We start from the raw sequence: 55253 nt of genomic DNA, 5'->3' as shown, positions 1-55253 counted from the left end.
GCTATGGCTGGGTGTGATGCGCGTGGGCGAACGTGCCGGATTTTTGCAGGGGCTGACCTGGTTACTGGCGCCCTTGTTTCAGCGCCTGTTCCCCGATGTGCCGCGCAACCATCCTGCCCTGGGCGCCATTACCATGAACATGGCAGCGAATATGCTGGGGCTGGACAATGCCGCTACGCCGATCGGCATCAAGGCCATGCAGGAATTGCAGACGCTCAACCCGGACAAAGAAACGGCTTCGAATGCGCAAATTCTGTTTCTGGTGATCAATGCTTCTTCGGTCACATTGCTTCCGGTGACTATTTTCACCTACCGTGCCCAGGCGGGCGCACACGATCCCACCGATGTGTTCATTCCCATACTGATTGCCACTTATTGCTCCACCATGGCGGGCTTGTTGGCGACAGCTTTTTATCAGCGCATCAACTTGCTTGATCGAGTCATACTGGCTTATCTTGCCGCGATCAGTGCTGCGGTATTCGGCCTGGTAGCCTATTTTGCACAATTGCCTGCGGCAGAGATGTTGCGTCAATCGGCGCTGGTGAGTAACGTGTTACTGTTTGGTCTGGTTACCTTGTTTATTGGCGGCGCGGCAGTGCGTCGCGTCAATGCCTACGAAGCCTTTATCGAAGGCGCCAAGGACGGTTTTCATACTGCTGTTACCATTATTCCGTACCTTGTTGCCATGCTCGTCGCGATTGCGGTTTTCCGTGCCAGTGGCGCGCTGGATTTGCTGCTCCACGGCATTCGCAACGGCGTGGTCATGATGGGCTGGGACACCCGCTTCGTGGATGCGTTACCGACTGCCCTGATGAAGCCGTTGTCGGGGAGCGGGGCGCGCGCAATGATGATCGATACCATGCATACTTTTGGCGCGGATTCTTTTGCCGGACGGCTGGCTTCGGTAGTGCAGGGTAGTACTGAAACCACTTTTTATGTGCTTGCCGTGTATTTTGGCGCAGTCGGTATCCGGCGCGTACGTCATGCGGTGATTTGCGGTTTGCTGGCGGACCTGGGCGGCTTGGCCGCTGCAATTGCAGTGACCTATATGTTTTTCGGATAATGCATGGGCGCAAAAAAATTGATGCTTTTCTTTGCGGGCTCAATGACGATTTTTGGAATTAATTAATGCGGTGACATGAGCGAATATTCAATTCTGGCAGCAGTAGATCTGGGGTCCAACAGTTTCAAGCTGCAGGTGGCGCGGGTAGTGGATGACCAGATTTATCCGCTGGATGCACTCAAGGAGCCTGTACGGCTCGCAGCAGGGGTGGATGCGGACAAACATCTCGACGCGGATTCACAGCAACGTGCACTCGATTGCCTGAAACGCTTTGGCGAGCGCCTGCGGGAGTTGCCATCGGGTGCAGTACGTTGTGTGGGCACGAGCGCGCTGCGCGTTGCGGAAAATGCCGAGGAATTTCTGGAAAAAGCGGAGGCGGCGCTGGGCTGTCCGATCGAAGTGATTGCCGGGCGTGAAGAAGCCCGGCTGGTTTACATCGGCGTCGCTCACAGCCTGCCAGCCACCCAACAGGCACGGCTGGTAGTGGATATCGGTGGCGGCTCGACAGAATGTATCGTGGGCGAGGGTTATACTCCGCGCCTGATGGAAAGCCTGCATATGGGCTGCGTCAATTTTAGCCAGCGCTTTTTCCCCGATGGCCGCATAGACAAGCATGCGATGAAGCAGGCTGAGCTCGCTGCCCGTGCCGAGGTGCAGACCATTGCTGCCAGCTATGCCGGGCAATGGCAGGAAGCGATCGGTTCCAGCGGTTCGGCACGTGCACTGGCCGATGTGCTGATGCAGAACGGCTGGGCCGAATCAGGCATTACCGCGGCAGGGTTGGCGGAGTTGCGCACCCAGCTGATTCGCGCCGGCAGTCTCGACAAGCTTGACTTGCCGGGTTTGAAATCAGATCGCAAACCGGTAATTGCCGGCGGCTTCGCCATCATGAGCGGTGTATTTGCAGAATTTGGCATTGAACACATGATCGCCGCCGACGGTGCGTTACGCGAGGGTGTTCTGTACGATTTGATGGGGCGTTTCCATCATCGTGACATGCGTGTCGCTACCGTGGAACAGTTTATGAGCCGCTACCATGTGGATACGCCACAGGCTGAACGCGTGGCAGTATTGGCTGGCCGGTTGTTTGACCAGATGCAGGCGGACGCAACAGCAGATACTGCCGCCGTTCGCATTTTTTTGCAGTGGGCGGCACAGTTGCATGAAATCGGTATTTCGATCGCCCACTCCGGTTACCATAAACACGGTGCGTACATCCTTGCAAATGCCGACATGCCTGGTTTTTCCCGTATGGATCAGACGCTGTTGGGGCGGTTGGTGCGTGCGCAACGTGGTGGGCTGAACAAGTTGCCTGAGTTTCAGCACGATAACGCTGAGCCAGTCGAGTATATTACCCGTCTTGCGGTATTGGCATTGCGCCTGGCCGTGCTGTTTTACCGTAGCCGTGCGGATGTGGTGCTGCCAGAGCTGAGATTGGCATGTCAGGGTTCAAACTACCGGCTTTCATTATCTGAAGAATGGCTGGCGGATAACCTGCTGACGGCAACGGCGCTGGAAGAAGAGAAAGCCGATTTGAAAGCAGTTGGAATCAAATTGGTTTATCCCGACTGAAACGGGTCAAGTCACGGGTTTTGCCAGCAGATACAACAGGGCCTGCTGTGCGCTGAATGGCTGCGCCCGGCGTCGGGTACGGTGGCGATAGGTGCCTTGATGGTCCATCTCCCACGCTTGCTGGTTATCCCTGAGATAAGGTTTCAGACCTTCAGCGATGACGCGTTTTTTCAGGCGCGGCTCAAGTATCGGAAAACACGCTTCTATGCGGCGGAAGAAATTACGATCCATCCAGTCTGCGCTGGATAGATAAACGTGATCTATGCCATTGTCCCGGAAATAAAAAATACGTGTGTGCTCGAGAAATCTGCCAATAATGGAGCGCACACGAATATTTTCGGAAAGGCCGGGAATACCCGGTTTCAATGCGCATACGCCACGCACGATCAGATCTATTTTCACGCCCGCCTGAGATGCTTCATACAACGTGCGGATGATTTCCGGTTCAAGCAGCGCATTCATTTTTGCAATAATGGCAGCAGGTAGTCCATTGCGCGCGTGTTCGGTTTCACGCTTGATGGCAGCGATCACCTGGCTGTGCAGCGTAAATGGAGATTGCCACAAGTGTTTGAGGCGTGACGCCTTACCCAGCCCGGTGAGTTGGGTGAAGATCTCATTCACATCGGCGCAGATCGCTTCGTTACAGGTTAGCAGGCCAAAATCCGTGTACAGACGCGCGGTACGGGCATGGTAGTTGCCGGTGCCGAGATGCGCGTAACGCCGCAATATGCCCTCCTCGCGGCGTACCACCAGCGCCATCTTGGCATGCGTCTTGTGGGCTACCACGCCATACACGACATGAGCACCTGCTTCTTCCAGTTTGGCTGCCCAATTGATGTTGGCTTCCTCGTCAAAGCGTGCCATCAGCTCGACGACCACGGTTACTTCCTTGCCGCTCAGTGCTGCTGCTATCAATGCCTGCATCAACATTGAGTCGGTGCCGGTGCGATACACCGTTTGACGGATAGCCAGCACCTGGGGATCGTCGGCTGCCTGGCGAATAAAATCAATGACCGGCTGGAATGACTGGAACGGGTGGTGCAGCAGAATATCGCCGCGCCGCACGATACTGAATATGTCTCCGGGCTTGGTCAATGGATTGGGCAGGCCGGGAATGAATGACGGAAATTTCAGGTCGGGCCGGTCTACCTGATCGGGTATTTGCATCAGCCGCACCAGATTGACCAATCCACTTACCTGATAAAAATCTTCACGCTGCAGATTGAATTGCGCAAGCAGGAAATCCGCCATTTCAGGCGAGCAGTTATCGGCTACTTCCAGCCTGACTGCATTGCCGTAATGCCGATGCGGCAGCTCTCCCTGCAGCGCCTCGCGCAGGTTTTTGGTTTCCTCTTCATCGACGAACAGATCGGAATTGCGCGTGACGCGGAACTGGTAACAGCCTTGCACCGTCATGCCGGCGAATAATTCATTGACGTGCGCATGCAGGATGGACGACAAAAACACAAAACCATATTCGCACCCGGCAATTTCCTCCGGCATGCGGATCACGCGCGGCAATGAACGCGGTGCCTGTACCACGGCAGCGCCGGAATTGCGACCGAAAGCATCGCGCCCGGATAATTCCACCGCAAAATTCAAACTTTTATTGAGCACGCGCGGGAACGGATGCGCCGGGTCCAGCCCGATCGGCGTCAGTACCGGCATCAGTTCACGGAAAAAGTAGGCGCGGATCCATGCGGTCTGTTCCTCGTTCCAGTGAGTTCGTCGCAAAAAACGAATACCCTGATCGGCCAGTTGCGGCAGGATGGATTGATTCAGGGTTTCGTACTGCCTTTCTACCAGGGTATGCGCACGCGGGACAGCATCGCGAAAAGTCTGTCTGGCACTTAGTCCATCCGAGCTTACTGCAGAAGAATTCAGCGCAATGTGCTCCTTCAGTTCAGCCACACGGACTTCGAAAAATTCATCCAGGTTGCTGCTGACGATGCAGATGAATTTCAGCCGTTCCAGGAGCGGTACACTGTCGTCCTCAGCTTGAGACAGTACGCGTTCATTGAAAGCCAATAGACTGAGCTCACGGTTGAGGAAATTTTCAGGATTGGTTGCGGTCATGCCAGCATGGTATCAAAGTAAGGCTAATATCGTTGTAAATGGCAGGCAAAGTTTGCCATAAGTTGTTTATATGATTTTTTTGTGACAAAACAATGACAGTAGTAATTGAACTCAAACCAGGCGGGTGTACTTCAACCTGTCCGTATTGGAGAAGGCTGGTTTAAGAATATGGGGATGCCGGTTTTAATCCCGTAACAATGGAGCGCTAGCATGTACGATTTTATGGAAGCAGACATGGATTTGATTCTGTGGCGTCATGCCGATGCGGTAGATGGCTCGCCGGATATGGGACGTGAACTCACTACCAAAGGGCACAAACAGGCTGCACAAGTCGCAGCATGGTTGAATGCACGCTTACCCAAAAACGCGGTGATCCTGGTTAGTCCGGCGCAGCGTGCACAGCAGACTGCCAAGGCATTGGGGCGGCCTTTCGAAACAATCAAAAAGATCGCCCCGGGTGCCGATGCCATGAATGTCGTTCTTGCAGCAGGCTGGCCGGATGCGGGGGGGTGTGTCGTGATTGTCGGCCACCAGCCCAGCCTGGGGCAGACGGCGGCATTGTTATTGTGTGGGGCTGAATCGGATTTTTCGATCAAGAAAGGCGGCTTGTGGTGGCTTACCAATCGTGTTCGGCAAGCCACGCAACAAACCATGGTGCGCGCAGTGATGACACCGGAATTAGCCTAGATTCCAGGCAGTATCCGTATCAAGGTAGTGCGAGTGCGTCGCCAGTGAAGGGTTTGCAATATAGCCAATGGCACCGGCATTGCGGGCTTCAGCGATGTTCTCAGGCAGCGCTTCGGCGGTGATCAGCAATACCGGGTCACGACGAATCTCACGCAACAATTCGATCCCGCTCCTATTGGGCATGCTCCAGTCAGTAATGACCACATCGAAATGCCTGGTACGCAGTTTTCCAGCGCTGCCACACCATCTCCCGCTTCTTCGCACTGGATGTGGGCGACATCTTTCAGCAGGTGGCGCAGCATACGGCGCATGCTGGAAAAATCGTCCACCAGCAGCAGAAATTTAAGCGGTTTATCCATCATGCGCTTCCCTTTTTAGATGTTTTAGCTACTCCGATCGTGAATAGTACGTGCTTCTCAAGCTGGTTTCCGGGGGCGAGGTTATCGGGTAAACTGGCCGGATTTAAATTCAAGCGGATGACGGCATGTTAAAAGGCAGTTTGGTCGCCATTGTGACGCCCATGCAGGACGATGGCAGCCTTGATCTGGTGCGCTTGCGCGCGCTGGTGGATTGGCATGCTGCGCAGGGCACGGACGGTATCGTTGTGGTCGGTACGACAGGCGAGTCGCCAACGGTGAGCTATGAAGAGCATTGCGCGCTGATTCGAGCGGTGGTTGAACAAACTGCCGGGCGTATGGCGGTGATCGCGGGTACCGGGGCGAACTCTACGTCGGAAGCCATCGAATTGACGCAGTGCGCCAAATCCGCCGGTGCCGATTATGCGTTGTCGGTGGCACCGTATTACAACAAACCGACGCAAGAGGGTTTGTATCAACATTTCAGAGCGATTGCCGAAGCCGAGGATTTGCCGCTGATACTCTACAATGTACCGGGGCGCACAGTCAGTGATATCAGCAACGACACGACGTTGCGCCTGGCCGAGGTGCCCGGTATTGTCGGCATCAAGGATGCAACCGGCAGTATTGAGCGCGCCACCGATCTTATCCTGCGCGCCCCGGCTGATTTCGCTTTATATACCGGCGATGATGCGACGGGACTGGCTTTCATGCTGATGGGCGGGCATGGTGTGATTTCTGTCACAGCCAATATCGCGCCTCGTGCCATGCATGAAATGTGCGTCGCAGCCTTCAACGGGGAACTGCCGCGCGCGCGCGAACTCAATCAGAAACTGTTCGGCCTGCACCAGAAATTGTTCGTCGAGGCCAATCCGATCCCGGTTAAATGGGCATTGGCCGAGATGGAGCTGATTGGTGCCGGAATACGTTTGCCGATGACGCCGTTGTCTGCAGAGCACCACGATACATTGCGCCGGGCCATGCGCCGGGCCAATGCCATGTAATAGTATTTTAAGGATTGGTAACCATGAAACGTAGCAAATTGTGGATGACGCTGGTGAGCGCGATGGTGACATTGAGCGTTGCCGGCTGTGGCAGCATGGATATACTGAAATCCAAAAAGATCGATTACAAATCCGCGGGTACAGTGCCCACGCTGGAAGTACCCCCCGACCTGACTGCGCCCACCGCTGATAGCCGCTACCAGGTGCCGGATCTGAATCCGCGCGGCAGTGCAACATATTCTGCATACCATGCGGAACGTAGCGAAAATGCGGGTAGCGGGAAAAGCGATATTTTGCCTACCGAGAGTAACGTACGCATCGAGCGGGCCGGTAGCGAGCGCTGGATGATTGTCAATATGCCGCCTGAAAAGGTCTGGCCGATCGTCAAGGATTTCTGGCAGGAAAATGGCTTTGTGATCAATGTCGAGGATCCACAAGCCGGCATTATGGAAACCGACTGGGCAGAAAACCGCGCCAAAATCCCCCAGGACATGATCCGCAACTTGTTGGGCAAAGTAGTGGATAACCTTTATTCCACTCCTCAGCGCGATAAATTTCGTACCCGTCTTGAACGTACCACCAATCCGCCGGGCGGAACCGAAATTTATATCAGTCATCGCGGCATGGTTGAAGTGTATACCGGCAATAGCTTCGAGGATAAAAGCACTGTCTGGCAGCCGCGCCCGGCTGATCCGGGACTTGAAGCTGAAATGTTAAGCCGTCTGATGGAACGTTTTGGCGTAGCGAAAGCGCAGGCCAAGGCGATGCTGGCCGAGCAGAATCAGCCAGATCGTGCCAAACTCGCCAAGGCCGGAGACGGCTCTCCGATGCTGGCGCTTACCGATCCATTTGATCGCGCCTGGCGACGCGTGGGGCTGGCGCTGGATCGTATCAACTTCACGGTGGAAGATCGTAACCGCGCCAAGGGAATTTATTACGTGCGTTATATCGATCCTCAGGACGATGTTGAAACCAAACAAAGCACTGGTTTCCTGAGCAAACTGGCGTTCTGGCGTAGCTCGAAGAAAACCGCCGCACACGGTGATCGCTATCAGATTGAAGTTTCTGAAAATCAGGCGGCCAATGGTTCCGATGTGCGCGTATTGACCGATCAGGGCACGCAGGCAAAACCGGAAACAGCGAACAAGATATTCAAGCTATTGCTCGAACAGCTCAAGTAATGCGTTTTGCGTCACTCGGCAGCGGCAGCGAGGGTAATGCCCTGGTTGTCGAGGTGGGGCGTACGCGCATCATGCTCGACTGTGGTTTCGGTCTGCGGGATACGGTACGTCGCCTGGCGGCCAAGGCGCTTCTGCCCGAAGACGTCGATGCCATTGTCATTACCCATGAGCACAGCGATCACATCGGTGGTGCGGCGCGATTTTCCCGTAAATACGGCATCCCGGTGTGGATGACACGCGGCACGCTGGCCGTGTTTTGCAATCAGTGCGCACATTTACCCGAGATTAACGAACTCGATAGTCATACGGCTTTCGCCATCGGCGATATCGAAATTCATCCTTTTCCGGTTCCTCACGATGCGCGTGAACCGGTGCAGTTCGTGTTTGGCGATGGTGTCTACCGGCTGGGCGTGCTTACCGATGTGGGTGCCTCGACTGCGCATATTGAAGCCATGTTATCGGGTTGCGATGCGCTGGTGCTGGAGTGTAATCACGACCGTGATCTGCTCGATAAAAGCGCATATCCATCTGGCCTTAAACGCCGTATTTCTGGACGTTTTGGCCATCTTGACAACCAGGCTGCCGCGGCGCTGCTGTCCAAACTGGATAACACACGGCTGCAACATCTGGTGGCTGCCCATCTGTCCAAACACAACAATACGCCACAGTTGGCATTGCAGGCACTGGCAGGAGTGTTGGGCTGCACACCGGACTGGTTCAGTCATGCGAGCCAGGACGACGGTTTTGACTGGCGCGAGTTGCGTACGGCGTGATTCGTTAGAGGGATGCAAACTTCACCGCCGATTTCCCCGCGACTGGTTGGCCTGCTGGCTATAGCGGCCGGTGCAACCGTGGCCAATCTGTATTACAGCCAGCCCCTCCTGGTCGAAATTGCGACTGAGTTTAAAGTGCAACCGGCAGCGGTGAGTGTGGTGCCGACAGCCACCCAGCTTGGTTATGCAGCCGGTTTGCTGCTGCTGGTTCCGCTTGGTGACAGCATGGAACGCCGCCGCCTGATTGTGGCAACGACGCTATGCTCAGTGTTGATGATGTTTGGCGTCGCGTTCGCGCCTACGCTGGGCTGGTTGACCTTGGCCAGTTTCCTGCTGGGGGCGGTGAGTGTGGTACCGCAGCTGGCAGTGCCCTTTGCAGCACATCTGGCAGCACCCGAGCAGCGTGGACGGATTGTCGGCATTGTGATGAGCGGACTGCTGGTCGGCATCCTGCTATCGCGTACCCTGAGTGGTTGGATCGGGGCTTATACAGGCAACTGGCGCGATATATATCTGCTGGCGATTGGGGTGATGTTGATGCTGGCTGTATTGCTGCAACGCACGCTACCACGTTTGCCACCGAGTCGGCCGATTCCCTACACGGCATTGCTGGCTTCGCTGATTCATCTAGTGCGGAGCGAGCCGGTGTTGCGCCGCCATGCGCTGGTGGGCGGGTGTGGATTTGCTGCGTTCAGCGTGTTCTGGACCACCCTGGCGTTTCATTTGCATCAGCTGTCCCCCGGCTATGGCAGCGAGGTGGCAGGAATGTTTGGCCTGATCGGCGTGACTGGCGCCCTGGTTGCGCCATTGGCCGGGCGTCTTGCTGACCGTGTGGCAGCGCCCGTCTTGAATGGCGGAGCTTTGCTCCTGATATTGCTGGCGTTCCTGCTGATGGGATTGACCGGCGCTACCCTGCCTGGACTGGCGCTCGGCGTGGTGCTGCTGGATGCCGGTGTACAGGCCAGTCATCTGTCCAATCAGACGCGTATTTATGCGCTTCACCCGGATTTGCGCAACCGCCTCAATGCCATCTATATGGTGACGTATTTTCTGGGCGGTGCGGCAGGTTCGGCATTGGGCGGATACGCCTGGCAGCATGATGGATGGCTTGCGGTATGCGCTGTGGGTGCCGGGTTTGCGGTGGCCGGCATGTTTGCATTGTTTGCAATCGGGCGTGTCAATCCGTTGCCGAACTGACAGATAGCATGCGTATGCTGTACAATAAGCGCTTGATTTATCAGGAGCAATACGCATGGCTTTTTCCGATCTCGGCCTGGTGCCAGAGATACTCCGCGCTGTAGAAGAGTGCGGCTATACCGAACCCACGCCGGTTCAGGCGCAAGTGATACCGGTGGCACTGACTGGTTGCGATGTGATGGCCGGCGCGCAGACAGGCACCGGAAAGACCGCCGGATTTACCCTGCCGTTGTTGAGTCGTCTGGCGCCTTATGCCAGTTCCAGCCCATCGCCAGCACGCCATCCAATCCGCGCACTGATTCTCACCCCGACACGTGAACTGGCGATGCAGGTGGAAGAGAGCGTTCACCGTTACGGAAAATACCTGCCAGTGCGTATCAGCGTGGTGTACGGTGGCGTGAACATTAATCCGCAGATTGATGCGTTGCGCAGCGGTGTGGATATTCTGGTTGCCACGCCTGGGCGCCTGCTTGATCACGTGCAAAACAAAACGCTCAATCTTTCACAAGTGCAAATGCTGGTGCTGGACGAAGCCGATCGCATGCTGGACATGGGTTTCATGCCCGACTTGCGCCGCATCATCGCGTTGCTGCCGGCCGCGCGCCAGAACATGATGTTCTCCGCCACCTTCTCGGGCGAGATCAAGAAGCTCGCCGACAGCATGATGAACAACCCGCAACTGATCGAGGTGGCAGGGCGCAATACCGCCGCCGAGACGGTCACGCAAAGCGTGTTGCCGGTGCACAAGGAACGCAAGCATGCGCTATTGGCGCACCTGATCAAAACCCGCGAACTACGTCAGGTGCTGGTGTTCTGCGGCACCAAGATCGGCGCCAACCGGCTGGCGCAGCATTTGTGCCGGGACGGTATTCCGGCCAACGCCATTCATGGCGACAAAACCCAACAGGCACGGGTGGAAGCGCTGGATCAGTTCAAGCAAGGTGCGATTCAGGTGCTGGTAGCGACCGATGTCGCCGCGCGCGGGCTGGATATTGATCAGCTGCCGTGTGTAGTGAATTATGACCTTCCTCATGCCGCAGAGGACTACGTGCATCGTATTGGCCGTACCGGTCGCGCGGGTGCCAGCGGTATTGCACTGTCGCTGGTGGCGGAAGACGAGTTGCGTTATCTGGCGGATATAGAACGACTGCTTAACACAAAAATCACCTCCGAAATCATCCCCGGTTTTGAGCCTGAGCTGGGCGCCATGCCCGAGTCGACGCGCGCGCCGCGCGCGCGTAGCGAACGCCCTGCGGCACCGCTACGCGAGCCACTGGCAGGCACGCCGCCAGTGCGACGCGAGCGTGTAGACATCGAGGTGCCGGATACGCCACCCAGTGTGCGTGCCCAGGAATCCGCAGGAAGCGCGTGCAAACAGATTGCCGCGTTATTCCGGCCCCCTGTGAATTCGACTCGCTAATAACCTGCCTGACATGATCGAGCTGGTTGTTGTGGCCGTGCTGGGCGCACTTGCCTGGTTTTGGCTGGACAGCCTGAAAACGCGTGAAATTGCCATCGCTGCTGCGAAGCGTGCATGTGACACGGATGCGGTGCAGCTGCTTGATGATACCGTGGCAATGGCCTCGATACGCCTGGCTCGCAATCCCAATGGGCAGGTGAGCCTGCGTCGTTTCTACCGCTTTGAATTCAGTGATACCGGAGATAACCGTCGCGGTGGCATGGTCCTGATGCTGGGCAGTGCGGTGGAGAATGTCCGGCTGGAAAACATGTGGATGGTTTAGGAACTGCATCCGTGTAGCTCGTCAATACCCTGTGCCGTGTTATCACTTGCCGGATCAGCCAGAGACAACACGGCGGCATCGGAAATCAGAATTCGTATTCCACCTGCATTCTGAAGGTATTGTGGGGCGTCGTTTGCGTTGTGCCAATCAGCCATGCGGCGTTGTATTTGATCGCCTCACGCACGCCTTGTCGCAACGGGATTTTGCCGAAAATGGCAGGGCCGAGTTTATGGTCCTGTTCACTGGAAGGCGACCACTTGTTCCATACGCCCATTTCACCAAAACCCTGCAGGCCGAACTCGAGTTGCTGTTTCCAGCGATATTTAGCCTGCCATTGATACTGGAATACTGTGGTAGTCGCTGCATTGCTGCCGCCGAATTTGCTTTGCAACAACAGATTGCCATTGAGTTGCAGTTTGTCGATTTGCGTCTGAAACAGGGGGCCTATCCTGAATTCGGATGGTTCCCCGTGAAGATTGAGCGGATATTCAAGTTCGGTAATCAAGCCGACGTCCACTGGGTATTTCCCGGTTTCGGTCAGCTGAAATTTATTTTCCCATTCCAGAATATTCAATCTCGGGTTCGCACCTGATTGTTCGGTTTTCAAATACACCTCGGTGAACCAGTAAGGTGTGGCGCCATATCCAAAGCCAAGAGAGCCTACCGTGGTCGTGTCTCCGGATGGTTGCCTGGCAGAACCGAATTTGAAGTCAATTTCCCTTTCGCCATGCTCGACCATAGGGGTATAAACATAATCAGCAGGTCCGGCGAAGACGGGTGCTGAAATTAAGGTGCAGAGGAAGAGTGCCAGACTGCCGTGTTTCATTTACCGATTCCTTTTTGTAGATTGAAGCTGGTGCGAGGCCCATTTCATGCCCAGCGCAATAGAAACAAGGGTAAAAACATAAAAAATCAGTTGCATACCTGCGGGCCTCGGGTCGTAACCGATCAGGCTATGGAGCAACATGCCCGGTATGGTATTCATGGGCAGCATTGCAGACGTGTCCCAGATTGGCGCGGCAAGGCTGGGTAGCAAGTCGGCCTGGATCAGGAAATGCGCTGCCTGGGAAGCCATGCCGGCAGCCAGGAGCAGTACCAGCACCCCCGTTGCGGTAAAAAACCAGCGCATTGGTATACGTAGCAGACCAGCATATAGTGCATAGCCGACGGTGATTCCTGCCAGGGCACCTGCTAATCCACCCAGTAATAGAGTGGATGCGCCCGCGCCCTGGGACGTCGAGATGCCGTACAGGAATAGCACGGTTTCAGAACCCTCGCGCAATACAGCCAATCCGACTACCACGAGCAAAATCGAGAGTTCCTGCTGGCCATCGCGAATAGCCTTGCCCACATTTTTCGCTTCTGCAGCCAGAGCCGCGCCGTGCGAAGACATCCAGATGTTGTGCCAGGCGAGCATCAGTACCGCAATACCCAATACCGATGCATTGAACAGCTCTTGCCCGATGCCGTTGACCATGCTCGCGATCACATCGGTGGATGCGGCAACCAGCGCGGATCCGGCCAAACCAGCCAGAATACCGGCACCTAGCCAGCGGTTACGGCCGGATATCGAGCGCGTTGCTGCTGCAATAATGCCGATAAGAATTGCCGCCTCAAGCACTTCACGAAACACAATAATGGCAGTTGCGAACATTGTGGTTTTCCTTGGGTTACTTGGCGACAATTACGCCTTGGGCAGTTTTTGGATTGAACTCGCCAAAAAAGCGGTAACGGCCCGGTGTGAGTGGGCCTACGTAAATTGTGGTAGTGGATTTACCGGCAATGATTTTTTCGCGGTTGAGGTCGTAGCTTTCAAATTCCTCTGGTGTGCTGTCGCGATTTTCGACCGTAAGCTTGATTTTTTGTCCTGCCGGCACGGCCAGTTCTGCCGGTTGAAAGCGATGATCCTGAATCACCAGGGTGTAGGCGCTATCTGCTGCCAAGGCTGCCTGGGCAGAAATCATGGCGGCTGTGAGGATGACAAGGGCACTGGCTTTCGAAGTGAGATCAAGTATGTTTTGTATGGCATTCATGGAGGCTCCTTATTCAGGATGGTATTTCCGTAAAATTAATGATAACCGTTCTCATTATAGTTAATAATGCTTATCAATTGCAATATATATTTCAAAGAGGCGTAAAGATGATGTCGATGCCGGCCGGCGTCGATAATGTGGAAAGCTGCGAGACGAGGTCTGGAGAGAAGCGCCAGGAGATATTTTGACGGTCACCCCTCGCGCTCATGCGCGGGGGAGAATGAGAAAGTCCTGCTCAGCGGGTCTACTGAAGATCGTCAGTTTCCCGAAGGGTCAAAACAGAAGATGTACTTAAATTGCAAATCATCGATTAATTGGTTATAAGGCTTCGATTTCGAGCACTGCCAGGCTGATATGTTTGCCTAGTTGCTCATTGAATCCTGCCCAGTTTTTGTACGCGCCGAGTTTGGCAGCCACGGCATCTTTCATCTCATAGTCACTTTTTCCTGTGTCGTACTGGCGTTTTACTTCGGTGGTAAGTGCAATCATGTAATCGCGATAGCTTTTCACCATTTTGGCGTCGGCAGTTTTGCCGTGGCCTGGCACATAATGTCTGGCTTTGACCGCCAGGGCACGATCACAGGCAACAATACTGCCTTTAAAAGTACCGTCATCCAGACGGGCAATGCGCGCATTCAGCACGTTGTCGCCGGTGAATACGACGGCATCCTGTTCCACTTCAATCATGATATCGGTTTTGCTATGCGCGTTTTCCGGGGCCAGTACATGGAATGTCAGCCCGCCGGTAGTGAAACGCTGATTTTCTGTCACGGGAACAACGGGGATCACCGCGCGCGTGCCCTTGCTGTAACCCTGAGTGAGGCGATCCATTAAGCCTATCCATGCTTCGGCCTCTCCAGCCTGGGCTTTGCGGATCATTTCCGGGTGCGCCATGAACTGGGCTTTGGGATAGGCTTCAAGAAAGGCTTGATTACCCAGCCAGTGATCACCGTGTATGTGCGTATTTAGCACATGCGTAACCGGTTTGCTGGTGAGTTTGCGTATTTGACGCAACACCATGCGCCCCGTCTCCAGGCTGGAGCCCGGATCGATCACCACCACGCCACTATCGGTGATCACAAAACCGGGGTTGTTCATGAAGCCCTGGTTGGCCACGGATGGTTCGCCCAGTGGTCCGTGGATGACATAGGTGTGTGCTGCAATCTTGTCGGCAGGATAGTCGCGCACCGGATTTTCCATTGCATCGGCTGCGGAAAATGGCAGAAAAAGCAGAGGTACGCATACTCGACACAGGGCTTGAACTATTTTCATGACGATCTCCTCGGGCAGTTGTCAGTACAAAACTTGTACTGCAATGCCATCTATTGAATCAATATAGTAATAGTACGCGCTACCACCACTTTTCGAAAATGATACGGCTGGCCGGTACGGCGAGGCCTTCCAGTACGCCGCTTACATCCTCCACCATGCCAGGTGGCCCGCACAAATAGTAAAGCGTATCGTCACTCATGCCGGCGTTTTTGAGTAGCTCGGCATCGGTGCGACCGGTGCGCCCCTGCCATGAACTGTCAGGCTGTGTAATGGTGACCAGGCTGTGCAGATTGGTGTGATGCCGGGTAATTTCTTCAATTTCGCTACGGAACAGGAATTCGTCCGGGCTAGGGATGCTATATACCAGCGTGGCCTGGGTATCGGGTACCGCATCGGCAATGTAGCGAAATATGCTGATAAGCGGCGTGACACCCACGCCAGCGCCAACCAGTACCAAGCGCTGACTCATTTCGGGCTGGTACAGGAACACGCCCTGTCCTCCGGAAATACGAACGCTATCACCAACTTCAGCCTGTTCGTGCAGCCAGCGTGTGACAGGATGGCGAGTACTGGATTTGATGGCGAGTTCGAGGCTGTGGGTGTGTACGGGCGACGATGTCATGGAATAACCGCCGACTTGGCTAACGCCTTCAATATCGACGTACAGGTCTATCCATTGGCCGGCGAAGAAGTGAAATGACGGCTTATCCACGCCAAGACGGAACGATTTAACGCTCGGAGTTTCCTGCTGAATGTGAGTAATGATTGCGTTAAACAAGGTTGTCCCCGACTGGCTATTTTGATTATGGTCGCATAGTTTGCTGTGTTCATCGTCACTTCTTCGCCTCGAAATCAAGCGAAGCTGAATTGATGCAGTAACGCAATCCGGTCGGCTGTGGGCCATCTTCAAATATGTGCCCCAAGTGGCTGCCACAATGGCGGCAGTGCACTTCGGTGCGTGCCATCAGCAGGCTGTTATCCTGGCTGCTTTCCACCGCGGAGGCGAGGTGTGGTTGCCAGAAACTCGGCCAGCCAGTGCCGGAATCGAATTTCGTATCCGCGTCGAATAAAGCCTCGCCGCAGCACGCACAACGGTAGACCCCCGGGTCTTTGAGATTCCAGTATTTTCCAGTGAAGGCCCGCTCTGTGCCATGCTCGCGGCAGATGTGGTACTGCTCGGGTGTGAGCTTTTCACGCAAAGCCTGTTCATCCAGTATTAATTTATCAGTCATGGTCATTTCCTTGGCAGTACGGAATTATGACTGTATATGAGGGACTAAACACAGGAAATCAAATTTCACGATTTTGACATTGACATCGTAGCCCATTGTGATCTATATTCTGTTTACAGTTTAGATTTAGTCTAATCTGTTGGATGCTTGTATATTGTATCGCTTCGCGTTATCTGTTCGTTACATGAGGAGAATTACCATGCAACTCAAAGGTTCAAAAACTGAAACAAGTCTGAAAGAGGCGTTTGCCGGTGAATCTCAAGCCAACCGTCGTTACTTGTATTTCGCAGCAAAAGCAGACGTGGAAGGCCAAAACGACGTGGCTGCAGTGTTCCGTTCTACTGCTGAGGGTGAAACAGGCCACGCGCACGGCCATCTGGAGTACCTGGAGGCCTGCGGTGACCCGGCTACCGGACTGCCTATCGGCGCTAGCCGCGACAATCTGAAAGCATCTGTCGCCGGTGAAACACACGAATACACAGATATGTATCCAGGCATGGCGAAAACCGCGCGTGAAGAAGGTTTTGATGAAATTGCTGACTGGTTTGAAACACTGGCCAAAGCCGAGCGTTCGCATGCCGGCCGTTTCCAGAAAGCGCTGGACGCACTTGTAGACTAAAAGTCTGACCATTGCGAATTAGCGCAATTGTACTGCGGGTTGTGGTGGCTGCATGCTCACCGCGACTCGCAGGTTTAAATCCCATTTTGCATTCAGAGAACAAAAATGACCGTGCGAGAAGGCAATCTACAAGCTCCTACCCGGCATCCGCTGGATTGGCAAAACCCCGAATTTTATAATGAAGCGGCACTGTTCCACGAAATGGAACGCGTATTCGATTTGTGCCATGGCTGCCGCCGCTGCGTGTCGTTGTGTACAGCCTTCCCGACGCTATTTGATCTGGTGGATGAATCGTCCACGCTGGAAGTGGATGGTGTTAACAAACAGGATTACTGGAAGGTGGTCGATCAATGCTACCTGTGTGATCTGTGTTACATGACCAAATGCCCCTATGTGCCACCGCATCCATGGAACCTGGATTTCCCCCACACCATGTTGCGAGCCAAGGCGGTCAAGTTCAAGCAAGGTGAAACAAAATTCCGCGACAAGCTGCTCTCCAGCACGGATGCCATGGGAAAGCTGGCTTCCATCCCGGTGGTAGTGCAGGTTGTCAATGCGGTGATGAACAACACTACCGCACGCAAACTCATGGATGCCCAGTTGGGCATCCACAGAGATCAGGTATTGCCGAAATACGACAGCGCCAAATTTCGCAGTACCGCGCATCCCAACAATAGTTTTACCAGCCGTGAGGGCGCTCAGACGCCAGGCAAAGTAGCCATATACGCCACCTGTTATGTGAACTATAACGAACCAGGTATCGGTCATGATTTGTTGAAAATTCTGGCGCATAACGAAATTCCCAGCGTGCTGGTAGAAAAAGAATCCTGCTGCGGGATGCCTAAACTGGAACTGGGTGATCTGGAAACCGTGGAAAAGCACAAGAATGTGAATATTCCGCACTTGGCCAAACTGGCGCGCGCGGGCTATGCCATTCTCACCGCCGTCCCGTCATGCACGCTGATGTATAAACAGGAACTGCCGCTGATGTTCCCCGATGACGCAGATGTGCAGGCGGTGAAGGCGGCGATGTGGGATCCGTTCGAGTACTTGATGGCACGCCAGGCAGATGGTTTGCTCAAGACCGATTTCGTCAAGCCGCTGGGCAAGGTTGCCTACCATGTGCCTTGCCACCAACGCGTGCAGAATATCGGCAATAAGACCCGCGACAGTCTGAAACTGGCGGGTGCTGAAGTTACCATGGTGGAGCGCTGCTCCGGCCATGATGGTACATGGGGGGTGAAAACAGAATTTTATCCGAATGCAGCGAAAATTGGCCGCCCGGTATTCAAGCAGATGGCAGCTGCCGATCCGGACTACATCAGTTCGGATTGCGCCATTGCCGCAAGCCATATTCAGCACGGCATGGGTGAGAGCCGCGCACAGAAGGCACACCCCATCACCTTGATGCGTATCGCCTACGGACTATAAGGAGCACAGTACATGAGCAGTGAAGGTTACCATGAGCCAATCGACAAACTGTCCTCTGCGACTCAGGATATGCATCGCGCCATCGTCTCGCTGATGGAGGAGCTGGAGGCGGTCGACTGGTACAACCAGCGCGTTGATGCCTGCACCGACCCTGAACTCAAGGCTATCCTCGAACATAACCGGGACGAGGAAAAAGAGCACGCGGTGATGGTGCTGGAATGGATACGCCGACAAGACCCTGTACTTGATCATGAGTTGAGCAAAACTTTATTCAAAAAAGGCCGTATCGCCGGCCAGCATGCACACGAGGAAAAATGAAATGGGACAGATTACCCGAGACAGCTTGATGACGCTGGAAGCCTACGCCAAAGCACGCCCCGCACTGCGAGCGCAGACCATCGAGCACAAAAAAAATCGCCGGGTTCAACTGGGCGAAAATGTGGCGTTGATGTTCGAGGATGAACTCACTCTGCGGTACCAGATTCAGGAAATGTTGCGGGTGGAAAAAACCTTTCTAGAGGAAGGTATTCAGGATGAGCTCAATGCCTATACTCCGCTGGTGCCGGACGGCAACAACTGGAAAGCGACGATGCTCATCGAATACCCCGATGTGGATGAGCGCCGCGTGATGCTCGCCAGGCTCAAAGGGGTAGAAGACAAGGTCTATGTTCAGGTAGCAGGTCACGCTCGCGTTTACGCTATTGCTGATGAAGATATGGAGCGTGAAAACGAGGAAAAAACCTCCTCGGTGCATTTTTTGCGATTTGATCTGCAATCCGGGATGGCCGTATCGCTCAAGGCCGGTGCAACACTGGCGATGGGTGTAGACCATCCCGCCTATGCTGCACATATGGATGCGGTGCCCGAGGCGACGCGCACATCTCTGATAAAGGATTTGGCTATTTAGTTTTCGGGGCGGGCTTAAAGCCAAAATACTGCAGGCTTGATTGAAGATGAGGAGAATATCGTGCTCGACAACATGATGATCAATCGTTTTAAATCCGGCTTGGGTGGTCAACCTTTACCTTTATCTATCCGCTTCTGGAATGGCGAAATCTTGCGCTTAGGGGAGCGCGATAGTGTTCGATTATCGCTAAACTCCTCCCGCGCAGCAGCCTCATTATCCCAGCCTACACTGGGCAAGTTCGCACGTTGTTATGTCGAAGGCGAAATTGATCTGGAAGGTGATATCCACGAAATCCTCAATCTGGGTGAAAGACTCTGTGCTGAGGGTGAATGCCTGGCGCAGGACAAGAAAGGCAGTCATGCATGGAAATGGTGGCGCCATACCCATACGCGAGACCGCAAGAACATCAGCTATCACTACGACGTTTCCAACGATTTCTATGCGCTGTGGCTGGATCAGAAACGCGTCTATTCCTGCGCCTATTTTCGCCATCCAGACGATACCCTTGAAGCCGCCCAGGAAGCCAAGCTCGACCATATCTGCAAAAAACTGATGCTGCAGCCTGGCGACAGCCTGCTCGATATTGGCTGTGGCTGGGGCGGCCTGGTGTTGTGGGCGGCGCAACATTATGGAGTTCACGCGGTCGGCATTACGCTTTCCCAGAATCAGCATGATTACGTACAAGAGCAAATCAAGGCATATGGTCTGGAAGGCAAAGTGGAAGTGCGTCTGATGGATTATCGCGATGTACCACCGGACACGCAATTCGACAAGATTGCCAGCGTGGGGATGTTTGAACACGTGGGGCGCGGTAATCTGGATACTTATTTCCACAAGATATTCAGCCTGCTCAAACCCGGCGGTTTGGTGATGAATCATGGCATTACTGCAGCGGGTCTGGATACCAGCGGACTGAGTAACGGCATCTCTGAATTCATTGACGATTATGTGTTTCCCGGCGGTGAGCTGGTGCATGCCGCGCGGGTCATAGAGTCGCTGGCGCGCAGCGGCCTGGAATGCCTGGATGCGGAAAACTTGCGCCCCCACTATGCGCGTACGCTATGGCAATGGGTGCACCGGCTTGAGCAATGCAGTGGCGAGGCACGGCGCCTGATCGGCGAGCGGAAATATCGTATCTGGCGGATCTACATGGCGGGTTCGGCACACGCTTTTGATCGGGGCTGGATGGCACTGTTTCAGGTGCTTGCTGGTAAACCCCTTGCCAATGGCGGCTTGTCGTATCCGTTTACACGTGACCACGTTTACGCATGATGCATCTTGAATGAGACAACCTGGCTCTGCGGTGTATCATGCGACTTTTTGTGATGGATAATCATGCGTCAACTTGTATCGCTTGTATTGCTTGGAATGCTCATTGCACCCACATTGGGGCATGCGTGGGGGCTGGACTTTGACAGGGATTTTGATGAGCAGAAAAAGCCGTGGGAAGAAGTGAAAGCCCAGTTGCCTCCCTACCCTAAAGACGAAAACCTGCAGGAGTTCTATGTAAGCGGCATCGCCGGGAATCATTATTTTGTGGACAAGACCACGCTGGAGACGGACAAAGACGGCGTGGTGCGGTATGTATTGGTCATCAAGACGCGAGGTGGTGCGACCAACGTAAGTTTCGAGGGGATTCGCTGTGCCAACCGTGAACGAAAAATATACGCGATTGGTCACTCGAATGGCATCTGGTCTCGTGCCCGTGATAGCACATGGCAAACAATCGCCTCAGCTTCCTTGCTGTCTTATCACCGCGCGCTTGCCGATGAATACCTGTGTCCACAAGGCGAGATGGTGGATAGTGCCAAAGAAGCACTCAGGAAAATGCAGCAGCCTGCTTAGTAATGAATCTCATGACGGTTTCTTAAGCAGGACCAGATTGTCGCGATGAATGAGTTCAGGTTCGTCAATGTAGCCTAGCACCGCTTCAATTTGGGTACTCGGCAAGTGCAGAATCTTGCGTGCTTCACTGGCAGCGTAATTTGCCAGGCCGCGCGCGATTTGCTCGCCCTCCGGCGACATGCAGGCGACGACTTCGCCACGCGCGAAGTCACCCTCGACGTGAATCACGCCAATCGGCAGCAGGCTTTTTCCATCCTGTATTAATGCCTTGACTGCGCCTGCATCCAGGGTCAGTTTGCCGCGTACCAGAAGGTGGTCGGCAAGCCAGGTTTTTCTCGATGACAATGGGGTCTGGGTGGCTACCAGTTGCGTGCCGATTGCTTCGCCGTTTGCCAAGCGCACCAATACATCCGTTTCGCGTCCGCTGGCAATAATCGTGTGCGCACCACTGTGGGCAGCACGTTTGGCGGCCAGGATTTTGGTCAGCATTCCACCGCGGCTGATGGCGCTGCCGGCACCGCCCGCCATTTTTTCCAGTGCCGGATCGCCAGCGTGTGCCTCGCCGACCAGTGTGGCATCCGGATTGTTGCGCGGATCGGCGGTGTACAGACCTGCCTGATCAGTCAGAATGACCAGCACATCCGCTTCTATCAAATTGGCTACCAGTGCGGCCAGGGTGTCGTTGTCGCCAAAGCGGATTTCGTCGGTGGCAACTGTATCGTTTTCATTGATGATCGGGATAACCTTCAATGCCAACAGGGTACGCAAGGTGGAGAGCGCATTCAGATAGCGGGTACGGTCGGCCAGGTCGTCATGGGTAAGCAGAATCTGTGCGGTATGCAAAGCGTGACTGCGAAAGCTGCTTTCATAGGCTTGTACCAATCCCATTTGCCCTACTGCCGCCGCCGCCTGCAACTCGTGAACGGCGCTGGGGCGGGCTTTCCATCCCAGGCGCTGCATGCCTTCCGCGACTGCGCCGCTCGACACCAGCACCACTTCCTTGCCCATCTTGGTAAGTTGCGCAATCTGTGCCGACCAGTTGGCCAGCGCGGCATGGTCGAGTCCGCGTCCGTCGTTGGTGACCAGTGCGCTGCCGACCTTGACGACCAGACGGCGGGCGGATTGCAGTACCGGTTTCATGATGTCGGGTCGTAAGTCTGCGGAGCGGGTTCGGTGGCCTGGTGTGCGGTCGCTTCTTCAGCTTCGCGGGCGGCAATGAGATGGGCCATGATGGCGTAGGTGAGGGCCTTGCAACCGTCTCCAGTAAGCGCTGAAATGCTGAACACTTCGCCTTCCCAACCATAATCCCGGACGAAATCCGCGATCTTGCTCGCGCGTTCGGTTTCATCGAGCATGTCGGTTTTGTTGAGTACCAGCCAACGCGGCTTGTCATAGAGCGACTCGTCATATTTGCGCAGTTCGCCCACAATGGCGCGGGCTTCGTAAACGGGGTCGGTACCCGCATCCATGGGGGCGATATCCACCAGATGCAGCAATAAACGGGTGCGTGCAAGGTGGCGCAAAAAGCGATGACCCAGCCCGGCGCCATCGGCGGCGCCTTCGATCAGGCCCGGAATGTCGGCGATAACAAAACTTTTGTCGATGTCTACACGGACTACACCCAGATTGGGCGCCAGCGTGGTGAAGGGATAGTCGGCGACTTTCGGACGTGCAGCGGAAACGGCGCGAATAAAGGTCGATTTTCCTGCATTGGGCATGCCCAGCAGGCCAACGTCGGCCAATACTTTCAGCTCCAGTTTGAGTTCATGCTCTTCGCCCTGCTCGCCACGAGTGAATTGGCGCGGCGCGCGGTTGGTGCTGGTTTTGAAGTGTAGGTTGCCGAGGCCGCCTTTGCCGCCTTTGGCGATGACGGCACGCTGACCATCGTGAGCCAGATCCACCAGCACTTCGTTGGTGGCCAGGTTGGTAATCACGGTGCCCACCGGCATGCGCAGGATAATATCGTCGGAGCCTTTGCCATTGCAATCTGCGCCCCGTCCGCCTTCACCCGGACGGGCTCGAAAGGCGCGCGTATAACGAAAATCCACCAGCGTATTGATGTTGCGATCGGCGACCGCGATGATGCTGCCTCCGCGACCACCGTCGCCGCCATCCGGGCCGCCGCGCGGTATGAATTTTTCGCGCCGGAACGAGGCCGAGCCGTTCCCGCCGTTGCCGGCGAAGACTTCGATTTTTGCCTCGTCTATGAATTTCATCTACACATACCAAAAGTAAAAAAGCCCTATCCGCAGATAGGGCTTAAAGTATCGCCAGGGTAAGCTTATGCCGCTGGGACGATGTTAACCATCCTGCGTTTAAGCGCGCCCTTGATGACAAATTGAACCACGCCATTCGTTGTTGCAAACAGGGTGTGGTCCTTGCCCATACCCACGTTTTCGCCAGCATGAAACTGCGTGCCGCGCTGGCGCACAATGATATTGCCAGCCAAAACTTCCTGGCCGCCGTAAAGTTTCACACCCAGGCGTTTGGAATGTGAGTCGCGGCCGTTACGGGAACTACCGCCTGCTTTTTTGTGTGCCATGGTTTATCTCCTTATGCCGAAATGCCACTGATCTGGATTTCAGTGTAATTTTGGCGATGACCTTGATGCTTTTGGTAATGCTTGCGGCGACGCATCTTGAAAATGCGGATTTTCTCGCCGCGGCCATGCGAAATAATGGTCGCAGTGACCTTGGCACCGTCAACCAACGGCGCGCCGACTTTGATGTTGTCGCCTTCGGCAACCATAAACACCTGATCCAGCACGATTTCGCTGCCAACGTCCGCGGTGATCTGTTCTACTTTAAGTTTTTCGCCGGCGACGACACGATACTGCTTGCCGCCGGTTTTTATGACCGCATACATGGTGAGCTCCAAACATCTAAACTAGAGGAAGCGCGGAATTATATAGAAATCAACAGACAAGGTCAAACCGTCCTTGACACAACTATGCGTGTCTCCCTACCATTCAACTCTTTTTTGCGATTCTTTAAACCATGCAGGCAATTCAAGCGTTTTTGGCAGATGATATGCGTAGCGTGGATGCGGTGATCCGCGCACGCCTGCATTCTGAAGTGGTGCTGGTCAGTCAGGTCAGTGAATATATCATCAATAGCGGTGGCAAGCGCCTGCGTCCGGCACTTGTATTGCTCTCCGCTGGTGCGTTTGATTATCGGGGCACGCATCAGCACGAACTCGCAGCAGTGGTCGAATTCATCCACACTGCAACCTTGCTGCACGATGATGTGGTGGACGAATCGACTCTGCGGCGCGGACGGGAGACTGCCAATACCCTGTTTGGTAACGCAGCGAGCGTACTGGTAGGGGATTTTCTCTATTCGCGCGCATTCCAGATGATGGTGACGGTGAATAACATGCGGATCATGGAAGTGTTATCCGATGCCACCAATATCATTGCTGAGGGTGAGGTATTGCAACTGATGAACTGCAATGACGCGGATATCCACGAAGACGATTATTTGCGGATAATTCGTTACAAAACGGCGAAGCTGTTTGAAGCGGCAGCCCGCCTGGGCGCAATTATTGGCGGTGCTGAACGCGCTGCCGAGGATGCCATGGCTGCCTACGGAATGCATCTTGGTACGGCTTTTCAACTGATTGATGACGTGCTTGATTATTCGGGAAATCATGCAGAAATAGGCAAGAATATCGGCGATGATCTGGCCGAAGGCAAGCCTACCCTGCCTTTGCTGTATCTGATGAGACACGGCACACCCGAACAGGCAAGTATGGTGCGCCGTGCCATTGAGGAAGGTGGTCGAGCCGAATTCCAAACCATATTGGCAGCGATTGGCAGCAGTGGTGCGCTCGATTACACGCGCCGTCAGGCAACGCGCGAAGCCGAGATTGCGTGCGCGGCCATTTCCGGTTTGCCGGATTCTCAATACAAATCGAGTCTGTTAAAATTGGTCGACTTTGCTGTCAACCGTGATTATTGAATTTGCCCGGTTGAGTTTTTTACACCGCAAGTCAATTCGGGGTGTAGCTTAGCCTGGTAGAGCGCTACGTTCGGGACGTAGAGGCCGGAGGTTCGAATCCTCTCACCCCGACCAGTTAAGCTGAGTACCCTATCCTCTGCCAAGTATGCAGCCAGCATGGAAGTGCTGGATTTTCTGGAGATCGCGTTGGCAAAAGTACTGTTGTTGTTGATTATCGGTGGCGTGATTTACTGGGTGATCAAATCCTCCGCCCGGAGCAACAGCCTGAAAGATATCCCTCCCAGAAACAAACCACCTGAAGATATGGTACGTTGCGTGCATTGCGGCGTGAACTTGCCGCGGAGTGAGGCAGTGCTATCGCGTGGTGAGTTTTTTTGCGGAAATGAACATCGTCAGCTGCATCAATCCTGAGTGAATCAATACGCGAGCAACCCATTGGGGCCGATTGCTGACAGCGTAACCTCTTCTCCGGTCGTCCAGCCGGACAGCTACTGGCGCACGCTGCATTATCTGAATTTGTACCGGCTGACACTCGGTGGCGTGTTCCTGGTCGTGAGTCTGCTGTCTTCCGAGCAGCCGCTGCTTGGCCAGGAGAATCCTGCATTATTTTTTCTCTATAACATTATCTATCTTGGCTTGGCTGCACTTGCCATCGTTACCATCAGCTTGCGTAAACCGCGTTTCGAGTGGCAGGTCAGTTTTCAGATATTGACCGATATCACGCTGATCGTCCTGATGATGTCAGTGAGTGGCGGTGTGCGCAGTGGTTTGGGTCTGCTGCTGATGGTATCGCTGGTATCCAGCGGTCTGATCAGTCGCGGCAGGCTGGTCTTGTTGCATGCCGCACTGGCAACCGTGGCGGTATTGGTTGCCCATACCTTCGGCGTGCTGGATTACCATCAGGCTGTTGGGGACTATTCCCAGGCCGGCTTGCTCGGCGTGGCATTTTTCACTACAGCCTGGGTTGCACATGTACTGACCAAACGCAGCCATGTCAGCGAGCAACTGGCGGCCGAGCGTGCGGAAGACCTGGAAAACATGGCGCAGATCAACCAGCTGGTGATCGAAGATATGCAGGACGGCGTCATCGTGCTCGACGGTGAGGGCAATATACGCCAGGCTAACCGTCAAGCGGTGCGCATACTCGATCTGGCAGGCGCACCTGGCGAAGGTGTGGGGCAGCCGTTGGTCAGTGTGGTGCCCGCATTGGTGGACTGCCTGGAACAGTGGCGTAAAAATTCGCAGGCAAGCTTTGCCGCCTTGACCGTCGGGTCCAGCAGTGCGGAGTGCCAGCCACGTTTCATTGCGGTAGGTGACAAGCGTGTGATGGGCGCAGTATTGGTGCTGGAAGATCTGAGCAGGGTGCATCAACAGGCCCAGCAGATCAAGCTGGCTGCCTTGGGCCGGCTCACCGCGAATATTGCACACGAGATACGCAACCCGTTGTCTTCGATCAGCCATGCTGCGCAGATTCTGCAGGAGGATGCGAGTGAAGACAAAACCCATATACGACTGCTAGAGATCATCCATGACAATACCCGGCGTATCGACCGCCTGGTTGGTGACGTGCTGGCGCTTAACCGGCGTGACCGTGTGCAACCGGAGACGATTATTCTGGACAGTTATCTGTCTATTTTTGTGGAGGAATTCAGTCTGGCCGAAAATATCCCGCCGGGCAGCATTCGCCTGAATGTCGATCAGGGTGGCCGCGCGTGTTTTGATCGCGGCCATCTCAATCAGGTGTTGTGGAATCTGTGCCGCAACGGCTGGCGGTATTCGCGCAAACAGGCGGGTAGCATTGAGTTGTGGGTAGACGTGTTGAATACACGGGTGGACTTGCATATCGTCGATGATGGTGCAGGCATTCCTGCGGAAAACATGAGCAAGCTATTCGAGCCATTTTTTACGACGGACAGCCTGGGCACCGGATTGGGGCTGTATATTTCGCGTGAACTGTGCGAAGCAAATCGCGCCAGCCTGAATTATGTTGCGGACAAGGCAGGCGGACATTTCAAGATCAGCTGCAGGGAGGGGACGTGATTAAGAATAAAGATAATGCGGGACGGACTGGGCAGGCAAGCGTACTGATTGTAGATGATGAGGCGGATATTCTTGAATTGCTGGAATTGACGTTGCTGCGCATGGGGCTGGATGTAGAGCGTGCAATGTGTGTGCAGGAAGCAATCGCAAAGCTCAAGCAGGGCGATTTCAGCTTGTGTCTGACCGACATGCGCCTGCCCGATGGCGAGGGCTTGGAAGTGGTGCGCTATATCGGTGAGCAGCGGCCGGAAATTCCGGTTGCCGTGATTACGGCGCACGGCAATACGGAAAACGCGGTGGCAGCACTCAAGGCAGGCGCATTCGACTACATCAATAAACCGGTGACGCTGGAACAATTGCGCGCGCTGGTCAAATCAGCCCTCAAGCTACCCGAACGTCATGCAGCGCCGCCAGCTTCGGAACGTGCGTTGATCGGGACTTCTCACGCCATGCAGCAGGCGCGCGAACTGATCGAAAAGCTGGCGCGCACCCAGGCGCCGGTGTATATCACCGGCGAATCCGGTAGTGGCAAGGAACTCGCCGCACGGCTCATCCACGAACAGGGTGTGCGGGCGGACAAGGCATTCGTGCCGGTCAACTGCGGTGCGATTCCCGAGAATCTGATGGAATCGGAATTTTTCGGTTACAAAAAAGGCGCTTTTACCGGAGCGGAAGCGGATCGCGACGGTTTTTTTCAGGCTGCCAATGGGGGGACTCTGTTTCTCGACGAAGTGGCCGATTTGCCATTGCAAATGCAGGTCAAATTGCTGCGCGTGATCCAGGAAAAAAAAGTGCGCAAGGTCGGCAGCACATTGGAAGAGCCTGTGGATGTGCGCGTCATCAGCGCCACCCACCAGAGTCTTGCGCGCTGTGTGGAGGAAGGCCGTTTCCGCCAGGATTTGTACTATCGGTTGAATGTGATCGAGCTGAAAATGCCGCCGTTACGTGAAATGCGTGAAGATGTGGCGGAAATCGCCGGCACCTTGCTGGCACGCCTGGCGCAGGCGGCTGACATGGCTGTACCTGCGCTCGATAAAGAAGCCGGCAAAGCGCTGTCGCAATACGATTTCCCGGGCAACGTGCGGGAACTGGAGAACATTCTGGAGCGTGCGCTGGCGCTGTCTGGTGGCGGCAGGATTGATGCAATGGATTTGCAACTTACCCCCGCACAGGAGGAGGGAGCGCAGGAGGCATTGCAGGCAGGCGCGAAATGGCCGTTGCAGGATTACCTGGACAAACTGGAGCGCGAAGCCATTCAGGAGGCACTGGAAAAAACCCGTTATAACAAGACCGCTGCCGCCAAGCTGCTGGGGATCACATTCCGCGCTTTGCGTTACCGGCTGGAACGGCTGGGGATAGAATAGTCCGGTATATTTGGGGCCTGTTTATCCCAATGCGATCGCAAGATAAGTTGCGTACAGCGCGCCGTTTACCAATAAATGCCAGACCCGTAGCTGGCCTCGAGCGATCATCAGGCGCAGCCAGGCAGCAGCAATCAACGTGATGATGACGCCGGCAAGCACTTCTTTTTGAGGTATCCATGGGGTCAATGCAATGCCGATGGCGGGCAGCAATGTACCCTGGAATACCATTGCACCGGTTACGTTCCCGAAGGCAAGGGTATCCTTGTGTTTGCGAATCCACAGTATGCTGTTGACCTTTTCCGGCAATTCGGTGGCCAGTGGTACGATCATCAGCGATAGTAACAGGGCGGAGATACCCAGTATCGGTGCAGCGATTTCGATGCCGTGGATAAAGCCTTCTGCGCCTGCCACCAGCAGTCCCAGGCCAAGCGCCAGTTGAATCAGGATGGTGAGCAGGGTGGTGGGGATGCCGAGCTTCGACAGGAACATGGGCTTACCTGCTTCGGTGACGTGACCATCCTGCACCAACGCAGCCGAGGCGCGCAAGGTCATCATCACGTAAACAAAATAGATCAATACCATGATGACGGAGAACAGGAAACGAATTTGGCCCGAGTCATGCGGGATGAACAGCGCCACGCAGGACAGCCCGAATGCGCCCAGGAAAAAATTCATGTCGCGTTTGAGTCCGCTGCGTTCCGGCGTGAAATGCCCCCGCAAGCCGCGTTTTTTGATTACTGCCAGGCTAATCAGAAACATGGTCAGGGTAGACAGCATGAGCGGTGCACCGAGAATCGCGCCGACGCCGATTTCCTGGTTGATCTGGACATTCTGTGTGCCGGCGAAAATCGCCAGCAACGGCACCATGGTTTCCGGCAACGCTGTGCCTACTGCGGCAAATATCGAGCCGGTAACACCCTCGGAGATTTTCAGTTTTTCGCCCAGGTGTTCAAGCGCGTTCACGAAAACTTCCGCAGCGATCAGAATGAGGAGCAGGAAACCCAATAATTCCAGCCAAAGCATGTCAATAATCCAGGACAGCAAAAAATGAGATATTAACAGGCTTGCGGCGGTAAAGCCTTATCCCGTAAAGTTGGCCTCTTTTGAGCACGAACGGATTATTTTGATGGGTTTGCTGGATTTACTCGGTTTTAACAAATTGCCGGCGGGCCTGGCGGGCAGCACACTGGTGATCGCGGATGGGGCCACGCTGGCACGCGCAGGCGGATTTCTTGATGCATTACAGGTCCGGTTTGGTAACGTCGCCCTGGCACTGCCCAACACGACTGACTACGCCGGCAATTTACCTTGTCTGGTGCTTCCCGCAGCAGCCGATCAAGTGCGATCCAGACTGGAAAAAATTCGTCCACAGCGCTTGATCCTGCTCGGACTGGATGGCAGTCGTGCTGGTCTGGTGCAGGCGGCAGATTGCCCGGCGTGGTGGATTAATGCCCGCGATGCCCAGGCTACGCAAGCAGGCTGCCGGATGGTGACAGTTTCTCACGATGGCATGGCGGTGCCGGGTGCGCTGATTACCGGCGATCCCCTCGCCGGTGTCGAACAGTTACCGAAAATCGTCATGGATACAGGGCTATGCGAACGCCTGAAGGAACAACGAGAAGGAGGGCGTTGGGTAGGCTACTTCGCAGGTACGGGTGAGGATGAAGAAGACCTCGCATATGCCATTTTCAGTCGCCTGATGCGCCACAAGATGGGCCTGATGATCCTGGCGCCGCGTGATCTGGCACGTTGCGAGCCGGTATATCGGGAGTCGATCAAATACCGTCTGCAGACCATACGACATGCGCGCCTGTCCACCTCTTTCATACCGATCAAGACACGGGTTTACTATGTCGAAGATACACACCCGCTGGGAGCACTGTATGCCTGTGTGGATTTCGTGGTCGTTGGCGCAACGCTGCATTCCCATGCCCGCCATGCGCCTGATATTGCCTCCCCCATCCTGCATGGCAAGCCGGTGATTGTCGGGCCGGCGCATCGCGATCAGCCACTGCTGGCCGCCGCCCTGGAAGCTGGGGTAGTCCTTGCGGGTGATGATAATGAACAGATTTTTGCCCACGCCAGAACCTTGATCGACGATCCGGTATACAGTCAGCAGCTTGCTGCGCAGGCCAAAGTCTGGCTGGAAACCCAGGCCGGTGCATTGGAACGGGTTGTCGAGTTGATTGAATAAATGAATCTGCTTGAGCTTACCGAATTCGATTTTTATCCGCGCCTTGCCCGGAGTAATGGGGTAAGTCTGGTGATGTTTAGCGGTCCGGATTGCGGCAGTTGCCGGCGTCTGGAAAAATTATTGCCCCAGCTTGTGGCCGGACAGGTAGCCCATTTGTACAAGGTAGATGTGCAGACAAGCACCGCGCTGGCGCGGGAGTACGAGGTATTTCATCTGCCCAGCTTGTTCCTGTTTGTGGACGGACGGTTTCATGCACCGCTGCATGCCGAGCCGGTGGCAGAGAAATTCGGCATTGCGATCGATTTGGCGTTGGATCAGTCCGCGCACGAGGAGCCATGATGAAGCTGCAATCAAATGGTGTGGTCTCCGGGGTGCGTTTCATCGCCTCCCCCAACTGCGATTGGCGCGTCAATCCTGCCGATATCCGCTTATTGGTGGTGCACAATATTTCGCTGCCACCGGGTGAATTCGGCGGTGACGGCGTCATCGCACTCTTCACCCACAGCCTTGATCCGGCCGCGCATCCTTACTATGCCCGTATTCATTCATTGCGCGTATCTGCGCATTTTTTCATCCGCCGTGACGGGGAGATCATCCAGTTTGTCCCCAGTGTCAAACGCGCCTGGCATGCCGGGGCATCTAGCTGGCGCGGCTGGGAGAAATGCAATGATTTCTCCGTGGGTGTAGAACTGGAGGGGGATGACAATACACCTTTTACCGATGCCCAGTATGTCCAGCTTGACGCGCTCATTGCGCTCTTCAAAACCGCCTGTCCCGGTATCGAAATTGCGGGGCATTCCGACATTGCACCGGGGCGCAAGACGGACCCCGGCCCCGGTTTTGAGTGGCACCGGCTGACCAACGGCCCCGCTTACAAATAAGAATCGTTCTCAAAATTACTTGCGTATGCCGGCAATATATGCGATATTGCGAATCATTCTTATTAACAATATTGATGCGAATTAATCATGAAGCAGAATCAATCTGTCCCAGCCCGGGAAGACTCGGCCACCGGTCTTGCCAGACGTTATCTGGTTGTCGATCGGACGCTGCCGCTACGTAGCGAATCCCTGTTCACGCAGAACAATGAGGTGCTCATCAAGCATCAGGGCGAGCACTATCGTCTGCGCCGTACCCGCAATGGCAAACTGATTCTGACCAAATAGGCAAAAGGGCATTCACCATGTATATCTGTATATGCAAGGCTGTGACCGACAGCGCAATCCGCGAGGCTGTATGCCAGGGTGCCTGCCGGATGCGGGATCTGAAAGAAGGGCTGGGCGTGAGCGCGCAATGCGGTAAATGTGCCTGCCACGCCAAAGCCGTGCTGGAAGAAGCCTTATCGAAACAGAGCGTGATGCAATCCATTCCACTTGAACCCGGCCGTCTGTACGAGGCAACTGCCTGAGGAGGCAAACATGAAAGGTAATGCAGACATCATCCAGTGGTTGAACCGCCAGTTGCAGCACGAGCTGACCGCCATCAACCAGTATTTCCTGCATGCGCGCATGTACAAGAACTGGGGCTTCGGCAGCCTCGGCAAGCACGAGTACGAAGAATCCATCGAGGAAATGAAGCACGCCGACATGCTGATCGAGCGCATTCTGTTTCTGGAGGGCTTGCCCAACCTGCAGGAGCTCGGCAAGCTCATGATCGGCGAGAAAATCGAGGAATGCATTGCCTGTGATCTCAAGCTGGAACTGGGCTCGCGCGAAACGCTGGTGGCGGCGATTGCCGCCTGCGAGAGCGCGCAGGATTACGTCTCGCGGGAATTGTTCGAACATATTCTGGAAGACACCGAAGAGCACATCGACTGGCTGGAAACCCAGCTCGATGTGATGCAGAAAGTCGGCATCCAGAACTGGCTGCAAAGCCAGATGTAAGTTATTGGCGCTGGCGATGGTCGCCAGCGCAGTTTCGCCAGCCAGCCCGATCCCGGGCAAGCCAGCCAGATTTTTAATTGTCTTGCCAGGGGATCTACCATGAAAAATTTAATGACCACAGGGTTGGGTGGCGCGGCTGCGCTGTGTTTATTTTCTGGAGCGGTGCTTGCCGATGAAAGCCTGTTCGGCTATCTCAGGGGCGCGGAGACGCTGCCCAAGGGCGCTACGGAGCTGGTGCAGACGGTGACGCGGCGCTGGGACAAGGGCGCCGGCAGCTATACCGCGTATGACAGCAAGACCGAGCTTGAGCACGGCGTAACCGACCGGTTCACCGGCGCGGTTTATCTGCTCGGGCAGTCAGTCAATACCCAGGGCTTGCTGATCGACGGTTACATCCCCAGGGATGAAAACTCGGGACTCAGGCTGTCGGGTATGGAGGTGTCGGCCAAATATAATTTTCTGAGCCCGGCCAAGGATGATTTCGGCCTGGCGGCTTATGTGTCCGGCGCTTACAGCACGCTGGATCCGTATTCCGGGCAGAAAAAAGACAAATACACGGTCGAGACCTGGCTACTGGCGCAAAAGAACTTCCTTGACGATCAACTCGTCTGGGTGGGCAATCTGGGCCTGGAAGCCACCTATGCCAAGCGCAAGCCGATCGATGGGCTGCCGGCCGGCTTCGACTGGCCCACCGGGCCGGAAATGGAAATCGGCGTCCTGGCGGGAACCGGCGTCTCGTATCGCATCGCGCCCAGGTGGTTCATCGGTGCGGAGGCGCTGTACGACACTGAATTTGAAACCGAAGTGGGGCAGGAACGCTGGTCGGTACAGGCCGGACCGAATATTCACTACGGCGACAAAAACTGGTGGTTTACCTTGAGCTGGCTACCCCAGTTGCGCGGCGGCGGGGAGAAATTTGTCGCGCAGAACGACACCAGTCTGCACCTGATAGAAAAGACCAAACAGGAAGTCCGCGTCAAGCTTGGTTTCAATTTTTAAGGAATGAGCATGAGCAATCTCGACCGCTGGCTGATGATCCCGGCGCTGATTCTGCCCGCCGCTGCGTCTGCCCCTGCATTTGCGGTGCAGTATCTGAGCGTGGAGCAGGCGCAGAAGGTATTGTTTCCCGGCGCCGACCAGTTTGAGGCCAGACCCGTCACGCTCAGCGCCGCCCAGCGCAGTGCGGTCGAATCCGCCTCGGGTGTGCGCGTGCGCTCGGTGGAGGTCAACGCCTGGCACGCCAAACAGGGCGGCAAGGCAACAGGCTGGTTCATGCTGGATGAAGTCTACGGCAAGCACGAATTCATTACCTACGCGGTGGCCGTCGGTCTGGATGGCGCGGTGAAGGGTGTGGAAATCCTCGATTACCGCGAAACCCACGGCGGCGAGGTGAAAAATCCGAAATGGCGTGCCCAGTTCACCGGCAAGAAGGCCGACGATACGCTGAAGCTGGATGAGGACATCAAGAATATCAGCGGCGCCACGCTGTCGTGCAAACATCTGACCGACGGGGTCAAGCGGCTGCTGGCGACCTATGAGGCGGCATTGAAGTGAATGCCCCGGTTGAAGCAGCCCTGCTGCAACCGCAGCCCGGCGTCGAACATCTGCGCGCGCGGCCGCTGCTCGGCACCCTGGTGGAAATCGCTGCAACCGGCGCGAACGCTGAGCGGGTACAGGCCGGGATCGAGCGTGCTTTCCAGGCGGTGGAAATGGTGCACACGCTGATGAGTTACCACGCTGCGGATTCCGACGTGTCGCGCATCAATCGCTACGCATTCGAGCGCCCGGTGCCGGTGTATGGACACACCTGGCGGGTGCTGGCGGCGGCCCGGGAAATGGCTGAAGCGAGTAACGGCCTGTTCGACATCAGCATTGCACCGGCGCTGACGCAACTGGGATTTCTGCCGCGTCACGCCGATTTTCCGCGCGTTTCCGGCCAGGGCAACTGGCGCCATGTGGTGTTGCTGCCGGACAACCGGGTGCGCCTGATGCGGCGTCTGCGCATCGATTTATCCGGCATTGCCAAGGGCTATGCAGTCGATCTGGCCATTAAGGCGCTGGGGGATTCAGGCATGAGCGCAGGGCGGGTCAACGCCGGCGGCGATTTGCGCCTGTTCGGCGCCACCGCGCAGACCCTGCATGTACGCCACCCGGGCGCGCCCACCAGCATCGTGCCGCTGGTTGAATTGCGTGCAGGCGCCGCCGCCAGCTCAGCCGGTTACTACACCCAGCGCCGCCATCGCGGGCGCATGATCACGCCGCTGATTCACCCGCACACGCGCGCAGCCTGCGGTGTGGAACGCAGCGTCACCGTATTGGCGCAAGACTGCATGAGCGCCGATGCGCTGACCAAGGTCGTGCACGCCGACCCCGCCCAGGCAGGGGCTGTGCTGGCACGCTTCAACGCGCGTGCACTGATGCTGGAACACGACCCGGTGAGCGGCGGCTGCCGCCTCTTCGATAGCGCCGCAACTGGCCAGTCCGGCTGGCGCGCGCGCTGGGGTATCGCCAATGACAGCGAACAGGTACGCCATGTATAACTTGCCGTTGCCGATCCGCTTTGCCAAGCCGCACAAGCGCGTGTTGTATGGCGTGTTCGCGCTGTTGTGGTTGTCCGGCGCGCTGTGGCTGGGGTTTCATTATTTTCTGCGCGTGCCGGGTGAATTCGGTGCAACGGCGCACCCATTGGAAATCTGGTGGCTGCGCCTGCATGGGCTGATGGGGTTCGCCATACTCGTTGTTGTTGGCTCCGTACTCCCTGTCCACACCCGCCGCGCCTGGCATTTGCACAAAAACCGCAGTACCGGTTTTTTAATGCAAAGCGTATTGCTGTGGCTGTCACTGACCGGCTATGCGCTGTATTACTTCGCCACCGATGCCAACGCCGCCTGGCTGCCCCTGCTGCACTGGGTGGCCGGGCTGGCGTTGCCGTTGATGCTGGTGCTGCACATCCAGCGTGGCCGCGCCCGCTCGAAAACTGTTTTTAAACCCGTATCTGCTCTGGATACCCATCTCAACCCGCCAGCCAGCCACACGCCTTTCAGCGTCGCCAGCCAGCCGAACACCGCTTGCTCTGCCGAAAGGAAAAACCATGTATCACCCCAAACTGAAACCGGCGCTTCTGGCGACGCTGATCACGCTCTCGTTCAGCGTCCACGCTGAGTCGTCCACCAGCACCCTGGAACAAAAACTCGATCAGCTGCAGCAGGAAATGACGGCGCTCAAGCAGCAGCTGGCCGACGAAAAAGCCGCGCGTGAAAAGCAGGTCGACAACGCCGTCAAGGTCGCAGTTGCCAGTGCCGCGCCGGCGCGTGCGGATGACACCAGCATTGGTGGCTATGGTGAAGCCGTGTATAACAATTATCGCGACGGATCGGTCAAGGATCAAGCCGACCTGCGGCGTTTCGTGCTGTTCTTCGGCCACCGCTTCAACGACAGGCTGCGCCTGTATTCCGAGCTGGAAGTCGAACACGCGCTGGTGGAATCCGGGCAGGGCGAACTGGCCATGGAACAGGCCTATCTGGAATACGGGCTGACCCCTTCCACCAACCTGCGCGCCGGCCTGATGCTGATGCCGCTGGGCTTTCTGAACGAAACTCACGAACCCCCCACTTTCTATGGGGTCGAGCGTAACGAAGTGGAATCGCGCATTATTCCTTCCACCTGGCGCGAGCTGGGGTTTGGTTTGCAGGGCCGCGTTCTGGATGATGCGCTGGAATACAATGCGGGTATCGCCACCAGTCTGGATGCCAGCAAGTACTCCAGCGCGGGCAGCGGCGTGCGCGGCATGCGCTCGGAGGGCTTCAAGGCGGCCGCCAACGACCTCGCGCTGTATGCGGGCCTCAACTACCGCCAGCCCGGCTGGAGTATCGGTACCGGCCTGTTCAGCGGCAATACCGCCCAGAATGGCGTAGGCGATACGTCCAGCTCATTCCTGGCAGGCAAGGATGCGCGCATGACCCTGTGGGATATCCACGGCAAATACAGCGTGGGCGACCTCGAGCTGCAGGCGCTGTATGCGCGCGGCACGCTGGGGGATACCCTGGCCATCAACACTGCCGCGGGCATTGCGCCCGGCTCCGGCAATGCCGCGCCCAAGTCCTTCTATGGCTGGTACGGCCAGGCGGCCTACCATGTATGGAAAAAGGGTGACATGCGCTTGAGTCCGTTTGTGCGCTACGAGCGCTACAATACCCAGGACAGCGTGGATGCGGGCTATACGGCCAATCCGCTGAATGACGAGACGGTGGTGACTGCCGGCGCCAACTTCAACCTGAGCCGTGAAGTGGTGCTGAAAGCCGACTGGCAGAACTACAAGACCGACAACAAGAAAGACCGCTTCAACCTGGGTGTGGGCTATATGTTCTAAAGTATAAGGTGAAGTCCGGGAAGCCCGCCTCCGTTTTTCTGGGTGCAGGCATGGCCAATCAGGGCTTCCCGTCCCGCCGGGTGACCGGCGTTTCACCAAGGAGAAAATCATGCAAACCCAGGACAAGCAGCAAGCCATTGCACTGTTGAACCGCATCATGGAACTGGAGCTCGCCGGCGTGGTGCGCTACACCCATTACGCGCTGATGATCTACGGCTATAACCGCATCCCGATTGTGAGCTGGCTGACCGAACAGGGCGATGAAGGCCTGCTGCACGCGCGCCGCGCGGGTGAGCTGATCACCCATTTCGGCGGCCATCCCTCGCTGGGTATCGGCCCGCTGCTGGAGACCCACCAGCACGACATCGGCGCCATCCTGCGCGAATCGCTGGAACATGAGCAGGCCGCGCTGGCCACTTACTACGAGTTGCTCGAACTGGCGCAGGGAAAATCGGTATTGCTGGAGGAATACGCGCGCGAACTCATCGCTGCGGAGGAGTTGCATGCCGGAGAAGTCAACAAGATGCTGCGCAAGCCCGGCGATATTGCCGAATTTGACGGTTAATTTGCCATGGGATGCTGCGAAGACAGCGCCTGTGCGGTTGGTCAGCTCCAGGCGCGCCAGTCGCGCACGCTGAAGTGGGTGTTGGCGATCAACAGCGTCATGTTCGGCGTCGAGTTCGGCGCCGGACTGGCGGCCGGTTCCGTTGCGCTGATGGCGGATTCCCTCGACATGCTGGGCGATGCACTGGTGTATGCACTGAGCCTGTATGCGGTGACGCGCGGACTGCGCTGGAAGGCGGGCGCTGCACTGGCCAAGGGCCTGGTGATGGCGGGTTTCGGCTTGTTCGTGCTGGGGCAGGTGGCTTATCGGATGTTCAATGCTGTTCCACCCGAGGCCGCCACCATGGGCGCGGTGGGTTTGCTGGCGCTGGCCGCCAACCTGGTGTGCCTGCGTCTGCTCACCCGGCACCGCGACGAGGACATCAATATGCGCTCGGTGTGGTTGTGCTCGCGCAACGACATCGTCGCGAATGTCTCCGTATTGGCAGCAGCCGGACTGGTAGCCGTTGTTCATCAACCCTGGCCGGACTGGGTGGTGGGCCTGGGTATCGCCGCCTTGTTTCTGCACTCGGCACGGCGGGTGCTGGGGCAGTCCTGGCGCGAGTTCAGGCCCTCTCTGAATTAAGCATCCATGCCTGTTGTTTTGTTTTCTGAATGAGTTCCAGGCTATTTTATGGGCGGTGCTGCGCATTACTTCACATTAAGGGATACTGCGTGAGAGTTCTGTACGGTGATGCACACCAGGAAGTGCGGGACCGGCCGCCCCGGTGAATACGCAATCCGCAGTGTTCACCCGTATACCCAGCGACAAGCATAAACAGGCATTAGGGAGGAACGTATCGATGATCGCGAGAAGACCTGATCTATCCCTCGGTGCCAGCTTAAAAATCGGCTTCACCCTCCTCTTGCTTCTGCTGATCGGCTTGACCGTGACCGGGCTCGTGGCAATGACGTCGATCAATCAAAGCATGGAGCGGGTCGTCAAGGAAAACAACGTCAAAATCGATCTGGCGCATGACATGCGGTATGCTCTGAGCAATCGGGCGATCATCATGCATTCGATGCCCGAGATAACCGATGCCTTCGACCAGCAGGATGCATTCGATCGTTTCAATCAGGACGCCGCCATCTTCATCAAGGCGCGTAACCAGATCATGAAATTGAAACTGAACGCGGCAGAGGAGAATATCCTTGCGAGCATACGGCAGATCACGATCAAGACCCAGCCGCTTGTGGTCCATGCGATAAGTCAGGCCATGAATGGCGAGAACGCCGAGGCGCGCACGCTCATCGCGGACCAAATCGTTCCGCTGCAGCAACAACTTTCCTTCCGCATCGACGAACTGGTTGAGCTACAGAAACAGGAGGCCGCGCTGGCCGCCCAGAAGATGGCGGATACTTACGCGAATACGCGCCTGCTGCTGCTCCTGTTCGGCGGCGGGGCAGCGCTCCTGGGCCTGCTTATCGCCGTGGTCGTGATCCGTCATACGAGCCGGCAGGCAGCCCAGCTGCAGCATCAGGCCATGTACGACAGCCTGACCAAACTGCCGAACCGGGTGCTGTTTGCTGACCGCTTGCAGCAGGCGATCCTGATCGGGCGGCGCGAAAAACAGCCGTTCGCGCTGATCGCCATGGACCTCGACCGCTTCAAGGAAATCAACGATACCTTGGGCCATCATGCCGGCGACCAGGTATTGCAGCATGTGGCGGCTTGCATACGGAACTGCCTGCGCGAATCCGATACCGTAGCGCGTATGGGGGGAGACGAGTTCGCCATTCTGCTCGCGCCCGTCAGCGATCTCGACGGCGCCTTGGCCACAGCCAGGAAAATCCTGAAGGCGCTCGAGAAACCGGCTTATATCGCGGGACAACAGATCGAGATCGGCGCCAGCTTTGGCATAGCTCTATTCCCGGAGCATGGGGAAGATGCCGAGGGCCTGATGCGCGAAGCCGATACCGCGATGTATCTGGCCAAGCAGGCACATAGCGGTTATCAGGTGTACAGCAAGGACACGAGTCAGGAGACGGATGACCACCTGGCGTTGCAGGGCGAGTTGCGCCATGCCATCGCCCACAACGAACTGGTGCTGCACTTTCAGCCCAAGATAGATTTTTCGTCCGGCCGCATCAGCGGCGTGGAAGCGCTGGTACGCTGGCAACATCCGCAACATGGCCTGCTGGCGCCGGACCATTTTATTCCGATGGCGGAACAGACCGGCCTGATCAAACCGCTGACCTGCCATGTGCTGCGCAGCGCGTTGCGCCAATGCGAGGAATGGCAACGCGCCGGACTGGACTTGTCGATGTCGGTCAACATTTCCGCCATCAATATCCAGGATCCGGAATTCCCCGAGCAGGTCGCCAAATTATTAAAGGAATTCACCGTGCCGCCTGCGCGCCTGGAGCTGGATGTGGCCGAGACCGCGCTGATGTCCGAACCGGTGCGCGCCATGGATTGCATCAAGAAACTCAGCGCCCTGGGCCTGCAAATCGCGATCGATGATTTTGGTACCGGCTATGCCTCCCTGTCCTATCTGAAGGAAATGCTGGTCGCCAAGATCAAGATCGATAAATCCTTTGTGAAGAACATGGTGGTCAACCACAACGATGCCGTGATCGTACGTTCCACCGTCGAGCTGGGCCACAATCTGGGTCTGAAGGTCGTGGCCGAGGGCGTTGAGAGCCAGGCGGTCTGGGATAGCCTGAAAGCACTGGGTTGCGATGACGCGCAAGGCTATCATATGGGCCGCCCATTGCCGGCGGACGAATTTTCCGAATGGCTGCGGCAATCGCCCTGGGGGCTTAAGGCGAGCAAATGAAACGAGGTGGAATTCAGGCCCGCTCCTTTATTTTCGATTCTCGGGTAACTCCATAGGTTGAGGACCGGAACACTTGCGGGGCTGAATTGGCCACGTTGCGCGTCACGATGGTCTGCCGTGCAGACGCCCCGGCATGGGGCTAAACCGCAGCGCGCATTTGCCGCGCGGCTTGCACCATATTCGCCAGCGCCGCTTCGGTCTCCGGCCAGGCGCGGGTTTTCAGGCCGCAATCGGGGTTGACCCAGAGGTTTTCCGGGGGCACCACTTCAGCGGCTTTTTTCAGCAGGCGCGACATTTCTTCGGTGGACGGCACGCGCGGGCTGTGGATGTCATACACGCCGGGGCCGATTTCGTTGGGGTATTTGAATTCGCCGAAGCCGCGCAGCAGTTCCATGTCGGAGCGCGAGGTCTCGATGGTGATGACGTCGGCATCCAGTGCGGCGATGGCGGGCAGGATGTCGTTGAACTCGGAATAGCACATGTGGGTGTGGATCTGCGTCTCGTCATGCACGCCCGAGGCGGAGATGCGGAATGCGCGCCCGGCCCAGTCCAGGTACGCCGGCCAGTCGCCGCGGCGCAGCGGCAGGCCTTCGCGGATGGCCGGTTCGTCGATCTGGATAATGCCGATGCCAGCGGTTTCCAGGTCGACCACTTCATCGCGGATCGCCAGCGCGATTTGCAGGGCGGTGTCGCTGCGCGGCTGGTCGTCACGCACGAACGACCATTGCAGGATGGTGACCGGGCCGGTGAGCATGCCCTTCATCGGCAGGCTGGTCAGACTCTGCGCGTAGGCGGTCCATTCCACGGTCATCGGCGTGGGGCGCGACACGTCGCCGTAAATCACTGGCGGCTTCACGCAGCGTGAACCATAGCTCTGTACCCAGCCGTTCCGGGTGAAGGCAAAGCCGGCCAGCTGCTCGCCGAAATATTCCACCATGTCGTTGCGCTCGGCCTCGCCGTGCACCAGCACGTCCAGCCCGAGGCTGACCTGCTTGTCCACTGCCAGTTTGATTTCACGCTGCATCGCTGCGGTGTATTCCGCTGCGGTTAACTCGCCGCGCTTGAAGGCGGCGCGCGCAGCGCGGATTTCCCCGGTCTGCGGAAAAGAACCGATGGTGGTGGTGGGGAAGGCGGGCAGCTTGAAGCGTGCGCGCTGTTTGGCCTGGCGCACCTTGAACGGCGTGGCGCGCCGGTCGGCATCGTGCGGCAACGCAGCCAGGCGTGCAGCCACCGCCGGGTTGTGCACGCGCGGGCTGGCGCGGCGCGTGGCGGCGGCAGCGCGGGACGCGGCAAACGCCGCTGTAGCCGGGTCGATACCCAGCTCCAGCGCGTTTTTCAGTGCCGCCAGCTCGTCCAGTTTCTGCACCGCAAACGCCAGCCAGCTGCGCAGTTCGGCATCAAGCTTGTCTTCGCCTGCCAGATCCACCGGTACGTGCTGCAAGGAGCATGACGGCGCCAGCCACAGGCGCTCGCCCAGTTTGGCGTGGGCGGTCTGGATAAACGCCAGGGTCTGGTCCAGATCGGCACGCCAGATGTTGCGGCCGTCGATGGCGCCCAGCGACAGCACCTTGTAGTGCGGCAGGCGATCAAGCACGGTAGTCAACTGGTGCGGCGCGCGCACCGCATCGATATGCAGGCCAGCCACCGGCAGCGTGCAGGCCAGCACGGCGTTGTCGCCGAGCGCACCGAAATAGGTGGCGAGCAGGATTTTTACCCCGGCGGCGTTGAGCCGGTTATAGGCGGGTTCGAATGCCAATTTCCAGGGCAGCGGCAAGTCCAGGCACAGGATGGGCTCGTCCAGCTGTACCCATTCCACACCCAGAGTTTTCAGACGCAGCAGGATTTCACCGTACACCGACAGCAGTTTGTCGAGCAGCGCCAGGCGCTCGAAGCCGGCAGATTTTTCCTTGCCGAGGAACAGGAAAGTCAGCGGACCGACCAGCGTAACCTTGACCTTGTATCCCAGCGCCTGCGCTTCAGACACTTCGCTGAACAGGCGTTCCGACGCCAGCCTGAAAATCGTATCCGCAGTGAATTCCGGCACCAGATAGTGGTAATTGGTATCGAACCACTTGGTCATTTCCAGCGCCCAGGTGCCCTGGTCGCCGGCTTCGGCATGGCCGCCGCAGCAGGATTTGGCTTCGCTCGCCACGCCACGCGCCTGGGTGAAATAACGCGCCAGCTCGGTTTCCTGCCCGCTAAAGCCGAAGCGCGCCGGTTCGCAGCCCAGCATTTGGATGTGATTGAGCACCTGGTCGTAGTAGGCGAAATCCCCCACGGCAACGAAGTCCAGTCCGGCATCGGCTTGCAGCTGCCAGTGGCGCGCGCGCAGCTCGCGCCCGGTGGTTTCCAATGTGTCGGCATCAATCTCGCCGCGCCAGAATTTCTCCAGCGCGAATTTCAGTTCGCGATTTTTGCCGATGCGGGGAAAGCCCAGGGTATGGATGGTAGTCATGATGGTCGGTCCGAATTTGGAAGTGTGATGCATGATGCGACAAGATGATTTATGATACAAACGAGTAATTTTCCTGTTTTGTATGAATTAAATTAATACATGCTCACACTCAAACATCTGCGCGTGATCGAGGTGCTCAATGAAACCGGCAGCCTGACCCGTGCCGCTACCCGGCTACACCTGACCCAGTCGGCGTTGTCGCACCAGCTTGTCGCGCTGGAGAGCCACTACGGGGTCACGCTGTTCGAGCGCAGCCGGCCATTGCGCGCCACCCCCGCCGGAGTGCGCTTGTTGCAACTGGCGCAGGAGGTACTGCCGAAAATGGAGGGCGCGCGGCGCGATCTGGCGCGACTGGCGGAAGACAAACAGCCGGGGCGCCTGCGCATCGCAGTGGAATGCCACACCTGTTACGACTGGCTGATGCCGGGCATGGACGCCTACCGCGCGCACTGGCCGGAGGTGGAAATGGATCTGGTGGGCGGATTTCACACCGACCCGCTGGCGTTGCTGGCGGAGGACAAGGCCGATCTGGTGATCGTGTCGGAAACGCCGCATCACAAGGGCGTGCTTTTCAGCCCCCTGTTCCGTTACGAGATGCTGGCGTTGATGGCGGCTGGCCATCCGCTGTCGGCCAAGGCGTATTTAACCGCGAAGGATTTCGCGCACGACCCGCTGGTGACTTATCCGGCGCCGGACCGTCTGCTCGATGTCGTGCGGCGCGTTTTAAAACCGGCTGGCGTGGTGCCGGAACGGCGCCTGGCCGAACTCACCATTGCCATCGTGCAGCTGGTGGCCAGCCGCAAGGGACTGGCGGCATTGCCCGCCTGGGCGGTGCAGCCATATCTTGAGCGCGGTTACGTGGTGGCGCGCCCGATCACCAGGAAAGGCTTGTGGAGCGGGCTCTACACGGCCTCGCGCAACAGCGATGCGACGCGGGCGTTCCATCGGGATTTCGTCGATACCCTGCGTGAGCAGGCATTCATGACGTTGCCGGGGATAGAGCCGCTCGCGTAGCGGCTGGTGTGCGTGGCTCAGTTTGTCACGGGCACACCATACGTTTCCACGATGCCCTTGTCCTGATCCAGCGCCGAGAATTGCTCCCACTCGATCCCATTGACATCGACCGTTCTGGAGAACCCCCGCGCCGTATCGTCCTCAAAGCCGATATGCCGCAATTCGCCAGTGCGCTCCGGCATTTCGTTGATGGAGAAGTTGAGCAGATCGGTACGCCACATTGCATATTTACCGGCAACCACGGCGTTGGGCTGCTGGCCCAGGCGCATGCTGTAATCCGCAATGGAGGCCTGAAGATTATGCACAGCAAGGGAGATATGGAAGCGTTTCATCCGATGACCTTTCTTATTTCAGCACTATGTCGAAAGCAACTCAGCACGGCTTTGAGCGACGCGCTGACGGTGTCGTGGTCGAACGCGGCGCCGGCCACGCGCTGACCATCGATGTTGAGCTGGACGTAGGCGACGGCTTCGGCATCGGTGCCGCTGCCGATGGCGTGCTCACTGTAATCCACCACGCTGATGTGTTGTCCGCTGTGGCGCATCCAGCCCTGGATGAAGGCGGACAGGGCGCCTTCTCCGTGTCCCTGGATTAGCTGTATCTGCCCGTTGGCCATGACTTGCGCCGCGAGCGTGTCAAGGCCGTTCGCGCGATCCAGGCGATAGCCTTTCAGGCTGGCGTGCGCGGCATTCACAAAGGTCTGCATGAACAATTCATGGATGCGGGCGCTGCCCACTTCGCCGCCGTCGGCTTCGCTGGTGCGCTGCACCGTCTGCGCCAGTTCCACTTGCATCCAGCGTGGCAGACTGAGGCCGTAATCGCGTTCCATCACAAACGCCACGCCGCCCTTGCCGGACTGGCTGTTGACGCGGATCACCGCCTGATAGTCGCGTCCGATGTCGAGCGGGTCGATGGGCAGATAAGCGACTTGCCAGGGCTCGCCGGCCTGCTGGCGTTGCAGGCATTTGCGGATGGCATCCTGATGGCTGCCGGAGAACGCGGTGTACACCAGTTCGCCGACCCACGGATGGCGCGGATGTACCGGCAGCGCGGTGCACTCGGTGGCGACCTGAATGATCTCGTCGGGGTTGGACAGGTCGAGTCCGGGATCGATGCCCTGGCTGTACAGATTCATCGCCATGGTGACGATGTCCATGTTGCCGGTGCGCTCGCCGTTGCCGAGCAGGGTACCCTCGATGCGATCGGCGCCGGCCAGCACGCCCAGCTCGGCCGCCGCCACCGCGCAGCCGCGATCGTTGTGGGTATGCAGCGAGAGAATGATGCTGTTGCGGCGGCTGATGTGGGTGGCAAAATATTCCACCTGGTCGGCGAACAGATTCGGCGTGCTGCTCTCCACGGTGGACGGCAGGTTGATGATGCACGGCTGCGCGGGCGTGGGTTGCCACACGTCCAGCACCGCCTCGCAGATTTCCACCGCGTAATCCATTTCGGTGTTGGAAAAGCTCTCCGGCGAATACTGGAACGTCCATGCGGTGGCCGGGTATTTCTGCGCTTCGCGCCTGACCCACTCGGCACCCTGGCGCGCAATCGCAATGACGCCGTCGCGATCCAGCCCGAACACGCGCTCGCGCTGCGCCGGCGAGGTGGAATTGTAAACGTGGACAATCGCGCGTTTTGCCCCTTTGAGGGCTTCGAAGGTGCGCACGATCAGGGCCTCACGCGCCTGCACCAGGACCTGGATGGTGACGTCATCGGGAATCGCGTGCGCTTCGATCAGCCAGCGCACAAAGTCGAAATCGGGCTGGCTGGCCGCCGGAAAGCCGACTTCGATTTCCTTGAAGCCGAGCTTGACCAGGAGTGCCCACATGCGTTGCTTTTGCACCACGTTCATCGGCTCCAGCAGCGCCTGGTTGCCGTCGCGCAAATCCACGCTGCACCAGCGCGGCGCGGCGGCAATGGTGCGGCTCGGCCACTGGCGGGTGGGTATCTGCGGTCCTGCGACGGGGCGGTATTTGCGATGATCGAAAGCGTGCATGGTGTTCTCCTGGTCATGGTGCGGGCTCGTTTCGCTGCGCTTGTGGCGCTGCGTGCTGCAATGTGTCCACGGGTAAGCAGACAGGAAAAATATTAAGCCAAAGCGCTTGGCATGTGCTTGCGTTGTATGGCAGTTATTCGGTTTATATGGCAATATAATTGCTGTTTAATTATTTAAATGGTTAATATATTGTTGTGTTAACGCGTAAAGGGCAATGTAATGGAACTTGACCGCTATGACCGCAAGCTGCTGACGGTCTTGCAGCAGGATGGCCGCATCAGCAATCAGGATCTGGCCGAGCGTATCGGCTTGTCGCCCTCGCCGTGCCTGCGGCGGGTGCGCGCGCTTGAGGAATCCGGCCTGATCAGCGGCTACCATGCGCTGCTCGATGCCAAAAAACTCGGGCTGAGTTTGATGGCGCTGATCCACATTTCAATGGATCGCCACACCCCGGAGCGTTTTGCCAATTTCGAGACACAGGTGAGTGCCTTGCCCGAAGTCCTCGAATGTTTGCTGATTACCGGCCAGGACGCTGACTACCAGCTCAAGGTCATCGTGCGCGACATGGACGCCTATCAGGAACTGTTGCTTGAGCGCATTACCCGCATCGAAGGCGTCACCGGCGTGCATTCCAGTTTCGTATTGCGCCGCATCGTGGATAAAACCGCATTGCCGGTTAATATCGTCTGATCCGGCCGCCCGTGCTTGAACCCGGCCCGATGTGTCACCATCTATGAACAAGTGATAAAAGTTAGAAGGGAAGTGCGACATGGATGAAACAACGCAGGCAGCCAGCCCGGAAACGCTGGACAGCATCCATCACCTTGCCATAGAGGTGCAGGACGTGGCGGCGTCAGTGGCCTGGTATCAGGCCCATTTCAAGTGTGCGATCACCTATCAGGATGCCACCTGGGCGTTACTCAAATTCGCCAATACCAGCATGGCGCTGGTCATCCCCGCGCAGCACCCGCCGCATATCGGTTTTGTGGTGGACGACGCGACACGCTTTGGCAACCTGACGACCCACCGCGATGGTACGCGCTCGGTGTATGTGAATGACCCGGATGGCAATGCGCTGGAAATGATGGCGCGGGAGAATACGCGGGTGGGTTGATGGTATTGTGAAATCGGGTGATCGATGTTTTGGGTTGAATGGCTGAGATCGACCCGTTTCTGCCATTGGCGCCAGCGAAGAGCCGAAGTCAGCTCTGTGGCCCATAGCAGGTGGATACTGAAATCAGTTGTGGAGCAGCTGATCGGACTTAACGGACGGTCTCAAGTCTGGAAACCGTGGTCTCCTGTCTCCAGTTTTTGCGCCGCCGCGAACCTCGCATTGGCACAAACCAATCTCACCGGAAAAACCTTCAGAAAAATTTACAGTCCACCGATATTTTCTAACTGTTTGTATTTAAATAAGTAAGTATTTTTTCATGGGTGTTTCTTAAAACTCAACGATACATTGCCCCTACGGCTGTGTCGGTTATTCTTACACTGCCGTTCACTTCGTGGCCGTCTGGTATCCAGAGAAGTCCGCAACCAGCTGATTACATGCAATTATCAATATTTGGATCGATTTATGCTTCGGGATATAAAGTGTAAGCGTAGATGGAATTCTTAATAAGACTTAAAGGAAGAAATGACGATGAAAACTAAATTAGCATTCTGGGCTGGCGCAGTGCTGCTTGCGCTCACTTGCCTGGCAGGAGTTACGAGCGCCAATGCGACGATGCTCGTTGACCGCGGGCTCCCCACTACCAACCTTAACAACATTGCAGGCTCAAACCGCTCCAATGTTGCATGGCTGTTTGGTGGGTCTTCGGCGGACTACTGGATAGTTGGGGACACTTTCACCAACACAGGTTCACAAACATGGGCTATTGACACAATTCGGCTGTGGTCTGTGGGCGCAACCGGCACCGCAGCGCTTTGGGGTGGAATTGACGGATCAACCATTGGCCTCGTGTCCGGCTCAGGCACCATATCGGGCGCTACTTACGCGGATTCAAGCTTGTACCAAGGGTCTTCTGGCAGGTTCATAGACATGCACCAGATTGATTTTGCCGTCAGTATCCTGTTAGCGCCCGGGCAGACTTATGATTTCTTCCATGACGGGACCGGCAATGGTAATTATGTCATTCCTTTTGTTCATGCATCCAATGCGCCATTGAGCGGCTCTCCCCAGGATGGGGCGAATGGCTTGATGCTTTATGCAAACGTCGTTGGTGGGGTCTTTGATCCATTAAGTGTAGGGACTTGGAATTCATTAGGCGATGGCTGGGACAAGCCTTCTGACGTGAATGTGCAGGCATTCGGAACGACCACAGTCCCGGAACCCGCGACCCTCGCGCTTTTCGGCCTCGGCTTGGTCGGACTCGGATTCAGCCGTCGCAGGAAGCAAGTCTAAGTAATTCACAGCATCGTGCATGAGAGACCCCGCTTCGGCGGGGTTTTTGTTTTGTGCGCTTCATGGGCCGTGAGTGCCACCATGCACAGATGGAAGTGACCGTCCGATTTTCGCTGTCATGGAATGCTTTACAGAATGGCCGACTGCGGAAACTCTGATTTTTTGGAAGCGGGCGCTTAACGAGGGTTTTGATTGGCCGCATTTAACGTAAAGCGAACAACTGCAATGGCCGAGTTTCTGTCGATGAGTCACTACCATTGAATGGCGGCTTCTATCAATAGCAGACGCTCATCGGCTGTGATTTTTTACCCCGCCGATGACTCTTTATGGCACAACTGAGACTGTCATCGCCCGGTTCTGCAATAGCGCAACCATGCGCAGTGCCGTGATTTCGAACCAGCTCTGATACTTCGAACTCATCTATTTACCTACCGGCCTCAATCAAACACCACTGTCTTGTTCGCATACAGCAGCACGCGGTTTTCGATGTGCCAGCGCACCGCGCGCGACAGCACGATTTTTTCCAGGTCGGCGCCGCGCCGGATCAGGTCTTCGAGCGAGTCTCGATGCGAGATGCGCGCAACGTCCTGTTCGATGATGGGGCCGTCGTCGAGCACTTCGGTCACGTAATGGCTGGTCGCGCCGATCAGCTTGACGCCGCGCTCGAATGCCCGGTGATAGGGCCGCGCGCCGTGAAACGCCGGCAGGAACGAGTGGTGGATGTTGATGATGCGGCTCGGGTAGTGGCGGATGAAATCCGCCGACAGCACCTGCATGTAGCGCGCCAGCACGATGAAATCGACATGGTGGTGGCGTAGCAGCGCCAGTTGGGTTTTCTCTGCATCCACCTTGTCTTCGGCGCTTACGCTAATGTGCTGAAACGGCACCCGATAGGCTTCCGCCAGCCATTGCGTGTCGAGATGGTTGCTCAGAATCAGCGGGATTTCGCAATTGAGTTCGCCGGCCTGATAGCGGTACAGCAGGTCGGCCAGGCAATGGTCGTAGCGCGATACGAAAATCGCCAGTTTGGGGCGATAGGCCGAGTGCGCCAGCCGCCATTGCATCCGGAAGCGCTCGGCGAGTGGCGCAAATTGCAGCTCGAAATCATTCGGTGCCAGGTCGAATCCGGCCAGTTCCCACTCCACCCGCATCAGGAACAATTTCAGTTCCGCGTCCTGATGCTGGTCGGCGTGCAGGATATTGGCGTTGTGCTGATACAAAAAATCCGCAATGGCGGCAACCAGGCCTTTCTGGTCGGGACAGCTGATCAGCAGGATGGCAGTATTTTTAGTCGTCATGATGAGCCCCTTTTGTGCATCATAGCCAGACTCGACAGTCCCCGGCAATCGGATAGAAAAATTAGTGATGGCGAAGGGGCTTGATTCCAAAGCAATTCCCCGAAAACCAACAAAAAAAGTGCAAATTTGTCCTTGCGATATGCCGTCAGGATTACTACAATTTGTTGCGGTGATACCTGCGACACACTATATATTGTGTGTAACCCTCTGCAGAAGCTGTGTATAACCTGTTCGTAACTAAAACCAATTCCAAGGAGACGCCCCATGCAACTTGCCACTCCCATTTCTTCCGATAGCCCGGTGCGCAAACCTTCTGAAGGTAGCGCTGCGCCTACGCAGCCCGCAGCCTACGGCGACTATAAAATCATTCGGCGCAATGGTGCGGTGGTGAGTTTTGAGCCTTCCAAGATCGCTGTAGCGATGACCAAGGCGTTTATTGCCGTGCACGGCGGCCAGGCTGCGGCCTCGGCGCGCATCCGCGACATGGTCGATGGCCTGACCAATGCCGTGGTGCAGGCGCTGGTACGGCGCCAGCCGCACGGCGGCACTTTCCATATCGAAGACATCCAGGATCAGGTTGAATTATCCCTGATGCGTTCCGGCGAGCACGAAGTGGCGCGCGCCTACGTGCTGTACCGCGAAAAGCGCAATCAGGAACGCGCCGCGCACCGCGCCGAAAACGCGCAACAGCCCACCATGAGCGTCACCGAAGACGGCGTGCGCAAGCCGCTCGACATGGCCGCGCTCAATGCGCTGGTCGCCACCGCCTGCGAAGGCCTGGGTGCCGAAATCAATCCCACCGCGATCCTGAAAACCGTGTTGCGCGACCTGTACGACGGCGTGCCCATGGCCGAGGTCGAAAAAGCCCTGGTGCTGGCGGCGCGCGCCGGCATCGAGCAAGACCCCGGTTATTCGTTTGTCAGCGCGCGGCTGCTGCTCAATTCCATCCGCCACGAAGTGCTGGGGCGTACCGTGCTGCAAGCCGACATGGCCAGCGTGTATGCGGAATATTTCACCGGCTATATCAAGCAGGGCATCGCTGCCGAGCTGCTGGATGTCCGTCTTGCCCAGTATGATCTGGCTCGCCTGAGTCAGGCGCTGGATGCCTCGCGCGACCTCAAATTCGGCTACCTTGGCCTGCAAACCCTGTACGACCGCTACTTCCTGCATATCGAAGAGCGCCGCATCGAACTGCCGCAGGCATTCTTCATGCGCGTGGCGATGGGGCTGGCGCTGAACGAGATCGACCGCGAAGCGCGCGCCATCGAGTTCTATCAGGTGCTGTCCAATTTCGACTTCATGTCCAGCACGCCCACGCTGTTCAACGCCGGTACCCAGCACAGCCAGCTGTCATCGTGCTATCTCACGACAGTGACAGACGACCTCGACGGCATCTATCAGGCGATCAAGGAAAACGCCATGCTGCAGAAGTACGCAGGCGGTCTGGGCAACGACTGGACGCCGGTGCGCGCGCTGGGCAGCCGCATCAAGGGCACCAACGGCAAATCGCAGGGCGTGGTGCCGTTCCTGAAAGTGGTCAACGACACCGCCGTGGCCGTCAACCAGGGCGGCAAGCGCAAGGGCGCGGTGTGCGCCTATCTGGAAACCTGGCACCTCGACATCGAGGAATTCCTCGAGTTGCGCAAGAACACCGGCGACGACCGCCGCCGCACCCACGACATGAACACCGCCAACTGGATTCCCGACCTGTTCATGAAGCGCGTCATGGAAAACGGTGACTGGACCCTGTTCAGCCCGTCCGACGTGCCCGATCTGCACGACAAATACGGCCGCGCGTTCGAAGAGGCCTACACCGCCCATGAAGCCAGAACCGTCAGCGGCGACATCAAGTATTTCAAGCGTGTGCCTGCCACCCAGCTGTGGCGCAAGATGCTGTCCATGCTGTTCGAAACCGGCCATCCGTGGATCACCTTCAAGGACCCGTGCAACATCCGCAGCCCGCAAAACCACGTCGGCGTGGTGCACAGTTCCAATCTGTGCACCGAGATCACGCTGAATACCTCCGACACCGAAATCGCCGTGTGCAACCTCGGTTCGGTCAACCTGGTCGCGCACCTCAAGGACGACGGCCAGGGCGGCAAGACCCTCGACCTGGAAAAAATGCAGCGCACCATCCATACCGCGATGCGCATGCTCGACAACGTCGTCGACGTGAACTTCTACGCGGTCGGCAAGGCGCGCAATTCCAACCTGCAGCATCGTCCGGTCGGGCTGGGCATCATGGGCTTCCAGGATTGCCTGCACGAAATGCGCGTGCCCTACGCCAGCGATACCGCGGTGGAATTCGCCGACCGCTCCATGGAAGCGGTGTGCTACTACGCCTACTGGGCCTCCACCGAGCTGGCCAGCGAACGCGGCCGCTATTCCAGCTTCACCGGCAGCCTGTGGGATCGCGGCATCCTGCCGCAGGATTCGCTCAAGCTGCTGGGCGCGGAACGCGGCGGCTACCTGGAAGTGGACGACTCCAGCACCCTCGACTGGGACGCCCTGCGCGCGCGCATCCAGCAGCACGGCATGCGCAATTCCAACTGCGTGGCGATTGCGCCGACCGCGACCATCGCCAACATCGTCGGCGTGTCGGCCAGCATCGAGCCGACCTACCAGAACATCTACGTGAAATCCAACCTGTCGGGCGAATTCACCATGTCCAACCAGTACCTGGTGAAAGACCTCAAGGCGCTGAAATTGTGGGATGAAGTGATGGTCGGCGACATCAAATACTTCGACGGCTCGCTCGCCCGCATCGACCGCATCCCGGCCGATCTGCGCGCGCTGTATGCCACCGCGTTCGAGATGGAAACCAGCTGGCTGGTGGAAGCCGCCTCGCGCCGCCAGAAGTGGATCGACCAGGCGCAGAGCCTGAACATCTACATGGCTGGCGCATCCGGCAAGAAACTCGACGAAACCTACAAGCTGGCGTGGTTGCGTGGTCTCAAGACCACCTACTACCTGCGTACGCTGGGTGCCACCAGCGCCGAGAAATCCACCGGCAAGGGCGGCGAACTCAACGCGGTGAGCGCGAGCGGGGGCGCCAGCAATCATCAAGGCGCAGCTGCGGAACCGGCCACCGAGGTCAAGTTCTGCGCGATCGATGATCCCACGTGCGAGTCGTGCCAGTAAGCAAAAATGCTGAGCCGCCACAGAGAACACCGAGGGCACGGAGAAATGCCGGATTTCGGGTTTTCGATTTCTCTGTGTTCTCTGTGAACTCTGTGGCTAAAGGTTTTAACACTATCCGCCGCCCGGAACCTGCATTCCCGCGCGGGTCTAACAAATGAAGGAGAGCCATCACCATGCTGAGTTTTGAAGACACCTTTTCCAGCCCTGCACTGCAACCCGTCATGCCCGGCATGAAATCCGCCGCCGCGCCAGTTGAGCAACCTGCCGCCACGCGCCGCGTGCGCGCCGAAGACAAGCGCATCATCAACGGCACCGCCGACGTCAACCAGCTGGTGCCGTTCAAATACAAATGGGCGTGGGACAAATACCTGTCCGGCTGCGCCAACCACTGGATGCCGCAGGAAATCAACATGAGCCGCGACATCGCACAGTGGAAAGACCCCAACGCGCTGACCGAGGACGAGCGCCGCGTGGTCAAGCGCAACCTGGGTTTTTTCGTCACCGCCGACAGCCTCGCCGCGAACAACATCGTGCTCGGCACCTATCGCCACATCACCGCGCCGGAGTGCCGCCAGTACCTGCTGCGCCAGGCGTTCGAAGAAGCCATCCACACCCACGCCTACCAGTACATCGTGGAGTCGCTGGGCCTGGACGAAGGCGAAATCTTCAACGCCTATCACGAGGTGCAAAGCATCCGCGACAAGGACGATTTCCTCATCCCGTTCATCGAGACGCTGACCGACCCCAACTTCACCACCGGCACGCCGGAAAACGACCAGAAACTGCTGAAAAGCCTGATCGTGTTCGCCTGCATCATGGAAGGCCTGTTTTTCTACGTCGGCTTCGCGCAAATCCTCGCGCTGGGCCGCCAGAACAAGATGACCGGCGCCGCCGAGCAGTACCAGTACATCCTGCGCGACGAATCCATGCACTGCAATTTCGGCATCGACCTGATCAACACCATCAAGCTGGAAAATCCGCACCTGTGGACGCCGGAATTCCGCGAGGAAATCCGCGTGCTGATGCAAAAGGGCGTGGAGCTGGAATACCGCTACGCCGAAGACACCATGCCGCGCGGCGTGCTGGGTTTGAACGCCAGCATGTTCAAGGAGTACCTGCGCTTCATCGCCAACCGGCGCTGCCAGCAGATCGGCCTGGACGAGCTGTATCCGAATGCGAGCAATCCGTTCCCGTGGATGAGCGAGATGATCGATTTGAAGAAGGAGAAGAACTTCTTTGAGACGCGGGTGACGGAGTATCAGACGGGTGGGGCGTTGAGCTGGGATTGACCGGCTGAATGGAAAAAAGGCGCAGGGGGACTGCGCCTTTTTTGTTTGTACACCGAGCTACGGAATGAATTACACGAACCTCATTGGATGAGGCACCCTGTCAATAGTAGACACTTCAGTAGGTGCAACTAACCATTAGTTGCTTAAATTGGAACTCTCTGCAATAATCCTATGTCGAAAAAAGATAAGAGAATTAGTAGGCTCTGCGCGATGCCGCCACCCAAGGACTTCTCCTGGATCGAGTTGGTTGCTCTGATGAAAGGGGCTGGGTTCCGGGAGTACTGCGAAGGTGGTTCTCATTACACGTTTGAGCATACGAACGGTTTTTCTTTTGGTATGTCAAAAACACACCCATCTGGAATCTTGAAGCGGTACCAGATCGATTCGGCAAAAGAGGCTTTACGTACTGTTGGCATAATTGGAGAAGATAAAAATGGCTCTGCTTGAGCTGGCACATAATGGATATATTGGATCGATTGAAGTGAGCGTCGAGGATGCTTGCCTACATGGTCGCATTCTGTTCATTGATGATCTGGTAACCTATGAGGGAGAGAGCGTTTCCGAAATTCGGACGGCGTTTCAGGATGCCGTCGACCGCTACTTGCTCCACTGCCAACGTGTCGGCAAGCCTGCCAGCAAACCATACAGTGGCACCTTTAATGTGCGCATTGGTTCTGAATTACATAGTAAGGCAGCCAAAGTGGCTCATCTGAAGAAAATTAAACTGAACGATTTCGTTAAGCAGGCAATTCAGACCGCTATCGATATGGACGGTGTTGTTACGCACCATCACCAGCACGACGTTAACGTTAATTTCCAGGATGAGTCATTGAAAAAACTTGTTGCAAGTGCATCTGGTGAATCAATTTGGGAGAAAGCCAGTGTCCACTGACGATCTGACTGGCGGTTCACAGCCTGTTCCTGTTGAGCCGCCCTTGTCAATGCGCGATTTGACGACCGTTCTGATAAAGCACTACGGGATTCATGAGGGGCGTTATGACCTTCTAGTCGAATTTCAGATCGGTATGGGTGCTGTGGGCCCGGATCCGGCATCTCTTAACCCTGGTGCAATGATCGGGGTTTCGAAGGTTGGTTTGATGCCGGCAAAGGGGAATGGACCAACATCCGTAGATGCTGCGCTCGTCAATCCGACACTGCCTTCGGTAGCTGCAAAATCAAAATCTACAACCGCGCTCAAGAAACCAAGTAAGACGAAATCTTCCTAGCAGGCTGTCGGGCTTGAGTCCCGCAGGCCGCAGGCCAGCCACCGCATGCCGCATGCCGGGGTCTTTCATTAACGGGGAGTTCACAGGAGTTCACAGGAGTTCACAGGAGTTCACAGGAGTTCAGGAGTTCAGGAGTTCAGGAGTTCAGGAGTTCAGGAGTTCAGGAGTTCAGGAGTTCAGGAGTTCAGGAGTTCAGGAGTTCAGGAGTTCAGGAGTTCAGGAGTTCAGGAGTTCAGGAGTTCAGGAGT

General features: G+C 56.7%; 59 protein-coding genes, 1 tRNA gene and 1 pseudogene (1 of these 61 running past the window's edge). 44 read left to right on the top strand and 17 right to left on the bottom strand.

What is annotated here, in order from left to right; genetic code table 11:
- Nucleotides 1-1063 carry the 3' portion of a nucleoside recognition domain-containing protein gene (locus ACYCZJ_RS00550; protein WP_461552269.1) on the top strand. Its footprint begins 167 nt before the window's first position, so the window shows 1063 of its 1230 coding nt (coding positions 168-1230); the start codon falls outside the window, past its left edge; it ends in the stop codon at nucleotides 1061-1063.
- A 75-nt stretch (nucleotides 1064-1138) separates the two neighbouring features.
- Entirely contained in the window at nucleotides 1139-2635 is a 1497-nt protein-coding gene (ppx, locus tag ACYCZJ_RS00545; protein WP_461552268.1) for an exopolyphosphatase, read from the top strand.
- A gap of 6 nt (nucleotides 2636-2641) precedes the next feature.
- Here the strand turns inward: ppx and ppk1 are convergent, their stop codons facing one another.
- Nucleotides 2642-4711 (bottom strand): polyphosphate kinase 1, encoded by a 2070-nt coding sequence (gene ppk1 / locus ACYCZJ_RS00540; protein WP_461552267.1) that lies wholly within the window; start codon nucleotides 4709-4711, stop codon nucleotides 2642-2644.
- A gap of 210 nt (nucleotides 4712-4921) precedes the next feature.
- On the opposite strand from ppk1, the gene sixA reads away from it, so the two are divergent.
- Nucleotides 4922-5398: a phosphohistidine phosphatase SixA gene (gene sixA, locus ACYCZJ_RS00535; protein WP_461552266.1), complete on the top strand. Its 477-nt coding sequence runs from the start codon at nucleotides 4922-4924 to the stop codon at nucleotides 5396-5398.
- On the opposite strand, the pseudogene ACYCZJ_RS00530 reads toward sixA, so the two are convergent.
- Nucleotides 5390-5760, bottom strand: a pseudogene (locus ACYCZJ_RS00530) (response regulator). The gene sixA and the pseudogene ACYCZJ_RS00530 overlap by 9 nt on opposite strands.
- Before the next feature lie 122 nt (nucleotides 5761-5882).
- On the opposite strand from ACYCZJ_RS00530, the gene dapA reads away from it, so the two are divergent.
- The 6 genes from dapA to ACYCZJ_RS00500 are packed head-to-tail and all read left to right on the top strand — an operon-like array spanning nucleotide 5883 to nucleotide 11651.
- Nucleotides 5883-6758: a 4-hydroxy-tetrahydrodipicolinate synthase gene (gene dapA / locus ACYCZJ_RS00525; RefSeq protein WP_461552265.1), complete on the top strand. Its 876-nt coding sequence runs from the start codon at nucleotides 5883-5885 to the stop codon at nucleotides 6756-6758.
- A gap of 23 nt (nucleotides 6759-6781) precedes the next feature.
- Entirely contained in the window at nucleotides 6782-7939 is a 1158-nt protein-coding gene (gene bamC, locus ACYCZJ_RS00520) for an outer membrane protein assembly factor BamC (protein WP_461552264.1), read from the top strand.
- Nucleotides 7939-8712, top strand: a complete 774-nt coding sequence (locus ACYCZJ_RS00515; protein WP_461552263.1) for an MBL fold metallo-hydrolase — start codon at nucleotides 7939-7941, stop codon at nucleotides 8710-8712. The genes bamC and ACYCZJ_RS00515 overlap by 1 nt, the downstream gene beginning before the upstream one ends.
- Before the next feature lie 12 nt (nucleotides 8713-8724).
- Nucleotides 8725-9909, top strand: coding sequence for an MFS transporter (locus ACYCZJ_RS00510; protein WP_461552262.1), 1185 nt, complete (start codon nucleotides 8725-8727; stop codon nucleotides 9907-9909).
- Between the two features lie 55 nt (nucleotides 9910-9964).
- Complete coding sequence (locus ACYCZJ_RS00505) at nucleotides 9965-11329, top strand: DEAD/DEAH box helicase (protein WP_461552261.1); 1365 nt, start codon at nucleotides 9965-9967, stop codon at nucleotides 11327-11329.
- Between the two features lie 13 nt (nucleotides 11330-11342).
- On the top strand, nucleotides 11343-11651 hold the full coding sequence (locus tag ACYCZJ_RS00500; protein WP_461552260.1) for a DUF3301 domain-containing protein: 309 nt from the start codon (nucleotides 11343-11345) through the stop codon (nucleotides 11649-11651).
- A gap of 85 nt (nucleotides 11652-11736) precedes the next feature.
- Here the strand turns inward: ACYCZJ_RS00500 and ACYCZJ_RS00495 are convergent, their stop codons facing one another.
- The 6 genes from ACYCZJ_RS00495 to msrB form a co-directional block, all read right to left on the bottom strand.
- Nucleotides 11737-12477, bottom strand: a complete 741-nt coding sequence (locus tag ACYCZJ_RS00495) for a hypothetical protein (RefSeq protein ID WP_461552259.1) — start codon at nucleotides 12475-12477, stop codon at nucleotides 11737-11739.
- Complete coding sequence (locus tag ACYCZJ_RS00490) at nucleotides 12478-13305, bottom strand: FTR1 family iron permease (protein ID WP_461552258.1); 828 nt, start codon at nucleotides 13303-13305, stop codon at nucleotides 12478-12480.
- 16 nt (nucleotides 13306-13321) lie between these two features.
- Nucleotides 13322-13684: a cupredoxin domain-containing protein gene (locus ACYCZJ_RS00485; RefSeq protein ID WP_461552257.1), complete on the bottom strand. Its 363-nt coding sequence runs from the start codon at nucleotides 13682-13684 to the stop codon at nucleotides 13322-13324.
- 318 nt (nucleotides 13685-14002) lie between these two features.
- A complete protein-coding gene (locus tag ACYCZJ_RS00480) occupies nucleotides 14003-14956 on the bottom strand; it encodes an MBL fold metallo-hydrolase (RefSeq protein ID WP_461552256.1) in 954 nt (317 codons plus the stop codon).
- A gap of 79 nt (nucleotides 14957-15035) precedes the next feature.
- Nucleotides 15036-15734 carry a ferredoxin--NADP reductase gene (locus ACYCZJ_RS00475; protein ID WP_461552255.1) on the bottom strand — a complete coding sequence of 233 codons (699 nt, stop codon included), beginning with the start codon at nucleotides 15732-15734 and terminating at the stop codon, nucleotides 15036-15038.
- A gap of 55 nt (nucleotides 15735-15789) precedes the next feature.
- Nucleotides 15790-16188 (bottom strand): peptide-methionine (R)-S-oxide reductase MsrB, encoded by a 399-nt coding sequence (gene msrB / locus ACYCZJ_RS00470; protein ID WP_461552254.1) that lies wholly within the window; start codon nucleotides 16186-16188, stop codon nucleotides 15790-15792.
- A gap of 199 nt (nucleotides 16189-16387) precedes the next feature.
- Between msrB and ACYCZJ_RS00465 the strand changes: the two genes are divergently transcribed.
- From ACYCZJ_RS00465 to ACYCZJ_RS00440, 6 genes are all read left to right on the top strand, one after another.
- A complete protein-coding gene (locus ACYCZJ_RS00465) occupies nucleotides 16388-16807 on the top strand; it encodes a rubrerythrin family protein (RefSeq protein ID WP_124704763.1) in 420 nt (139 codons plus the stop codon).
- A gap of 105 nt (nucleotides 16808-16912) precedes the next feature.
- Nucleotides 16913-18238, top strand: coding sequence for a heterodisulfide reductase-related iron-sulfur binding cluster (locus tag ACYCZJ_RS00460; protein ID WP_461552253.1), 1326 nt, complete (start codon nucleotides 16913-16915; stop codon nucleotides 18236-18238).
- Nucleotides 18239-18250: 12 nt separating this feature from the next.
- The gene (locus ACYCZJ_RS00455) at nucleotides 18251-18556 is read left to right on the top strand and encodes an encapsulin-associated ferritin-like protein (protein ID WP_461552252.1); all 306 of its coding nucleotides are present in this window, start codon (nucleotides 18251-18253) and stop codon (nucleotides 18554-18556) included.
- Between the two features lies 1 nt (nucleotide 18557).
- Nucleotides 18558-19145 carry a DUF3501 family protein gene (locus ACYCZJ_RS00450; RefSeq protein ID WP_461552251.1) on the top strand — a complete coding sequence of 196 codons (588 nt, stop codon included), beginning with the start codon at nucleotides 18558-18560 and terminating at the stop codon, nucleotides 19143-19145.
- Between the two features lie 60 nt (nucleotides 19146-19205).
- Complete coding sequence (locus ACYCZJ_RS00445; protein ID WP_461552250.1) at nucleotides 19206-20417, top strand: class I SAM-dependent methyltransferase; 1212 nt, start codon at nucleotides 19206-19208, stop codon at nucleotides 20415-20417.
- Nucleotides 20418-20480: 63 nt separating this feature from the next.
- Nucleotides 20481-20990, top strand: coding sequence for a CNP1-like family protein (locus tag ACYCZJ_RS00440; RefSeq protein WP_461552249.1), 510 nt, complete (start codon nucleotides 20481-20483; stop codon nucleotides 20988-20990).
- 9 nt (nucleotides 20991-20999) lie between these two features.
- Here ACYCZJ_RS00440 and proB read toward each other — a convergent pair whose 3' ends face one another.
- The 4 genes from proB to rplU form a co-directional block, all read right to left on the bottom strand.
- Entirely contained in the window at nucleotides 21000-22130 is a 1131-nt protein-coding gene (gene proB, locus ACYCZJ_RS00435) for a glutamate 5-kinase (protein ID WP_461552248.1), read from the bottom strand.
- The gene (cgtA, locus tag ACYCZJ_RS00430; RefSeq protein ID WP_461552247.1) at nucleotides 22127-23206 is read right to left on the bottom strand and encodes an Obg family GTPase CgtA; all 1080 of its coding nucleotides are present in this window, start codon (nucleotides 23204-23206) and stop codon (nucleotides 22127-22129) included. The genes proB and cgtA overlap by 4 nt, the downstream gene beginning before the upstream one ends.
- 65 nt (nucleotides 23207-23271) lie before the next feature.
- Nucleotides 23272-23532, bottom strand: a complete 261-nt coding sequence (gene rpmA / locus ACYCZJ_RS00425) for a 50S ribosomal protein L27 (RefSeq protein WP_461552246.1) — start codon at nucleotides 23530-23532, stop codon at nucleotides 23272-23274.
- A gap of 11 nt (nucleotides 23533-23543) precedes the next feature.
- Nucleotides 23544-23855, bottom strand: coding sequence for a 50S ribosomal protein L21 (rplU, locus tag ACYCZJ_RS00420; RefSeq protein WP_124704755.1), 312 nt, complete (start codon nucleotides 23853-23855; stop codon nucleotides 23544-23546).
- A gap of 131 nt (nucleotides 23856-23986) precedes the next feature.
- Here rplU and ispB point away from each other — a divergent pair, with 131 nt between their 5' ends.
- The 5 genes from ispB to ACYCZJ_RS00395 all read left to right on the top strand — a co-directional run bounded on the left by ispB (nucleotide 23987) and on the right by ACYCZJ_RS00395 (nucleotide 28353).
- On the top strand, nucleotides 23987-24949 hold the full coding sequence (gene ispB, locus ACYCZJ_RS00415) for an octaprenyl diphosphate synthase (protein ID WP_461552245.1): 963 nt from the start codon (nucleotides 23987-23989) through the stop codon (nucleotides 24947-24949).
- A 37-nt stretch (nucleotides 24950-24986) separates the two neighbouring features.
- Nucleotides 24987-25063 (top strand) — tRNA-Pro (locus tag ACYCZJ_RS00410).
- Nucleotides 25064-25105: 42 nt separating this feature from the next.
- Nucleotides 25106-25360, top strand: coding sequence for a PP0621 family protein (locus ACYCZJ_RS00405; RefSeq protein ID WP_461552244.1), 255 nt, complete (start codon nucleotides 25106-25108; stop codon nucleotides 25358-25360).
- Entirely contained in the window at nucleotides 25361-26989 is a 1629-nt protein-coding gene (locus ACYCZJ_RS00400) for a sensor histidine kinase (RefSeq protein ID WP_461552243.1), read from the top strand.
- Nucleotides 26986-28353: a sigma-54-dependent transcriptional regulator gene (locus ACYCZJ_RS00395; protein ID WP_461552242.1), complete on the top strand. Its 1368-nt coding sequence runs from the start codon at nucleotides 26986-26988 to the stop codon at nucleotides 28351-28353. The genes ACYCZJ_RS00400 and ACYCZJ_RS00395 overlap by 4 nt, the downstream gene beginning before the upstream one ends.
- Nucleotides 28354-28374: 21 nt before the next feature.
- Here ACYCZJ_RS00395 and ACYCZJ_RS00390 read toward each other — a convergent pair whose 3' ends face one another.
- Complete coding sequence (locus ACYCZJ_RS00390; RefSeq protein WP_461552241.1) at nucleotides 28375-29376, bottom strand: sodium:calcium antiporter; 1002 nt, start codon at nucleotides 29374-29376, stop codon at nucleotides 28375-28377.
- Between the two features lie 103 nt (nucleotides 29377-29479).
- Between ACYCZJ_RS00390 and ACYCZJ_RS00385 the strand changes: the two genes are divergently transcribed.
- From ACYCZJ_RS00385 to ACYCZJ_RS00320, 14 genes are all read left to right on the top strand, one after another.
- A complete protein-coding gene (locus ACYCZJ_RS00385) occupies nucleotides 29480-30547 on the top strand; it encodes a hypothetical protein (protein WP_461552240.1) in 1068 nt (355 codons plus the stop codon).
- Nucleotides 30548-30886: a thioredoxin family protein gene (locus ACYCZJ_RS00380; protein WP_461552239.1), complete on the top strand. Its 339-nt coding sequence runs from the start codon at nucleotides 30548-30550 to the stop codon at nucleotides 30884-30886.
- A complete protein-coding gene (ampD, locus tag ACYCZJ_RS00375) occupies nucleotides 30886-31428 on the top strand; it encodes a 1,6-anhydro-N-acetylmuramyl-L-alanine amidase AmpD (RefSeq protein WP_461552466.1) in 543 nt (180 codons plus the stop codon). The genes ACYCZJ_RS00380 and ampD overlap by 1 nt, the downstream gene beginning before the upstream one ends.
- A gap of 87 nt (nucleotides 31429-31515) precedes the next feature.
- Complete coding sequence (gene hemP, locus ACYCZJ_RS00370) at nucleotides 31516-31713, top strand: hemin uptake protein HemP (RefSeq protein WP_461552238.1); 198 nt, start codon at nucleotides 31516-31518, stop codon at nucleotides 31711-31713.
- 17 nt (nucleotides 31714-31730) lie between these two features.
- Nucleotides 31731-31955: a bacterioferritin-associated ferredoxin gene (locus tag ACYCZJ_RS00365; RefSeq protein ID WP_461552237.1), complete on the top strand. Its 225-nt coding sequence runs from the start codon at nucleotides 31731-31733 to the stop codon at nucleotides 31953-31955.
- Nucleotides 31956-31965: 10 nt separating this feature from the next.
- Nucleotides 31966-32430 carry a bacterioferritin gene (gene bfr / locus ACYCZJ_RS00360; RefSeq protein ID WP_461552236.1) on the top strand — a complete coding sequence of 155 codons (465 nt, stop codon included), beginning with the start codon at nucleotides 31966-31968 and terminating at the stop codon, nucleotides 32428-32430.
- A gap of 99 nt (nucleotides 32431-32529) precedes the next feature.
- Nucleotides 32530-33429 (top strand): DUF6662 family protein, encoded by a 900-nt coding sequence (locus tag ACYCZJ_RS00355; protein ID WP_461552235.1) that lies wholly within the window; start codon nucleotides 32530-32532, stop codon nucleotides 33427-33429.
- Nucleotides 33430-33438: 9 nt separating this feature from the next.
- Nucleotides 33439-33984: an FMN-binding protein gene (locus ACYCZJ_RS00350; protein ID WP_461552234.1), complete on the top strand. Its 546-nt coding sequence runs from the start codon at nucleotides 33439-33441 to the stop codon at nucleotides 33982-33984.
- Entirely contained in the window at nucleotides 33981-34970 is a 990-nt protein-coding gene (locus tag ACYCZJ_RS00345; protein ID WP_461552233.1) for an FAD:protein FMN transferase, read from the top strand. The genes ACYCZJ_RS00350 and ACYCZJ_RS00345 overlap by 4 nt, the downstream gene beginning before the upstream one ends.
- Entirely contained in the window at nucleotides 34942-35592 is a 651-nt protein-coding gene (locus ACYCZJ_RS00340) for a hypothetical protein (protein WP_461552232.1), read from the top strand. The genes ACYCZJ_RS00345 and ACYCZJ_RS00340 overlap by 29 nt, the downstream gene beginning before the upstream one ends.
- Nucleotides 35522-36799, top strand: coding sequence for a hypothetical protein (locus tag ACYCZJ_RS00335; protein WP_461552231.1), 1278 nt, complete (start codon nucleotides 35522-35524; stop codon nucleotides 36797-36799). Before ACYCZJ_RS00340 ends, ACYCZJ_RS00335 begins: the two co-directional genes overlap by 71 nt.
- A gap of 109 nt (nucleotides 36800-36908) precedes the next feature.
- Complete coding sequence (locus tag ACYCZJ_RS00330) at nucleotides 36909-37364, top strand: ferritin-like domain-containing protein (RefSeq protein WP_461552230.1); 456 nt, start codon at nucleotides 36909-36911, stop codon at nucleotides 37362-37364.
- A gap of 6 nt (nucleotides 37365-37370) precedes the next feature.
- On the top strand, nucleotides 37371-37988 hold the full coding sequence (locus ACYCZJ_RS00325) for a cation transporter (protein ID WP_461552229.1): 618 nt from the start codon (nucleotides 37371-37373) through the stop codon (nucleotides 37986-37988).
- A gap of 217 nt (nucleotides 37989-38205) precedes the next feature.
- Nucleotides 38206-40182, top strand: coding sequence for a putative bifunctional diguanylate cyclase/phosphodiesterase (locus tag ACYCZJ_RS00320; RefSeq protein WP_461552228.1), 1977 nt, complete (start codon nucleotides 38206-38208; stop codon nucleotides 40180-40182).
- 139 nt (nucleotides 40183-40321) lie between these two features.
- Here the strand turns inward: ACYCZJ_RS00320 and metE are convergent, their stop codons facing one another.
- A complete protein-coding gene (gene metE / locus ACYCZJ_RS00315; RefSeq protein WP_461552227.1) occupies nucleotides 40322-42637 on the bottom strand; it encodes a 5-methyltetrahydropteroyltriglutamate--homocysteine S-methyltransferase in 2316 nt (771 codons plus the stop codon).
- A 99-nt stretch (nucleotides 42638-42736) separates the two neighbouring features.
- Between metE and ACYCZJ_RS00310 the strand changes: the two genes are divergently transcribed.
- The gene (locus ACYCZJ_RS00310) at nucleotides 42737-43651 is read left to right on the top strand and encodes a LysR family transcriptional regulator (RefSeq protein WP_461552226.1); all 915 of its coding nucleotides are present in this window, start codon (nucleotides 42737-42739) and stop codon (nucleotides 43649-43651) included.
- Between the two features lie 17 nt (nucleotides 43652-43668).
- Here ACYCZJ_RS00310 and ACYCZJ_RS00305 read toward each other — a convergent pair whose 3' ends face one another.
- Nucleotides 43669-43983, bottom strand: a complete 315-nt coding sequence (locus ACYCZJ_RS00305; protein WP_461552225.1) for a VOC family protein — start codon at nucleotides 43981-43983, stop codon at nucleotides 43669-43671.
- Nucleotides 43980-45800 carry a 2-isopropylmalate synthase gene (gene leuA, locus ACYCZJ_RS00300; protein WP_461552224.1) on the bottom strand — a complete coding sequence of 607 codons (1821 nt, stop codon included), beginning with the start codon at nucleotides 45798-45800 and terminating at the stop codon, nucleotides 43980-43982. The genes ACYCZJ_RS00305 and leuA overlap by 4 nt, the downstream gene beginning before the upstream one ends.
- Before the next feature lie 66 nt (nucleotides 45801-45866).
- Here leuA and ACYCZJ_RS00295 point away from each other — a divergent pair, with 66 nt between their 5' ends.
- The 3 genes from ACYCZJ_RS00295 to ACYCZJ_RS00285 all read left to right on the top strand — a co-directional run bounded on the left by ACYCZJ_RS00295 (nucleotide 45867) and on the right by ACYCZJ_RS00285 (nucleotide 48051).
- Entirely contained in the window at nucleotides 45867-46337 is a 471-nt protein-coding gene (locus tag ACYCZJ_RS00295) for an Lrp/AsnC family transcriptional regulator (protein WP_461552223.1), read from the top strand.
- A 79-nt stretch (nucleotides 46338-46416) separates the two neighbouring features.
- Nucleotides 46417-46761 (top strand): VOC family protein, encoded by a 345-nt coding sequence (locus tag ACYCZJ_RS00290; protein ID WP_461552222.1) that lies wholly within the window; start codon nucleotides 46417-46419, stop codon nucleotides 46759-46761.
- A gap of 522 nt (nucleotides 46762-47283) precedes the next feature.
- Complete coding sequence (locus tag ACYCZJ_RS00285; RefSeq protein ID WP_461552221.1) at nucleotides 47284-48051, top strand: PEP-CTERM sorting domain-containing protein; 768 nt, start codon at nucleotides 47284-47286, stop codon at nucleotides 48049-48051.
- Between the two features lie 437 nt (nucleotides 48052-48488).
- Here the strand turns inward: ACYCZJ_RS00285 and purU are convergent, their stop codons facing one another.
- Nucleotides 48489-49349 (bottom strand): formyltetrahydrofolate deformylase, encoded by an 861-nt coding sequence (purU, locus tag ACYCZJ_RS00280; protein ID WP_461552220.1) that lies wholly within the window; start codon nucleotides 49347-49349, stop codon nucleotides 48489-48491.
- Nucleotides 49350-49613: 264 nt separating this feature from the next.
- On the opposite strand from purU, the gene ACYCZJ_RS00275 reads away from it, so the two are divergent.
- The 6 genes from ACYCZJ_RS00275 to ACYCZJ_RS00250 form a co-directional block, all read left to right on the top strand.
- On the top strand, nucleotides 49614-52490 hold the full coding sequence (locus tag ACYCZJ_RS00275; protein ID WP_461552219.1) for a ribonucleoside-diphosphate reductase subunit alpha: 2877 nt from the start codon (nucleotides 49614-49616) through the stop codon (nucleotides 52488-52490).
- A gap of 173 nt (nucleotides 52491-52663) precedes the next feature.
- On the top strand, nucleotides 52664-53779 hold the full coding sequence (locus ACYCZJ_RS00270) for a ribonucleotide-diphosphate reductase subunit beta (RefSeq protein WP_461552218.1): 1116 nt from the start codon (nucleotides 52664-52666) through the stop codon (nucleotides 53777-53779).
- A 171-nt stretch (nucleotides 53780-53950) separates the two neighbouring features.
- Complete coding sequence (locus ACYCZJ_RS00265) at nucleotides 53951-54226, top strand: type II toxin-antitoxin system HicA family toxin (RefSeq protein WP_461552217.1); 276 nt, start codon at nucleotides 53951-53953, stop codon at nucleotides 54224-54226.
- Entirely contained in the window at nucleotides 54213-54671 is a 459-nt protein-coding gene (locus ACYCZJ_RS00260; protein WP_461552216.1) for a type II toxin-antitoxin system HicB family antitoxin, read from the top strand. The genes ACYCZJ_RS00265 and ACYCZJ_RS00260 overlap by 14 nt, the downstream gene beginning before the upstream one ends.
- Nucleotides 54661-55005: a hypothetical protein gene (locus ACYCZJ_RS00255; RefSeq protein ID WP_461552215.1), complete on the top strand. Its 345-nt coding sequence runs from the start codon at nucleotides 54661-54663 to the stop codon at nucleotides 55003-55005. The genes ACYCZJ_RS00260 and ACYCZJ_RS00255 overlap by 11 nt, the downstream gene beginning before the upstream one ends.
- Nucleotides 55006-55057: 52 nt before the next feature.
- Nucleotides 55058-55253: hypothetical protein (locus ACYCZJ_RS00250; protein WP_461552214.1), on the top strand; the 196-nt coding region annotated here is incomplete at its 3' end.

The sequence above is a fragment of the Sulfuriferula sp. genome (assembly GCF_054605375.1).
This window is presented reverse-complemented; position numbering and strand designations above follow the sequence as displayed.

Bases quoted from the DNA above. Each gene is read 5' to 3' on its own strand.
- ACYCZJ_RS00260 (WP_461552216.1), top strand. From the start codon at position 54,213: ATGGCTCTGCTTGAGCTGGCACATAATGGATATATTGGATCGATTGAA.
- ACYCZJ_RS00285 (WP_461552221.1), top strand. From the start codon at position 47,284: ATGACGATGAAAACTAAATTAGCATTCTGGGCTGGCGCAGTGCTGCTT.
- proB (WP_461552248.1), bottom strand. From the start codon at position 22,130: ATGAAACCGGTACTGCAATCCGCCCGCCGTCTGGTCGTCAAGGTCGGC.
- ACYCZJ_RS00330 (WP_461552230.1), top strand. From the start codon at position 36,909: ATGCAAACCCAGGACAAGCAGCAAGCCATTGCACTGTTGAACCGCATC.
- sixA (WP_461552266.1), top strand. From the start codon at position 4,922: ATGTACGATTTTATGGAAGCAGACATGGATTTGATTCTGTGGCGTCAT.
- ACYCZJ_RS00510 (WP_461552262.1), top strand. From the start codon at position 8,725: ATGCAAACTTCACCGCCGATTTCCCCGCGACTGGTTGGCCTGCTGGCT.
- ppx (WP_461552268.1), top strand. From the start codon at position 1,139: ATGAGCGAATATTCAATTCTGGCAGCAGTAGATCTGGGGTCCAACAGT.
- ACYCZJ_RS00340 (WP_461552232.1), top strand. From the start codon at position 34,942: ATGACAGCGAACAGGTACGCCATGTATAACTTGCCGTTGCCGATCCGC.
- bfr (WP_461552236.1), top strand. From the start codon at position 31,966: ATGAAAGGTAATGCAGACATCATCCAGTGGTTGAACCGCCAGTTGCAG.
- cgtA (WP_461552247.1), bottom strand. From the start codon at position 23,206: ATGAAATTCATAGACGAGGCAAAAATCGAAGTCTTCGCCGGCAACGGC.
- purU (WP_461552220.1), bottom strand. From the start codon at position 49,349: ATGACGACTAAAAATACTGCCATCCTGCTGATCAGCTGTCCCGACCAG.
- ACYCZJ_RS00450 (WP_461552251.1), top strand. From the start codon at position 18,558: ATGGGACAGATTACCCGAGACAGCTTGATGACGCTGGAAGCCTACGCC.
- ACYCZJ_RS00390 (WP_461552241.1), bottom strand. From the start codon at position 29,376: ATGCTTTGGCTGGAATTATTGGGTTTCCTGCTCCTCATTCTGATCGCT.
- ACYCZJ_RS00355 (WP_461552235.1), top strand. From the start codon at position 32,530: ATGAAAAATTTAATGACCACAGGGTTGGGTGGCGCGGCTGCGCTGTGT.
- ACYCZJ_RS00440 (WP_461552249.1), top strand. From the start codon at position 20,481: ATGCGTCAACTTGTATCGCTTGTATTGCTTGGAATGCTCATTGCACCC.
- ACYCZJ_RS00480 (WP_461552256.1), bottom strand. From the start codon at position 14,956: ATGAAAATAGTTCAAGCCCTGTGTCGAGTATGCGTACCTCTGCTTTTT.
- ACYCZJ_RS00490 (WP_461552258.1), bottom strand. From the start codon at position 13,305: ATGTTCGCAACTGCCATTATTGTGTTTCGTGAAGTGCTTGAGGCGGCA.
- ampD (WP_461552466.1), top strand. From the start codon at position 30,886: ATGAAGCTGCAATCAAATGGTGTGGTCTCCGGGGTGCGTTTCATCGCC.
- ACYCZJ_RS00290 (WP_461552222.1), top strand. From the start codon at position 46,417: ATGGATGAAACAACGCAGGCAGCCAGCCCGGAAACGCTGGACAGCATC.
- dapA (WP_461552265.1), top strand. From the start codon at position 5,883: ATGTTAAAAGGCAGTTTGGTCGCCATTGTGACGCCCATGCAGGACGAT.
- ACYCZJ_RS00295 (WP_461552223.1), top strand. From the start codon at position 45,867: ATGGAACTTGACCGCTATGACCGCAAGCTGCTGACGGTCTTGCAGCAG.
- ACYCZJ_RS00325 (WP_461552229.1), top strand. From the start codon at position 37,371: ATGGGATGCTGCGAAGACAGCGCCTGTGCGGTTGGTCAGCTCCAGGCG.
- ACYCZJ_RS00380 (WP_461552239.1), top strand. From the start codon at position 30,548: ATGAATCTGCTTGAGCTTACCGAATTCGATTTTTATCCGCGCCTTGCC.
- ACYCZJ_RS00485 (WP_461552257.1), bottom strand. From the start codon at position 13,684: ATGAATGCCATACAAAACATACTTGATCTCACTTCGAAAGCCAGTGCC.
- ACYCZJ_RS00350 (WP_461552234.1), top strand. From the start codon at position 33,439: ATGAGCAATCTCGACCGCTGGCTGATGATCCCGGCGCTGATTCTGCCC.
- ACYCZJ_RS00305 (WP_461552225.1), bottom strand. From the start codon at position 43,983: ATGAAACGCTTCCATATCTCCCTTGCTGTGCATAATCTTCAGGCCTCC.
- ACYCZJ_RS00455 (WP_461552252.1), top strand. From the start codon at position 18,251: ATGAGCAGTGAAGGTTACCATGAGCCAATCGACAAACTGTCCTCTGCG.
- metE (WP_461552227.1), bottom strand. From the start codon at position 42,637: ATGACTACCATCCATACCCTGGGCTTTCCCCGCATCGGCAAAAATCGC.
- ispB (WP_461552245.1), top strand. From the start codon at position 23,987: ATGCAGGCAATTCAAGCGTTTTTGGCAGATGATATGCGTAGCGTGGAT.
- ACYCZJ_RS00265 (WP_461552217.1), top strand. From the start codon at position 53,951: ATGTCGAAAAAAGATAAGAGAATTAGTAGGCTCTGCGCGATGCCGCCA.
- ACYCZJ_RS00515 (WP_461552263.1), top strand. From the start codon at position 7,939: ATGCGTTTTGCGTCACTCGGCAGCGGCAGCGAGGGTAATGCCCTGGTT.
- ACYCZJ_RS00310 (WP_461552226.1), top strand. From the start codon at position 42,737: ATGCTCACACTCAAACATCTGCGCGTGATCGAGGTGCTCAATGAAACC.
- bamC (WP_461552264.1), top strand. From the start codon at position 6,782: ATGAAACGTAGCAAATTGTGGATGACGCTGGTGAGCGCGATGGTGACA.
- ACYCZJ_RS00500 (WP_461552260.1), top strand. From the start codon at position 11,343: ATGATCGAGCTGGTTGTTGTGGCCGTGCTGGGCGCACTTGCCTGGTTT.
- ACYCZJ_RS00465 (WP_124704763.1), top strand. From the start codon at position 16,388: ATGCAACTCAAAGGTTCAAAAACTGAAACAAGTCTGAAAGAGGCGTTT.
- hemP (WP_461552238.1), top strand. From the start codon at position 31,516: ATGAAGCAGAATCAATCTGTCCCAGCCCGGGAAGACTCGGCCACCGGT.
- ACYCZJ_RS00505 (WP_461552261.1), top strand. From the start codon at position 9,965: ATGGCTTTTTCCGATCTCGGCCTGGTGCCAGAGATACTCCGCGCTGTA.
- ACYCZJ_RS00270 (WP_461552218.1), top strand. From the start codon at position 52,664: ATGCTGAGTTTTGAAGACACCTTTTCCAGCCCTGCACTGCAACCCGTC.
- ACYCZJ_RS00405 (WP_461552244.1), top strand. From the start codon at position 25,106: ATGGAAGTGCTGGATTTTCTGGAGATCGCGTTGGCAAAAGTACTGTTG.
- ACYCZJ_RS00275 (WP_461552219.1), top strand. From the start codon at position 49,614: ATGCAACTTGCCACTCCCATTTCTTCCGATAGCCCGGTGCGCAAACCT.
- ACYCZJ_RS00385 (WP_461552240.1), top strand. From the start codon at position 29,480: ATGGGTTTGCTGGATTTACTCGGTTTTAACAAATTGCCGGCGGGCCTG.
- ACYCZJ_RS00365 (WP_461552237.1), top strand. From the start codon at position 31,731: ATGTATATCTGTATATGCAAGGCTGTGACCGACAGCGCAATCCGCGAG.
- ACYCZJ_RS00320 (WP_461552228.1), top strand. From the start codon at position 38,206: ATGATCGCGAGAAGACCTGATCTATCCCTCGGTGCCAGCTTAAAAATC.
- ppk1 (WP_461552267.1), bottom strand. From the start codon at position 4,711: ATGACCGCAACCAATCCTGAAAATTTCCTCAACCGTGAGCTCAGTCTA.
- ACYCZJ_RS00335 (WP_461552231.1), top strand. From the start codon at position 35,522: ATGTATCACCCCAAACTGAAACCGGCGCTTCTGGCGACGCTGATCACG.
- ACYCZJ_RS00460 (WP_461552253.1), top strand. From the start codon at position 16,913: ATGACCGTGCGAGAAGGCAATCTACAAGCTCCTACCCGGCATCCGCTG.
- msrB (WP_461552254.1), bottom strand. From the start codon at position 16,188: ATGACTGATAAATTAATACTGGATGAACAGGCTTTGCGTGAAAAGCTC.
- rpmA (WP_461552246.1), bottom strand. From the start codon at position 23,532: ATGGCACACAAAAAAGCAGGCGGTAGTTCCCGTAACGGCCGCGACTCA.
- ACYCZJ_RS00495 (WP_461552259.1), bottom strand. From the start codon at position 12,477: ATGAAACACGGCAGTCTGGCACTCTTCCTCTGCACCTTAATTTCAGCA.
- rplU (WP_124704755.1), bottom strand. From the start codon at position 23,855: ATGTATGCGGTCATAAAAACCGGCGGCAAGCAGTATCGTGTCGTCGCC.